The organism is Yersinia massiliensis CCUG 53443 (assembly GCF_000312485.1).
Taxonomy (GTDB): domain Bacteria; phylum Pseudomonadota; class Gammaproteobacteria; order Enterobacterales; family Enterobacteriaceae; genus Yersinia; species Yersinia massiliensis.
In genome coordinates this window covers 422,296-479,966 of record NZ_HE997644.1, presented here as the reverse complement: position 1 = coordinate 479,966, position 57,671 = coordinate 422,296, and the positions used below count along the sequence as shown (strand labels likewise).

Genomic DNA, 57,671 nt, shown 5'->3' with positions numbered 1-57,671 from the left:
CTTAGGGGAATTCTTGGTGGGGTTGCCTGTAACAACGGGTGGGGTTGGCGTTGTCGGACGATTAACTCTTAATATCAGGGCGTCTTGTGCGCCCTGAATTTTTATAATGTTTTCAGCATCGTGACTTCGCAATCGACATGGCCGGTATTTCCCATTGGCCCATCGATATGCTCAAATCCTAATCTTTCATATAAACCTACAGCGCTCGTCAGGCTGGCTGTGGTTTCTAGATAGCAACGGCCAAAACCCTGCTGACGGGCAAATGCCAACGCTTGCAACGCTAATTGCTTCGCTAAACCTTTCCCACGCAAAATAGGCAGGAAGTACATTTTCTGCAATTCACACAAATCCACTTCGCCACCCGATAAAGGTGCGATACCGCCGCCACCGGCAATATTACCGTCCACTTCAATCACCCAATAAGCACTGCGCGGCTGGCTATACAGCTCATATAAGTGATCCAAATTCGGATCAGACACCGTATAGCCTTTATCAGCGGTCAAGCCAAACTCAGCCGAAACATCGCGAATAACATTGGCGATGGCGAAATTGTCTGCTGCTGTGATGGGGCGCACCAGCAAGCGAATAGGGGTAGCTGTGGTCATGGTGTATTACTCTATAAATCGAATGGTAATAACTTAGTCATAAACTGTAATACCATTGAATGGCGCAAGGTGGCAATCATAAAAGAGTAGGGGGCCATGATAGTGAATAATTATCATGGCCCCCTAACACAGTGATTGGATGCTACCTATCAAAGTACTGCCAATTACAGTGCAGCGATAGTTGCCTGCTGTTCAATCAACTTCTGTTTAGCGTCGGCGCAAGCGGCCATTCTCTCACGCTCTTTGGCAACCACAGCTTCTGGCGCACGCGCCACAAAACCTTCGTTGCTCAATTTACTTTCGATGCGCTCGATCTCCGCTTCCAACTTTGTGACTTCCTTCGCCAAGCGATCCAACTCGGTGGCCTTATCGATAAGGCCCGCCATTGGGATCAGCACTTCTGCGCCTTCAACCAGCTTAGTCACCGATACTGGGCCTTTTTCTCCCTCTGGCAACAAGGTGAGCGAGGACAAACGCGCGAGTGACTGAATGAAGCTCTGGTTTTCTACAACACGGCGCTGCGCTTCAGCACTGGCACCACGCAACATCACTTCCAGCGGTTTACCCGGCGCGATATTCATCTCTGCGCGAATATTACGTACAGCAATGATGGTCTGCTTGATCCATTCCAAATCGCTCAGGGCTATCTCATCGACTTGGCTAGCATCGTATTCAGGGAAAGGCTGTAACATGATGGTATCAGCCGTAATACCCTTCAGAACCTTCACCCGCTGCCAGATAGTTTCAGTGATGTAAGGAATGATAGGATGCGCCAAACGCAGCAACGCTTCGAGCACCTCAATCAAGGTATGACGAGTGCCGCGTAGCTCAGCTTCAGAACCACTGTTCATCACCGGTTTAGTCAGCTCCAGATACCAGTCACAGAACTGATTCCAAGTGAATTCATACAGAATGCCCGCCGCCAGATCGAAGCGGTAAGTGTCCATCGCTTCGCGGTAGGCTTTGATGGTCTGATTAAATTCAGCCAGAATCCAACGGTCCGCCAATGACAGCACCATTTCACCGCCGTTCTGCCCGCAATCCTGACCTTCGGTGTTCATCAAGACGAAACGGCTCGCATTCCACAACTTGTTACAGAAGTTGCGATAACCTTCCAAGCGCTTCATGTCCCAGTTGATATCACGGCCGGTGGAAGCGAGTGCTGCCAGCGTAAAGCGCAGGGCATCAGTGCCGTGTGGTTCAATGCCGTTCGGGAACTGCTTCTCGGTACGCTTACGGATTTTCTCAGCCAACTGCGGCTGCATCATATTCCCCGTGCGTTTTTCCAGTAATTCTTCCAGCGAGATACCGTCAACCATATCCAGTGGATCGATAACGTTACCTTTTGACTTGGACATCTTCTGCCCTTCGTCATCACGGATCAGACCCGTCATGTACACGGTTTTAAATGGAACTTGCGGTTTGCCATTTTCATCTTTCATAAAGTGCATGGTCAGCATGATCATGCGGGCAATCCAGAAGAAAATAATGTCAAAACCACTGACGACCACACTGGTCGGGTGGAAAGTTTTCAGTGCATCAGTCTGCTCAGGCCAGCCCAAGGTGGAGAAAGTCCACAGGCCAGATGAGAACCAAGTATCCAGTACGTCTTCATCTTGGCGTAAGGCAATTTCAGGGCCGAGATTATTTTCGCGGCGCACTTCGGCTTCATCGCGGCCAACGTACACTTTACCTTGCTCGTCATACCAAGCAGGAATACGGTGACCCCACCACAGTTGACGGGAGATACACCAGTCTTGGATATCGCGCATCCACGAGTAATACATATTTTCGTACTGTTTAGGCACGAATTGGATCTCGCCGTTTTCCACCGCTTCAATGGCTACTTTGGCCAGTGGCGCTGTGCGGACATACCATTGGTCAGTCAGCATCGGTTCGATGACCACACCACCACGGTCGCCATAAGGCACCGTCAGATCGTGGGGTTTGATTTCTTCCAACAAACCGAGTTTATCAAATTCAGCCACGACAGCTTTACGGGCGGCGAAACGCTCCAGACCTTGGAACTGCTCTGGAATGGCGCTGCTGCATGCATTGCTCGCTTCGCCATTGGTATCAAACACTTCTGCTTCTGCGCGGATATCACCGTCAAAAGTCAAAATGTTGATCATCGGCAGAGCATGGCGCTTACCCACTTCATAGTCACTGAAGTCATGAGCTGGGGTGATTTTCACGCAGCCTGTGCCTTTTTCCATATCGGCGTGTTCGTCACCGAGGATAGGAATGCGGCGGCCAACCAGCGGCAAGATCACTTCTTTGCCGATCAGATCTTTATAACGTGGATCTTCTGGATTCACGGCCACACCAGTATCGCCCAAGACGGTTTCTGGACGGGTGGTGGCGACGACTAAGTAATCTTTGCCTTCAGCGGTTTTCGCGCCATCGGCCAGCGGATAACGCAGATGCCACATCGATCCTTTGGATTCGCGGTTTTCCACTTCCAAATCAGAGATAGCGGTGCGCAGTTTCGGATCCCAGTTCACCAGACGCTTGCCACGGTAAATCAGATCTTCTTTGTGCAGACGGACAAACACTTCTTTAACGGCGTTGGACAGGCCATCGTCCATGGTGAAACGCTCGCGTTCCCAGTCCACGGAGTTACCTAAGCGGCGCATCTGACGAGTGATGGTGCCACCGGATTCACCTTTCCACTGCCAAATTTTGTCGATAAAAGCATCACGGCCGTAATCGTGGCGAGTCTTGCCTTCTTCAGCGGCAATCTTGCGCTCAACCACCATTTGGGTGGCGATACCGGCGTGGTCAGTACCCGCTTGCCACAGGGTATTTTTCCCCTGCATACGCTGGTAGCGAATCAAGGTATCCATGATGGTCTGCTGGAATGCATGACCCATGTGCAGGCTGCCAGTGACATTCGGCGGCGGGATCATAATGCAGTAGCTTTCTTTGCTGGTATCGCCGTTCGGCTTGAAATAACCCTGCTTTTCCCAATGCTCATACAGCGGCTGCTCGATTTCTTGCGGGCTGTAAGTCTTATCGAGGGATGGCTCAGTTTTGTCGATGCTAGAAGGTGTGTTATCCATTTTCTTTTTTATTTCAGTTGGTTGGCGGCGTCGCCGTAGTCAGATGGAAGCCGACGCTGCGATAAGACTTATATCGGTCGCGCGCCAACTGTTTCAAATTTTCTTCGTAAGGAACGAAGTCTACCACTTCATGGAAAGCGGTGGCAAAACCTGCGAACTCGGGGAGCAGGCTGATCAGCAGGTCGCGAGGGGAGTTCCCACGCCGTTCCGGCCAAGCCAGTTCAACCGGCGCGCCATATTTTGGTCCTTCACCGGCTAAATTATGTGGCACAAATTGGTCTGGCGCACGCTGCCACAGGGCTTCATCGAGCCGCTGGGCTTGCTCTTCACTTTCACAAGCGATCAACACCCGCTTGCCCGCCCGCCAACGTTCAGCCGCAATGTCGCAGGCCAACGCTTCATGAGCACGCAGCTCACCGGCAGGCGTGTCGTGTTCGAGTAGGTAGAAGGTGGCGTTTTTCATAGGTTCTCTGCACTCTTCGTCCTTGAAGCCGCAGGGTTGTTAGCTGCTCTCACTCACCCGAATCACTTACTGATGTAAGTGATTCGGGTGAAGCTCGTTTGCCGCCTACCTGCAACTCCAATGACTTTGAGTGTATATCCGATGGAAATAGAGTAAACGATTAATCGTCGCCGTTTTGCCCTGCGCGGTTCAGCAAGAACTGAGACAGCAGCGCGACCGGACGGCCTGTTGCGCCTTTGTTCTTACCTGAACGCCATGCTGTACCAGCGATATCCAGATGCGCCCAACTGTATTTGCGAGTAAAGCGCGACAGGAAGCAGCCGGCGGTAATCGCGCCACCGGCACGGCCACCAATATTGGCCATATCAGCAAAATTGGAGTCCAGTTGCTCGGCGTATTCATCACCCAACGGCAAGCGCCATGCACGGTCACCGGCTTGCTCTGATGCACCAATCAGCTCATGGGCTAATGGGTTGTGGTTCGACATCAAACCAGTGATGTGATGGCCTAACGCCACGACACATGCACCGGTCAGGGTCGCGATATCGATGACCAATTCTGGCTCAAAACGCTCAACGTAAGTCAGTGCATCACATAGCACCAAACGGCCCTCTGCATCGGTATTCAGCACTTCAACCGTTTGGCCGGACATGGTGGTCAGGATGTCACCTGGGCGATAAGCGCGGCCACCAGGCATGTTTTCACAACCCGCGAGCACACCAATCACGTTCAATGGCAATTGTAGCTCAGCCACCACACGCATCACGCCATAGACAGTTGCCGCACCGCACATGTCGTATTTCATCTCATCCATGCCTTCGGCAGGTTTGATAGAAATACCGCCAGAATCGAAGGTCAGCCCCTTGCCTACTAGCACAATTGGCTTAGCATCAGGATTTGGATTACCTTTATATTCTATCACCGACATTAATGATTCATTCTGCGAACCATGGCCGACAGCTAAATAAGAGTGCATACCCAACTCTTTCATCTGCTGTTCACCGATAACGCGAGTGATGATATTGGTGCTGAACGCATCCGCCAGTTGGCGAGCCTGAGACGCCAGATACGCGGCGTTACAGATGTTTGGCGGCATATTGCCTAAGTCTTTGGCGGCCTTGATGCCAGATGCGACGGCCAGACCGTGCTGAATGGCACGTTCACCGCTGGTCAGTTCGCGGCGAGTGGGTACGTTGAATACCATTTTACGCAGCGGGCGACGAGGCTCGGTTTTGTTGCTTTTAAGCTGATCGAAGGTGTAAAGCGTTTCTTTGGCGGTTTCAACTGCCTGACGCACCTTCCAGTAAGTATTGCGGCCTTTGACATGCAGCTCGGTCAAGAAGCAAACCGCTTCCATTGAGCCGGTATCATTAAGGGTATTGATGGTTTTTTGGATCACTTGCTTGTACTGGCGTTCATCAAGCTCGCGCTCTTTGCCACAACCAATTAACAAGATGCGCTCGGAGAGAATATTCGGCACATGGTGCAGTAACAGCGTCTGCCCGACTTTGCCTTCAAGTTCACCACGGCGCAACAAAGCGCTGATGTAGCCATCACTAATTTTGTCGAGTTGTTCGGCAATTGGAGATAGACGACGGGGTTCGAAAACGCCGACGACAATACAGGCACTGCGCTGTTTTTCCGGGCTGCCGCTCTTTACACTGAACTCCATGTACTCTCCTGAATCTTAAAGACAAAGGCGGGCGCTATCGCTAGAATGTAGCGCTCCGCAACGATCTCTACTCCGTTGTGTTAACCACCTGTGTTAACCTTAACGGCATAAGTTGTTTTGTTTTGGCGACTATAAGCATGTTCCTATAGGACACCTAAACGCTAGATGCTGTAATACTATTTTAGCCGTGAAGGTTGCCATATGATGAGAATAAATGGCGGATTAACGATGAAACTATCGATTTTCCTGCAAAAAGACAAGTTTTCACAGGCGTATTAGCGTGATCATCATTAGATATCTGGTACGGGAAACACTTAAGAGCCAAATTGCGATTCTGTTCATCCTGCTATTAATCTTCTTTAGTCAGAAGTTAGTACGGATATTAGGCGCTGCGGTCGACGGTGAAATCCCAACTAATTTGGTTTTATCCCTTTTAGGGCTCGGTGTGCCGGAAATGGCACAACTTATCTTGCCACTAAGCCTATTCCTTGGCTTGTTGATGACGTTAGGCAAATTGTATACGGAGAGTGAAATCACCGTGATGCATGCCTGCGGCATGGGCAAAAAATCCCTTATTGTCGCAGCGTTGATTTTGGCGCTGGGTACCTCTGCACTGGCGGCAGTCAACACTATCTGGCTTGGTCCTTGGTCTTCCAAACATCAAGACGAAGTGCTGAATGATGCCAGAGCGAACCCCAGTATCGCGGCATTGGCGGGAGGACAGTTTAAATCCTCTACTGACGGTAATTCAGCTTTATTCATCGGCAATGTCTCGGGTAAAGAGTTCAACCGCGTGTTTTTGGCACAATTGCGGCCAAAAGGTAATCAGCGCCCCTCAGTGGTGGTGGCAGATAGCGGCCATATGACCGAACGCCCTGATGGCTCACAAGTGGTTATCCTTAATAAAGGGACTCGCTATGAAGGCACGGCGTTGTTGCGTGATTTCCGCATCACCGATTTTGTCGATTATCAGGCGATTATTGGTCATCAAGAAGTACAGCAAAATAATAATGCGGCTGATCAGATGACGATGACGCAGCTATGGCACTCGAATGAACCCGACGCCCGTGCAGAGTTTCATTGGCGTTTAACACTGATTGTCTCAGTGATTGTGATGGCGCTGTTGGTCGTGCCACTTAGTGTGGTTAACCCACGCCAAGGCCGCGTCCTCAGTATGCTACCTGCGATGTTGCTGTATTTGATTTTCTTCTTACTGCAAAGCTCCCTGCGCTCTAATGCAGGCAACGGTAAGCTGGACCCGCTTATCTGGATGTGGGCCGTAAACGGCGCTTATCTGGCGATTGCGGTGATATTGAACCTGTGGGATGGCCTGCCGGCTCGTAAGTTACGTGCTCGACTGAGAGGTGCTGCCTGATGTTTGGTGTATTAGACCGTTATATCGGGCGGACTATCCTCAATACCATCCTGATGACCTTATTTATGCTGGTCTCGTTGTCCGGCATCATTAAGTTTGTCGATCAGTTGCGTAAAGTCGGCCAAGGTGATTACTCGGCGGTGTCAGCGGGTATGTACACCTTGCTCAGTATCCCGAAAGATATCGAGATATTCTTCCCGATGGCCGCTTTGCTCGGGGCATTGCTGGGGTTAGGTTCGTTAGCGACTCGCAGTGAGCTGGTGGTGATGCAAGCCTCGGGGTTCACCCGTATGCAAATTGCTGCGGCGGTCATGAAAACAGCTATTCCACTCGTGCTGTTAACCATGGCCATTGGCGAATGGGTCGCTCCACAGGGTGAACAGATGGCGCGTAATTTCCGCGCACAACAGATGTACGGTGGTTCGCTGTTATCCACACAAGCTGGTTTGTGGGCAAAAGACGGCTCTGACTTTATCTATATTCAGCGAGTATCAGGTGACAACGAACTGACGGGCGTCAATATTTATCACTTTGATCAGCAAGATCGTCTGATGTCGGTTCGTTACGCAGCGACAGCCACTTATGAAGATAATGTGTGGCGTTTATCGCAGGTCGATGAATCTGATTTAAGTAATCCTAAGCAGGTGACCGGTTCGCAGACGCTAACCGGTGAGTGGAAGACCAATCTGACACCCGAGAAGCTAGGCGTGGTTGCCATGAATCCAGATTCGCTCTCCATCAGCGGGCTACATGATTACAGTAAATACCTGAAGCAAAGTGGTCAGGAATCCAGTCGTTATGAGCTGAACATGTGGGGCAAGATATTTGCGCCATTCTCGGTAGCGGTCATGATGCTGATGGCGCTGTCATTTATTTTCGGTCCATTACGAAGTGTGCCAATGGGTGTCCGAGTGGTTACCGGCATCTTCTTTGGCTTTGTTTTCTACGTACTGGATCAAATATTTGGCCCACTAAGCTTGGTATACAGCATCCCACCAGTCATTGGCGCGCTGCTACCTAGTATACTTTTCCTCCTGATCAGTGTTTATTTGCTGCTTAAACGTCGCTGATGGCGGTTTTTTCAGCACTTAGACTAAACTTGGTGGGATAACAGTTGCATGCGGATCATTGGTAGGTATAATTCACCTCGTTCTCCGCATACTACTTCAGTGCCGAAGTGGCGAAATCGGTAGACGCAGTTGATTCAAAATCAACCGCCGCGAGGTGTGCCGGTTCGAGTCCGGCCTTCGGCACCATAAGTATGAAAATCAAGTCACCGAAAGGTGGCTTTTTTTTGCTTAAAATTCAGCAATTAGCTCATTTCCCTATACGTTCCTGTCTTTCAACGTCCACTCACATCTTTCCACATATACCAACAAATGATGGTATATGTGGAAAGATTGATTTTGATACCAACAATGGAGGCCATCAACTGATGGCTCTCACCGATATCAAAGTTTGAACGACCAAACCCTCAGATAAACCCTTCAAACTTACGGATGGGCAGGGTATGTACCTGCTAATTAACCCTAATGGCTCAAAATACTGGCATTTACAGTATCGCTTTGAGGGTAAGCGAAAGATTTTGGCATTAGGTGTCTAGATACTGGAAAAACGCTAAAGCGGTAACCAGTTTTAGTTGACCACTACAAACCAACCATTTTTTAAAGGCGTAATTGAGGGGGAACTTCACACACTTCTGGCCACAATCCTTTCACCTAATCATTCGTTTTGTTAATCATAAAATGTAAAAAAAATTTACAAACTAACCATCTAAGATGTAAGGTTATTAATTATTGATTAAATCTTGGTTGTAATGAGTGTAACTATATAAATTTCAATGCATTATTTATTTTCTCTTTTTTTGAATAAACGTTATCTTTTCTAGGAGCTTAGTCGGAAGCTCAATAAATATAAATCAATCTAATACTTACCTTTTCTTTACTCTTTTGAGATGGATATGTGGAATAAAACGATAAGCAAAACAGCATGTTCTGAATGGGTTTTACGAAACAGCCTTTACTGGATGACTGCATATACACGGTGGCGACTAGAAGAGGACGATGTAAATTGGCATGTCTCTTTTGATGTGGTTAGTGAGGAAGTACAGTTCGAATTTGAACGGTTGAGAAACGATTTCCAACTCAGGGAATCTCTCGATAGCCATACGGGAAGAGTCAGAGCAGCAATTATCAGCAATGTCCTGAAGAGTATTGATGAGAGACTCGCTGGATGAAGCTCATGCCGTTTAACTTCGATAGATTAAATGATGGTAAGGTTTTCATCAGTAATCTGGCTGGTTTCCACCACTTCATTGAGGATGCAGAGCTTTTCCAACTATCACGCAACCAGTTCCTGACAGAGAGTAGTGTATCGAGTAGTCTTGAAAGTAAGCTTTTTGTTGTGAATGATGACGCGGTTTCATTGGCTTCTTCTGCGTTAAGTTCTGGTTTCGCTAAAAGACTCATGAATGATTTAGCCATCAGGCCAATCTTCATGATAGTTCCTACACTGAGATGTGATCATACCTGCAAGTATTGTCAGGTTAGCAGAGCAGCAGTTGGAGCAAGTGGCTACGATCTTGACCCTACGCTCATACCTGAAATTATCAGCGCTATAAAGAAATTGGGAACCCCGCCATACAAAATCGAAGTTCAGGGGGGAGAACCACTCCTCAGATTCGATCTTGTGCAAATGATCTATAACGAATGTCAGGTCTCACTCGGCCCCGAAGTCTTTGAAATGGTTATTGCAACAAGCCTGTCACTTTTAGATGCTTCTGTCATCGAGTGGGTGAGAAGTAGGAACATTACTTTCTCTGTATCTCTCGATGGCAATGAACATATCCACAATAAGAATCGAATCCTCCCTGGAGCAAAAGCTCACTCGAGAGCTATTGGTGGTATGCAACTCATACGTGATGAATTGGGTTCTAATCGTGTTGCTACAGTAACCACTGTTACAAAGGAACTTACCGAAGATCCTGTTTCGATAGTAGAGACTCATTTGGGCCAAGGTCTTACGGATATGTTTATTAGACCTGTCAGCCCATACGGATTTGCCCAAAAGCAAAGCTTTACCTTTTCGATGCCGGAGTATTTCGGATTTTACAAAGAGTTGATGGAAGAAGTGTTACTTCAGAATCAGAAGGGCATACCTGTCGTTGAGCATTCGGCTGCTATCCATATTAAGAGAATCTTTAACCCGAGCTTCAGTGGCTATGCAGACCTGAAATCGCCAAGCGGAGTGGTTCTGAACTGTATCCTCTTCAATTATGACGGGAAGGTTTACGGTAGCGACGAAAGCCGTATGCTTCAGAAAGTGAATCCCGAAGCAGATTTTAGTGCTGGTAACTTTTCTTCCCTGTCGTTCAGTAATAGTGAGTTCTACAGGTCGTCATTAACATCATCATTTAACTTCGCTATGCCTGGTTGTGACACATGCGCCTATCAGCCTTTCTGTGGTGCAGATCCTTGCCAAAATATCAGTGTTCACGGCGAACCCGTCGGTGACAAGAGCCGGTCTACATTCTGCCAATACCACAAAGGTATGTTCCGTTACCTTCTGAACGAGATATCTCAGGATGGGCCTATGGCAGAGATGCTTAAAGGATGGGCTTATGTCTGAGGTGTTAAGAAACGATATTTTCCGGTTTTCATCTGAACTGCCAGTTCAGCAGGGATTCTATCGCTTGTGCAAATCCAAGCCAAAAAACCCTCAGTTCTTCCTCCCAAATTTGCTTGTCACTAAGGCAAATAGCTATTCACAGCTACCTGTATATTTTACAGACTCTGTTTATAGCAAAGAGCTTTTTGATTCGATAGAAGATGGTGACATCGGGATCGTTAACAACGGCAACATGCTCAGGGTGATTTTGTCCCGAAGAGCAAATCATAATACGGTTCTGGTAACTGAAAGGTGCAACAACAGTTGCCTGTTTTGTTCGCAGCCTCCTAAGACCGGAAACGATGACTGGCTACTCAATCAGTCTGCACTTGCCATCGCCTCTTTCTCTTTGAACGGTGTAGTCGGAGTGAGCGGGGGAGAGCCTCTACTGTATGGTGACGATTTCCTACAATTTATCGATTTCATCATCGAAAATTCGCCAAACACTGCTTTGCATGTTTTAACAAATGGTCGGAAATTTTCAGATGTCAGTTTTACTCGTCAGATGAAAGAACGAAGCGATAAGATCAAAATGACTTTTGGTATCCCACTTTATTCTTCAAAGTCATCAGTTCACGACTATCTGGTTGGAAGTGAGGGGGCATTTGATGAGACAGTCAGAGGGTTAATCAATGCAGGGAACTCAGGGATCAACATTGAACTGAGAGTCATCCCTACACAGGCTAACTATACAGAACTTGATGACATCGTTGAGTTCACTGGCCGTGTGTTCTCCAATATAAACCAAATTTCACTTATGGGGCTGGAATCGATTGGATGGGCCCGCAAGAACTGGTCATCAATCTTCGTTGAGCACGACAGCTATAGCGAGAAGATCCTTTCTGCTGTAGACACTGCTCGCAGGTCAGGAATTCCTCTTACTATCTTTAATTATCCATTGTGTCACCTTCCTAAAAGAGCTTGGGAATTTGCTACGCAGTCTATTTCCGACTGGAAAAATTACTATCCAAAAGAATGTGATGAATGCACTCAGAAGTCTTCCTGTGCTGGCTATTTCAGTTCATCAAAAGGCCGTTTTCATCAACCTCCGAGACCTATCAAATGAAAAAAATTAACTTTGCTGCATTACTTCCGGGATTTCTTGCTCTGAATAATTCAGTCTGGGCAAGTGACTCAGCTATAGGTGCGAGTGATCTGCCAGCAATGTCTCTTAACGAGCATGATATGGTGATAGCCCCCTTAAACACAGAGGTGCCATTTTATATAGCGGGTCATCGCAGTCACAGTTCACATCGCAGTCATAGCTCTCATAGATCATCTTCTGGTGGTGGATACTATGGGGGGAGTTCTACGCCCTATTATCCGAAAACTTACAGCACACCAAGCTCTTCTGGTTCTTCCAGTTCAGGGACAAGTTCATCATCGTCTTCTTCATCAGTCCGTTCGCTTCGTTCCAATGATACAGATACCTCTACGACCACAAATTCTGCGGGAACGAATGGAACTACCCGTGCAAGTAATGGGCTGACTTCTGATTCTGAGAAGCGTAAGCGCTTAATCATGCGGGTTCAATTCGCATTGCTGGATAAGGGATTTTACAACGGTAATATTGACGGCATTATGGGGCCTTCTACGAGACAGTCTATAAAGAATTACCGGGTTGCGAACGGGCTACCAACTCCTGTAACTGAAACACTCGATACTCAATTATTGAACTCATTGAATATTCTGGCCCGCTAAAGAGTTATGAAGGGATTAAAATGAAGATTAAACTCTCGATATATAAAGCAAAAAGATTCAAGGATGACATTGATAAAGTTTTGAATTTGGAGAGAGTAAGAAATCCGATTGAGTTCGACATGGAAGAGGCTCGAGTATATTTATATGCAAAACAATTCTTAGATCCAAAGCCGCCTGAGTGGACAACTTTATTTACGAGCCAAAAGCCGGATTTAGATCACGATTTCTTCGGTAAAAATAGTAGCACTGGAGCAGTCTTAGTTGTTGAGGTGAATAACGCAAGGTATCTTATTCCGTTTGGGACAGGGCATCACTTGATTAATGATGATAGTATTGTCAAAGGTTTTGGGCTTAAAACGACACTTAATTGTATCGAACATAACAAAATTCGTAGTTTGGATAAAGGTAGCCATAATGAAACAAATCTATTAACTCGCAGTCAGAGCAGTAAAGAAGTAGATATATATAATCTTAAAATAGACTCCGAGATGGATATTCTTACAACTCTTACAGGGACTTCCACTGAAGATATTTTAGGCAATAAAATTACAGGTAAAGATGCCTTTGTAATCGTTCCTGATATTGATCTTAAGTCCATGCCAGATTTGTTAAATAAAATAGATTCTATTTATTCCCTACCTCTCCCAGAGGAGTTTGAATGGGTTAATAATATAAAGGAAGCTGATGAAGCAGAGGTTGAGATACTTGATGCCATTCTTATAGATTTAATAAATGCTAAAGACTCTAATGACCTATGGCTAGGTGAACCGGAAATCGTAGACTGGGAGAATCAGTTAGGATATTGCTTTGAAAAGAGACAAAGAAGCATTATTTATGAAAGTTTGTCAGTTGAGCATATCAGTGAGTATTTTAGTAGCAAAAAAACTGAAATATCAGTAGAAGGCCTTAAGGGGAGTAGTCTGCATGTGTTGAATGCAGATTTTGAGTCAATAAAGAAATGGTCTCTATACAGATGTATTTATGCCGAGATAAAAGAGGGAGACCAAAACTATATTCTGAGAGACTCTATTTGGTATGTGGCTGACCGAAAATTTGTATCAACCATTGATGATGAAATGAAACGGATTGTTCATTATGAAGAAACAGATAAGTTTCCAATTTATTCATACATAAGAGAAGAAGAATATAATAAGCAAGTTTGCATTACTGATAAAGGTTTTACACATATGGATCAAAAATTCATTTATCATGGTGGGGGAAAAGGCAAGATCGAATTTTGCGATTTAATTAGAGACGGGTCAGATTTTATCCATGTGAAATATTATAGTGGTTCGCAAAGTATGAGTCATCTTTTCTCACAGGCATTTGTGGGTTCTGAGCTTTTTATAAGCGATTCGGAGTTTAGGGAAAAGCTTAATGAAAAATTACCAGCTCATATAAAACTAACGGATCATAGTATTAGACCTGAGGCAAAAAAATATAAAGTAGTTTTTGCCATAGCCACAAACAAAAAAATTCCAGAAGACTTGCCATTATTTTCTAAGATAAATTTAAAGAATTTCAATAAAAGTATTTCAAATTTCGGATACGAAGTTAGGATCTGTAAGATAACTGTAGACCCACTTATTTATAAGAAAAAGCTTTGTAAGCCACAAAAAAACAAGGTTTAAGTTAATTTATACAAAAAAACAGCCACTACTTTAGCGCTCAGAAGGTGTTCCACATCCTCATATCGTATAAACAACCCCCCTCTATTTACTGAAAAATTTTCAACGCAGGCAGAATTAAAAAACGGTGAATACCTGCATCAAGAAATATCCCTATACCGTGATCACAAGCTTTCTCAACACAAATAAATCATTGCGATCCTGCTCACATAGTGGACAATACTTAACCATTAGTAATGTTTATATCAACTAAATCAATAATTTTAGTTAAAGCAAGGGATGGGCTATGGACAGGAATACTCAGGGATTTGCATCATACTGGCGTAATACCTTAGCAGATGCTGAGTCCGGTAAAGGTGCGTTTGAACGTAAAGACGAAGACTCATTCACCCGATGGGTGGACACCACTAAGGGGCGGCTGAATGAGGAGACTGTTCACGCATTTTTCAAGGATGAAGATGATGCGGTTAAAACCGTCGAAGTAATGCTACGCCCACAAGCTTGGTTCCGCCGGTTAAAGCATGGCAAAGAGCGGACTGCGGGCGCACCAGGTATCGTGACGCCGTTGGTGACTTCCGCTCTCTTAAACCGCGACGGTTTTTTGTTCCCAATGGCACCTGCTACCATCCCTCGCGACCTGCTCGAACCGCTTCCTAAAGGCACCTTCTCCATTGGCGAGATGACGCAGTACGACAAATATAAAACGACACATAGTTCATTCACTTTTGGTGATGATAGCGAACAAGATCGTCGGGACGAGACTGACGAGCAACGTGCAGAGCGTGCTGAAAAGTATCGGAATCAGTGGCAAAAGCACCTAAAAGACCTCAACGATCTTTTAGAACATGTTGCCGGTCAGTGGGTTAAAACCCATGAGCAATACGAACCGGCCGGATACGGCTATGTTATCAAAGCGAACCAACCCGGCGGGGCTAGCATCCATATCCGTCCTCTGTACGATCATCTGCTGAAGTGCAAAAAAGAGGTCCCGTTACTGGCGAGCTTTGCTTCAACGGAAATGCCACCTGTTGTACCTCTCCTTGCTGACAATGCAATGCTCAGCGAGCGTCTGGGGCATTCCGGTGATGAGTTCCCGCTAGCAAAGGCGCAGCGGGATGCCCTGAGTCACTATCTCACTCAGCAGCAGGGTGAGATCCTCGCCGTCAATGGCCCACCGGGAACCGGAAAAACCACTTTGGTTCTCTCGATCATTGCGACTGAATGGGCAAGAGCAGCCCTGAATAAAACTGAACCACCCGTGGTGATTGCCACATCAACCAACAATCAGGCTGTGACCAACATCATTGAAGCCTTCGGTAAAGATTTTTCCACGGGCACTGGAGCAATGGCTGGTCGTTGGCTACCTGAACTGAAAAGCTATGGCGCTTACTTCCCGTCTTCGGGCCGTAAGGCTGATGCCGCGAAAAAATACCAGACGGATGATTTTTTTTACCGTGTTGAATCTTTGGAATATGTTGAAGATGCGCTGGTTTTTTATCTTGAGAAGGCAAGGGCGGCGTTCCCATCGGCGGATTGTAGCTCTCCCGAACATGTTGTGGATCTTCTGCATGCGTGTTTAACCAAGCAATCCGCGCAGCTTAAGCAAATCGAGCCCGCGTGGGACAAACTGAACTGCATCCGTCGGGAGCGAAATGCCATAAGCGAAGATCTCGACCAGTATATTCAGGACAAAAATACGTTACTGCTTGGCAGCACAGATGAAATCGCCTTTTTAACCCAGAGCAAAAAGCAGTGGCAGCAATATCGCGCCGGTGAGTCGATGATGTATGCGTTCTTCACTTGGATTCCAGCCATTCGCACTAAGCGCCACTATCAGATTAATCTCTTCCTCGATGAGACGTTTGGCACAAGAATGGCTGCGTTTCAGGGCACCGCACCGGACGGTATCGACGCGTATATCGACGGCCTGATTGTTCAAGCGCAAAAAGAACAGAGTCAGTATCAGCAGCAAATCGATCTCGCTCAGGACGTTTCCCGACGCGCAAGTGAGGCTATTCAAGACTGGCGGGGTCTGAACCGATCGCTGGGGTATACCGGTGACGAGGAACTGAGTTTGGCCGGAGCCGACGAGCTTGCTGATACACAGATCCGTTTCCCAGCGTTCCTGATGGCGACCCACTACTGGGAAGGTCGCTGGCTAATGGACATGGCCGCTATTGATGATCTTCAAAAAGAAAAAGGTCTTAAAGGGGCGAGGGCGATCACGGCCCGCTGGCAACGCAGGATGAAGCTCACCCCCTGTGTGGTGATGACCTGCTATATGCTTCCTCATCATCTGGCCATCAGGGAACATGTTGGTGGGAAGAAATTTGATGATAGTTATTTATATAATTTTGCCGATCTGCTGATCGCCGATGAAGCGGGGCAGGTGCTTCCTGAAGTTGCAGCAGCCTCCTTTGCATTGGCGAAGAAGGCATTAGTGATTGGCGATACAGAACAAATTGCCCCTATCTGGAACAGCTTACCCGCCATTGATATAGGCAATATGGTGGAGGAGAACATCCTCCCTGGTGGTACTCAAGAAGAACTCACGGATGCTTATGCAATGGTGAGTGATTCAGGCAAAAGTGCTGCATCGGGTAGCGTCATGAAGGTTGCCCAGTTTAATTCTCGCTATCACTACGACTCGGATCTGGCTCGTGGGATGTACCTGTACGAACACCGCCGCTGCTTTGATAACATTATCGGCTACTGTAATGCGCTCTGCTATCACGGTAAGTTGCAGCCTAAACGAGGGGTGGAAAAAGAGACGTTTCTTCCGGCAATGGGCTATCTACATATCGATGGTCTGGGTCAGCAGACAAACGGCGGGAGCCGTTACAACACCTTTGAGGCAGAGACGATAGCGGGCTGGCTTGTGGCGCACAAAGAGGAACTAGAGCGTCATTATGACAAACCACTGCATAAAGTCGTGGGGGTCGTCACGCCATTTTCAGCACAGGTCAGCGCCATTAAGGCGTCACTGCGTAAGCTCGGGATTAACTGTAGTGGCGATGAAGATTCACTCACGGTCGGTACAGTCCACTCCCTGCAGGGTGCCGAAAGATCGATAGTCCTCTTCTCCCCAGTGTATTCCAAACATGAGGATGGAGGGTTTATCGACAGCGACAGTAGCATGCTGAACGTTGCCGTTTCCCGTGCAAAAGATAGCTTTCTGGTGTTTGGTGATATGGATTTGTTTGAGATCCAGCCTGCATCTTCCCCGCGTGGATTGCTGGCAAAATACCTGTTTGCTTCGGACAGCAACGCATTGCAGTTTGAGCGCCAAGAACGTAAAGATTTAAGCGCAGTACAAACGCAGATCTCAACCCTACATGGCGTGGAGCAGCATGATGCGTTTCTGAACCAGACCTTTGACACTATCGGAAAGAACATCACTATCGTTTCCCCTTGGCTGACATGGCAAAAGTTAGAACAAACGGGCTTCCTAACGTCAATGGTTCAGGCACGATCGCGTGGGATTGAAATTACTGTGGTAACGGATAAAAATTTTAATATCGACCATACCGATTATGAAAAGCGCAAAGAGAAACAGCAGCGCCTTAATGATGCTGTGGCAGAGCTGAAAGAAATGGGTATCACGACGAAGCTGGTCAAGCGCGTTCACAGTAAAATTGTGATTGGAGACGAAGGGGTGCTGTGCATAGGGTCGTTCAATTGGTTTAGCGCCGCGCGAGAAGAGAGGTATCAGCGGTACGACACATCAATGGTGTACCGTGGCGAAAGCCTAAAAGGTGAAATTAAAACGATTTATACCAGCTTGGAACAACGTGAATTGTAGTTTTGAAGTGAGTTGCCGTTTTGGCGCTTAGTTTTGCAGATTATATTTCCTTGTTAACTCTCTGGCAGCATCACATTTATTGATGTTGCCAGTCATCATGTTGTGGTGAGAAATAAAGCTGCTTCTCGCGTGCACTCGCTGATAACTTCCCGCATCCCTTTGTCATTATCTTGCTGACGTTCGATTAGCACACCTCTTAAACAACATTTCATCTCTACAGGTTAACTTATATAAATATCCCCTTCGCTACTGATAAATTAGATATCAAAGATATTATTTATAACATAAGCAAAATAATTTTTTTGACCTATACTTAGCGTTAGAGTGTTGTAATTGGGATTGTTTAAGCTGTTAGCCATAAGGAGAGGTGAAAATATGGATATTCTAGTATTTAGCAAATGTCAGTTACTGTCATTCTCATTTGAGTATATATTCAATGATGTTTTTAATACTAATAATCTTGAAAAAGTTATGGTGAAAACCTATGAGACAACGGATTCATTTGTCCGCGCGTTAAACCAAAATACTAAGTTAGTCTTGCTCGATATAACATTAACCGACTATATTGATGTATATGTAATGCTAAGAAAAATAAATAATAAATCAAAAGTTGTTATATTATGTGACGAAAAAACTGACTTGCGTGTGATACCTAACGTTTATAATGCGATCCTGTATAAAACTAGCAGTATATTGAATATTATCACCACAATAGAAAGAGTGTGTGATGATAAATATAATAATGTGGTTGTTAATTTAGAAAAAGATAATGTTGAAATTCCAAAGCTGACTAAAAATGAAAAGAAAACATTAAAACTAATTATTGCTGGTTTGAATAATAAACAAATAGCACAGTTACTAGCGATTCCTTATAAGAAAGTCATTGATTACAGATGTAGTATATGTCAGAAATACAACGTTAATAGTTTGGATATCAGTTATCACCAACATGAGTTACCAGTGAGTATATGAGCGCAGTTATAATAAAGTCTCTCTTAGGGAAATAGTGTAATATTGAGATTAACCTTTAATTGCGTATCCTATAGGATGCTATATTATAGCGTTTTTGAGAAAGTTACATGGTGTCGATAAATGGCTTAGTCTATACCCGAATTTTGGTTGCCAAAAATCTGAGTGCAGTGGAATCCCATGTTATGACACCATGTGCATTTAGTATCTAAAGTAAACGTTAGCGTTTCGCTTGTAACCATATTTGTCTCGTATATTTGACATGTAGTGGCTTACTGTCTTTCTTGATATGTTTAAGTGTTCTGAAATACTTTGATAATCCATACCCATAGTTGCTAAATGCAAAACCTCTTTTTCTCGCTTTGATAGCATTGGTTGTGATTGGGCACTTAAATCCAATGGGATATTATCATCTTTATTTTTGCTCACCCAAATTAATAGTTTATTAAATAATGATGCAATCTCAGTGACGGGTGCTGTTTTACTGACGACAGAACGCGTTACTTCAGATAAAGTGTGGTAATAAAGTGAATCTTCCTCATATTGGCAAAAAACGAGGAGGTGAACGTTTCTATCTTGATGCTTAATTTTATCAAAAATAACATTTTGATTTTCTTTTGAGATGCCGTCGATATCGAAAATGACAATATTTATTTTATTATTATCTAACTGATCATTAAATTTCTCAAAAGAATTAAATAGTTTAGTTTTTATTTTGTTTTTATCTACACTCATATTGTTATGAATAATAATTTGTAGTGAGAAAATAAACAATGAGCTTTTGCTGAAAATGATAACGTCGATCATTTCCCCTCCTGTAATTAGAGTTTTCATATAAAAATTAATAGTTTTCGGAAAATAAAATATAATAATTTTATTTTATAGATATAAGGAATCCATCCATTTCTTCAAAGAGAAATAGTTCATTTTTAATAAACCTATGTGTTTATGTTGGATTCGATTATATGCGATATTTAAAATCGTCAAAGAAATTTGATTTAGATCAAAGTATCTTAACCAAACATCATTGGTGGGGTGTTATGCTGATTTTTATGAATGTTGTGGATTTTTATTCTTTTGATTTTAATGCGGCAGTTGGAATGAATAATTTTTATATATATATTAGTGAATGATACTTTCGCAGGGAAAATCATTTTAAGTATCTCCCTACGGCAGACGTTAAGGATGCCTACAGGTGCTGTCATCCTTCGCCTATACAATGAATGTTTAACTCTCTTGCGCAGATATTAAGGCGGTTTTTTGCCGCATTACTTCTGTCTTTATCTCATCTTGCTGGATCATTTGGACGGCAAAATAGAGGTCTGGTACTAAAACAAGCTCTTGTGTGTCATGGGACATATTGTTTTTTGCCAACCAGCGGGTGAGCTCTGTGCTACGGCCAGCAAGAATGAGTGTCACGCCTTTTTCTTTCAGGATGGGGACCAGCTCTTTGAGCATCGCGAACACACTGGCATCGTTATAAGTAAAGCTCGCCGTCGCATCGACAACGAACCATTGAGGGGGTGTGGTCGCGCTGTTCACCAGTAGGGTCACACGTTTTTTAAAATAAGTGGCATTAAAATAGGTCAGAATAGAATTGAAGCGATACATGATGAGACCATCAATCGGTTTGATGTTATCGGAGGCATTGATTGAGTGAATGATGCCTTGGCTATCAACGCCAAGTAATTGATCTGTCGGTTTGAATACCGTGCGAAGGAATTGCAATAACCCAAGAATAATGGCAAATCCGATACCATCAATCAGCCCGACGACTAACACTGCAATTAAAGTAAAGACGGTCAGAATATAGGCCGAACGATTGTGCGCTCGCATAGAGGTGATGGCTTTAAAACTGAACATCGACCATGCGGCATAAATCAGTACCGCACCGAGTGTCCCCAGCGGAATGAAACTCAGGGTTTGAGTCAGGAAGATAAGCACCAGAGCAATCATTAAGGCGGCGACCACTGACACCATTTGAGACTTGCCACCGTTATCGTCATTGACCGCTGTACGGCTGGTTGCTGCACTGACCGCAAATCCTTGTGATGCACCCGCGACAATATTGATATAACCCAGCGCATAGAGCTCTTTATCAATATCGACTTCATAGCCATTTTTACTGGCAAAACTTTGTACCGTCATCATAAAGCTCACAATACTGATGACGGCGAGATTGAGTGAAGGGACGACAAGTTCACGCAATAAATTAGGGTCGAAATGAGGCATGGTGATATGGGGCAAGCCTTCGCCTAAACTGCCAATAATGGCGATCCCCTTCGCGTTGAAATCCAGATACCAACTTAATAGCGTGGCAATTGTCATCACAATAAGAGGGCCGGGCCATTTGGGCCGCAATACTTTTAGAATAAATAGGGTAAAGAGACTCGTCACGGAAAGTAATAATGTTAATTTATGGGTATCAGATAATCTTTCTGGCAGGGCTATCAGGCATTTAATCAAATCTGATGGGAGTGAATTCAACCCAAAAATATTACCAAACTGCCCGACGATGATAGTAATGGCGACCCCATTTAAAAGCCCTTGCAGTATCGGCTGAGAAAGGAAGTCGGCAAAGATGGCGAGACGAAAACGGGCGGCGAGGACGCACCAGAAGCCGGTCATTATTGTCATGACAATCGACATCTGCCACAGCGTATTAGGATCGCCAAGGGCAAGCGGTGCAATAGCGGCGGTAATGACGGCACATGTCGCGGCATCTGGGCCGACAATTAATTGCCTTGATGTCCCAAACAGCGCATAAACAATCATCGGTAAAATACAGGCATACAAACCAACAATGGCATTGATACCCATTAATTCGGCGTAAGCAATGGCAACAGGTAATGCAACAGCAGCAACCGAAAGCCCCGAACGGATATCAGGTTTTAAATTGGCTTTATCATAATGAATAAAAGTCGTTAGCCCGGGGATCCACTGAGTTATCCATTTTTGTTGCATTCTTTTGCTGCCTTTATTCTGATGTCCTCAAAAATATCACTTTAGGCTGCTTTGCTTATGATGTCACTCAGGACTCGGCTGTCTTTTGATCTGAACGACCGCGACTCATGTTGAATAACTTTGTCGCGTGTTCTTCTACCTTGGGTTTATTACGCGTGATCGTGATTAGTTGGGGGAAAAGTGCTGCGCTTGTTGGTAAATAAAATCAGCAAATGCCTGGGCACAATCAGGTTGGTGACGTCCTTTAACTGTGACCATATAGACGGCACGCTCCAGAGCCAGATCGCGAAAGGGAATAATAGCGATATCTTTATGGCGAAACTGGAATAGCGTTAAACCCGTCGTAATACTGACGCCATAATTGGCGGCAATAAGCCCCATCATCGTGGTGAGTTGTCGTACTTCCATCTGATAGTTAAATCCCTCACCCCCTTCACACAACCTGTCGGTATGTTGACGAATACTGGTGCCAGAGCAAAAACCAATAAAAGGATATCGACCAATATCCGCAATATCGACGGTTTCCAACTTTGCCAGCGGGTGATGACGATGGCACAGCAAATAAAATTTATCCGAAAAGAGTAGCGTTGAATTAAATGTACTCAGCGAGGGCTGGCCTGCTGTGAGTGCCAGATCTGCCTGCCCATCTAGCAATGCTTTGAGGCAACGATCCCATTGCGTGTCTATCAGTTTGATACGAGTGTCTGGTTGGATAAGGCTGTATTGCACCAAAACCTCCGGTAGCCATTCCACCGCGATAGAGGGTAAAACGGCTAATGTCACATGGCCCTTATCGCCCGCCACACGCAATTTTATCTCACCGACGGCATCATCATGGTTTTGCACTAATCGACGAGCTAAATCGATAAAATGGATACCATTGGCGTTTAACTGTACTCGGCGGGTATCCCGATCAAATAAGCGATAACCGACTTCCTCCTCCAAACCGGCAATCAACGAACTGAACGCAGGCTGCGATAAATTAAAAGTTTTAGCCGCGCGAGTAAAACTGTCCGTTTCGCTGAGAATAAGAAACGCCCTTAATTGCTTTATCGATAAATTCATTACTCGCCTTCATCATCTATTCAACCTGCTTAATAGCTTATTCGTTTTACTTGGCATCTAATACTCATAAAAATCATTTTTATGATCAGTGACACATTTAACTAATTTGGATTTTTTAGATTTGAAATAAATTCAAATATGAAAATATGAACTCGCGCAGATTAATTTAATGATAATAAAATAAATCATCATAACATAATGTTTTTAAATGGATTTGTATTAACAGGTGATGCAAATAAATGTATTTGATTAACAGATAAATGTATTTAATTAACAGATAAAGCTATTTATACCTAAATCTTAACGAGTGATAGAAATGACAGATTAGTCATAACCTACTTTGGCGTGATAAAAATAACGCAGTTAGAAAATGGTTGAAGTAAGTTACTGACATATTTTTATATTTTATTGTTAACCCAATCTAATTAAATGCAACATCATATTAACAGTACCATACTAATAAATATAAGGAGAGAGGTATGCTGGCATTAATTGGTGTACTCACCATTGCCACCTTGCTATTTTTCATCATGTCGAAGCGCATGTCGCCTCTGGTTGCCTTAATAGTGATTCCTATTATTGGTGCCTTAGTTGCAGGTAGTGGCACCGATACGGCGAAATACATTATTGAAGGGATTACTAAACTCGCACCGATGGCGGCGATGTTTGTCTTCGCCATTACTTTCTTTGGTGTGATCACCGATGCCGGAATGTTCGATCCGATTATTCGTGGGATCTTGCGCTTTGTGGGGACTAACCCCGTCAAGATTATTATCGGTACCGGTATTCTGGCGCTGATTGCTCATCTCGACGGCAATGGTGCGGTCACCTTCCTGATTACTATTCCGACCATGTTGCCACTGTTTAATCGGTTGGGGATGGATAAACGCATCTTGGTGGGGATTACCGCGCTGAGTGCCGGTGTCAACTTCCTGCCTTGGACGGGGCCAATGATCCGTGCCTCTGCTGCGTTGAATATTCCCACGCATGACCTGTTTATCCCGCTGATCCCTGCGCAGATCAGCGGCTTAATCTTCATGGTTGGGATGGGGTGGTATTGGGGCAAGAAAGAAGAGAAGCGCCTTGGTGCGGCACATTTTCAATCGGCTGCCGGAGACATCTCACACAACAAAGCGCTGACTGAGCAGGAGCAAAAACTACGTCGGCCCCATTTGTTCTGGCTGAATATGGGATTGGTGATTGCCGTGATCAGCACCATGGTCCTGACGCGCATCTCGCCAACGGTTTCCTTTATGGTGGCGTTGACACTGGCGCTAATGATCAATTACCCCAATGTTGAGATGCAAAAAGAACGCATTAATGCCCATGCTAAAGCGGCATTGATGATGGCCAGTATTTTGTTCGCCGCGGGGGCTTTTACCGGAATCATGGGCGGTACGGGCATGCTTAAAGCGATGTCACTGGCTGCAGTGGGCTTTATGCCCGAATCTTTTGCCTCCCATATTCCGTTCATTGTTGGCTTGATTGCCATGCCACTTAGTTTGATCTTTGATCCCGACTCCTATTACTTCGGCATCATGCCGGTGATTGCGCATACCGTGCAATTGATGGGAGTCCCCGCCATTCAAGTCGCGCAGGCGTCGATTCTGGGACAAATGACCACCGGTTTTGCGGTCAGTCCACTGACGCCAGCCACCTTCCTGCTGGTCAGTCTGGCAGGCGTCGATCTGGCCGACCACCAGAAGTTTTCTATCCCCGTTTTATGGGCGGCCAGCGTCATCATGACTTTTGCCGCAGTCATCACGGGTGTGTTCCCCATTTAGCGATGCAACATATTGATTTGGCGCTGAAACAAATTGATTTAGCGATGCAACATATTGAATGTCATCAATAAGGATAAAGTAATGAAGAAAATCAGGATTGGTTCAGGTGCTGGCTATGCCGGTGACCGTATCGAACCCGCAGTCGAATTGGCCGAAAAAGGGGATATCGATTATCTGGTATTTGAATGTTTGGCCGAGAGAACCATCGCCATTGGTCAAAAGCAAAAACAGCAAGACGCCAGCAAAGGTTACAACGAATTACTGATCGACAGAATGCGTGCGGTACTCCCTGTCTGTCTCGCCAAAGGCATTCGTATCGTCACTAATATGGGGTCAGCCAACCCTCAAGCAGCAGGGGAAGCGGTTATCGCTGTTGCACGGGAACTTAATCTGCCAAAGATTAAAGTCGCTGTCGTCGGCGGTGATGATGTGCTGGAGACCTTGCTTTCGCTCAATCTGACACTGGATGAAGCAGGTGTTCCCGTCTCACAATCGGGAAAAACGATCCTGTCAGCCAATGCTTATATGGGTGTGGACGGATTGGTTCAGGCGCTGAATGACAACGCAGATGTGGTCATTGCTGGGCGGGTCGCTGATCCTTCGCTGTTTTTATCGACCATGATTCACGCTTTTGGTTGGGCGGCGGATGATTGGGAGCGTCTTGGTAAAGGGACATGTATTGGTCATCTGCTTGAATGTGGCGGACAAGTGACGGGGGGCTATTACGCTGATCCAGGGTTCAAAGATATCCCGAATTTGGCGCAGCTCGGTTTCCCTATTGCGCAAGTCGATGCTAATGGTGATGCCATTATCACTAAAGTGGCGGGTTCCGGCGGTTGTGTCTGCGTCGATACCTGCAAAGAACAATTGATGTATGAAATTCACCGTCCTGATCGCTATTTAACGCCCGATGTTGTTGCTGATTTCAGCAACGTCAGCTTTACCCAACAGGGCCCCGATGTCGTGAGAGTGAGCGGCGCTAAAGGCGCAGCGCGAACCGACACATTGAAAGTCTCCGTAGGGTATCAGGACGGTTTTATTGGTGAAGGTGAAATTGCTTATGCAGGACCGGGGGCGGTAGCGCGGGGGCAATTAGCGCTGGATATTGTTCGGGAACGTTTTGAGATTTGCCGCTTAGCATTACTCGAAACACGCTTCGATTTGATTGGTGTCAACGCCTTACACGGCGCACAACGTTCTCAACGCAGTGAACCTTACGAAGTTCGGGCTCGAGTGGCGGCGCGCTGCCAGTCACGCCAAGAAGCCGTGAAAGTGGGCAATGAAGTGGAAACGCTCTATACCAATGGCCCCGCCGGCGGTGGTGGCGTAATGAAATCGGTCAAAGAAATTCTGGCAATGGACTCAACGTTATTGCCACGAAAATATACTCAAGCAACGGTCACTTATTTGGAGAGTGCACAATGAAATTACGTGAAATAGCGCATTCTCGTACCGGTGATAAAGGCAATATTTCCAATATCTCTTTAATTGCTTATCACCCAGACGATTACGAAAAAATAAAGTCAGCAGTGACGGCCGATAAAGTGAAAGATTGGTTTGGCGATATTGTTTTTGGTGATGTGGTTCGCTATGAACTGCCCGCTATCTCGGCGCTAAACTTTGTGATGTACAGCGCACTTGGCGGCGGCGTCACTCGTTCACTGGCATTAGACATGCACGGGAAAGGTCTTAGCTCTGCGTTAATGGATATGGATATCTAAATTAATTGCCCTCGTAAAATAGCCTGAACCTTCCGGCGGAATATATTCCGTCCGGATGGCTCATGGCCTAAAAATGTATAAAGAGATATTTATGAAGAATAAAAACCTCGACGCTGCGCAATTCCGCGCCTTATTACATGATGGCATGTCTATTATGTTTGGCGGTTTTATGGGCGTCGGAACCCCCGAATATTTAGTCGCGGAAATCATCAAGTCCGGCGTAAAAGATCTCGTCCTGATAGGTAACGATACTGGCTTTATCGACACCGGTGTTGGCCCATTGATTGCAAATGGTCAGGTAAAAAAAGTCATTGCTTCACACATTGGTACCAACCCAGAAACGGGCAAAAAAATGATTAGCGGCGAATTGGATGTCGTGCTGGTTCCCCAAGGAACGCTGGTGGAGCAAATTCGTGCTGGTGGCGCGGGCCTCGGGGGATTCCTCACCCCAACAGGCGTGGGGACGGTGGTGGAAGAGGGTAAACAGACGCTGACCCTTGACGGCGTGGCTTATCTGCTTGAACGGCCACTGCGGGCTGATTTGGCTATCCTTGAGGCCAGCCTTGCCGATCAGCAAGGGAATTTGATCTACCACCTGACCGCCCGCAACTTCAACCCATTAATGGCACTGGCTGCCGATACCGTCGTGGCACAAGTCGACACTATTGCCACCGTCGGCGCATTGGACCCAGAAAATATCGTGACGCCCGGCGCTTTGGTGGACCATCTCTTTGTAGGAGCCTGCGCATGAATGCCAAAGAACGTATCGCGCGGCGTGTCGCGCTAGAACTACGCGATGGCGACGTCGTTAATCTCGGCATCGGCTTACCCACCAAAGTGGCGAATTATCTTCCCTCGGGTATCGATGTCACCTTTCAATCTGAAAACGGTTTTCTCGGCCTCGGCCCTATCACTGAGGAAAATGCCAAGCTGGTCAATGCGGGTGGGCAGTTATGCGGCATGATCCCCGGGGCAGCCATGTTTGACAGTGCGTTCTCTTTTGCTCTGATTCGTGGTGGGCATGTGGATGTTTGCGTGCTAGGCAGTTTGCAAGTTGATGAGCACGGTAGTCTGGCGAATTGGGTTGTCCCCGGGAAAATGGTGCCGGGTATGGGGGGCGCGATGGACCTGGTGGTCGGTGCTAAGCGGGTGATCATCGCCATGGAACACTGCGCTAAAAACGGTGAAGCCAAACTACTTCGTCAATGTACCTACCCACTCACCGCTGTTGAAAAAGTGAGTAAAGTGATCACTGAACTGGGGGTGTTCCGCTTTGCCAACGGCGAAATGATCCTCGATGAGATTAGCCCTGACGTGACCTTAGAAGAACTGCGTGCCAAAACAGAGGCGATATTTACCGTCTCCGAAGATCTTTGCCTGATGCAGCAACCGGAGGTGGCATGATGAACCATTCAGTCGTTATTGTGAGTGCCAAACGTACCGCCATCGGTAAATTCTCGGGCAGCTTAGCAGGCACATCGGCTGTTGAGCTGGGGGCGGCAACCGTGCGGGCCAATCTGGCTGAGTTGCCTGACGACCTCCAGATAGATGAAGTCATTCTCGGCAATGTACTCCAAGCAGGCCTTGGCCAGAATCCGGCACATCAAGTGAGCCGTCGAGCGGGACTTAAAGAGAGCGTTTCCTCCCTAACACTCAATAAAGTGTGTGGTTCGGGCCTCAAAAGCGTAGTGATTGGCGCTCAATCTATTTTGAGTGGCGATAACCAAGTCTGTTTGACCGGCGGTATGGAGAACATGAGCGTCGCACCGTATTTGCTGGAGAAAGCGCGTCAGGGTTACCGGATGGGCGATGGCAAGTTGGTTGACGTGATGATCCGCGATGGTCTCTGGTGTGCATTTAATGATTACCATATGGGGATGACCGCAGAGAATATCGCCCGTCGCTACCAATTGAGCCGTCAGGAACAAGACCAAGTGGCCGTCGATTCACAGCGTAAGGCTATAGCGGCAATCCAAGCGGGCTATTTCAAAGATGAAATTGTGCCGTTGACGCTGATGGTGAAAAAAGAGCCAAGGATTTTCGAGCAAGATGAATTCCCCCGTGCTGATACCACTCTGGCATCCCTTGCGCAGTTACGTCCGGCATTTGATCGTGACGGCACGGTCACCGCAGGTAATGCTTCGGGTATTAATGATGCATCGGCCACACTCGTGCTGATGTCTGAACAGGTGGCTCGTGAGCAAGGTCTGGTCCCACTAGCCCGCATTCGTAGCTGGGCATCAGCAGGGGTAGGTTCGGATGTGATGGGGCTAGGGCCGATTCCGGCGACACAAAAAGCATTACTCAGAGCCGGTATGACGATGGCAGATTTGGACCTGATTGAAGCCAACGAAGCCTTCGCCGCGCAATATCTGGCTGTTCAGCGTGATTTAGCGCTGGATCCGGCAAAGGTTAACGTCAATGGGGGCGCGATTGCACTGGGTCATCCGATTGGTGCCAGCGGTGCACGTATCCTCGTTACGCTGGTACATGCATTGAAAAATCGAGATAAAACCACCGGTCTAGCTACCTTGTGTATTGGTGGCGGTCAGGGCATTGCGATGATTATCGAGCGCGTTTAAAACCTGAACTGGTACATCGCTTGAGGGCTAACGCCATAAAACTGCGGGGGCTTGCTGAAAAGCCCTCGCCGCTAAAAATCATATTGGCGAAGTTCATCCAGTGCGATGCTGGCAACCGCGAGCGCAGTTGCTGGATTGCTATCACTTTCAAGGTGCCATGACGCGGAGAGCCCTGACCACGCGACCACCCACGAAAGAAGGCGATGCCTATCAAGGGCCGCCGTTTCAGCCACGATATCGATTTGCCTGCTCAGCCTATTCGGTGAGGTCGCGGTAGTGAAATCAGGGTTGCAAAAGAGATTAGCAAAATCGAAACCACGCTCACCGATCAAACCTTTAGGATCGATGGCGAGCCAGCCCCGAATACCGGCATCAAGAATATTTCCATGATGGATATCGCCATGAAGAACAGTGAGGTCTTGTGGGGCCGCGAGTAGTTTTGTGGCGATAGACGCCGCATTGGCATAAATACCGCCTTGTGTTTTAGCAGCAGCCTCGAGTGCGTCGAACTGAGTTGATAGCTCAGGGAGTTCGGGACGAAGGGGTTTGTTTTGCCCATGCAGGCGGGCAGCAACATGGCATATTATTCGGCTAGCGGCATCATCCTGCCCGCTTTGGACCATGATTAACAGCGATGTTTGCCCAGAAATCCGCTCAAGGAGGATGGCTTCCTCCTCCAGCGCCAAAACGCAGGCCGCACCCTCGCCAGCCCACCACTGCATTAGCTGTGCGCCGAGACACTCATCATGGGTCATCGCAATTTTCAACATCGCCGGTTGAACGCCATACCGCACCGGTTGCAGCCAGCTTGATGGCGTGTGAAATGCCTCACCCTCGGCGACTAATTGCCAACGCTCGATATACCGATGTAATTTCGCCAGACCTGCTGCCTGCTCATGTTGTTCCATTAATGCCTCCATTTTATCCCTTATAGCGGATATTTACGCTTTATCCCTTACAGCGGATAAAAATTGATTTATCCCTTATAGGGGATATACTAAAAATATCCGCTTGGGAGGATATTATGAAAATTACCTCTGCTGCAATGTTGGCAAATAGACTACGGAATGAACGCAAAAAAAGTAAGCTGACTCAGCGAAAAACAGCCGAGACGGTAGGTTTGAAGCAATCAACAGTATCAGAGTTTGAAAACCATCCTGATGGTACCAGATTAGATACGCTGTTTAAGTTATTGGCAGCACTGGATTTAGAGCTACAGGTTAGGCCAAGGAACAGCAATATTAAGGATAATACAACCTGGGATCAGGAGTGGTAATGTATGGAAAAGTTAACCCTTGCATTAAACGGCATCGTAGTTGGTACCTTGGAGAAGGCTGCTGGTGGTGAAATCTCTTTTTTCTATCATGATAGCTGGCTTGAACGCAGTGGAGCACGTGCGATTTCTCTGTCGTTACCGCTACAAACGGTGAAATTCCGTGGGGAGGTTGTTTATAATTTTTTTGATAACCTTCTGCCTGACAGTGAATCTATTCGCAGCCGTATTCAAGCGCGTTTTCAAACACCAACAAAGCAACCTTTTGATTTACTCTCCCAAATAGGGAGTGATTGCGTAGGGGCAATACAATTATACCCAGAAGGCCAGCAAATAAATTCTGTCACCGAGATCCATGCAACGCCTTTAAATGACAATGAGATAGAAAAATTACTCTTAGGGTATAAGGAGGCACCTTTAGGCATGGAGGCCGATATTGATGATTTCCGTATTTCTTTGGCTGGGGCACAAGAGAAAACAGCCTTACTGTGGTATCAGAATCAATGGCATCGGCCAGAAGGAAGTACACCAACGAGTCATATTCTTAAATTGCCTATAGGCTATATAGCCGCTAATGGTAATTAAATATGTTAACTTAAAATTATCATGGGTACTATAAATCAAGTATTTTCTACTGATTTAAAAGAGGAGACAATCAGTTCTGTTATATTGGAGCTGCCTTTTACCTCTTTGGTCGATATGGGAATCTGCAGCGAGAGTTTTTATTCCAGTTCTGACCGTTTGATTGATGAATGGCAAGCACTAAATATTGTGTCAAATAAATTAGCAATATAATAATTGATATATGAAACTATATTGAAATTCTTGATCGGTTCGCTATTTTTTTGATTTATATATTTTAAAAAATAACTTATTGTGTAAGATAATGTTAAGTGATTAAAACGATACAATCAAGGATTCAATATGGCCTATACAAAGTTTGATGATAGCTCGTTTATCAGTGCATTAAATCAACGTACAGATCTTGAGAGATTTAAAGAAAATCGATGTGCAGTATTTGCACTAGAGCTATTTTATGGAATCGATGATCCGTTAAACGATATAGGTCCTGCTGTAACTGCGGGTGGGGATGATTGTAAAATTGATCTTCTTTATATAAACAAAGAGCAAAGATCTATAGTTGTCATACAAGCTTATGAGGCTCAGAATTTCAAGCCTACAGCTAAAGGGAACAAAGGTGCAGATCTTTCATATGCAATTGGAGTACTATTTTCAACACCACTAAAAGATATACCAGAAGGGATACGCCCACATATTGGCGAAGCTCGAGATGCTATTAAAAAAAATGAAATTAGCATGATTCACTTTTGGTATCTGCATAATTGTCCTGAAAGTACACAAGTTAAGCAACAGATGCTTCCTCTTCTTGAGTCTGGAAGAAGTCAATTAAGAGAACAATTTAAGTCGATAAAGGATATAGACTTAAGTATTAAAGAAGTAGGTTTAGAGACTTTAGATGAGTATTATAGATCATCTAAAAATGCCATATTAATTGAAGATGAGATCATCCTACCTGATGACACTTTTGGATACATAAGAAATGGTGATGGTTGGGAGGCATTTATGACCAGTATTACTGGTGAGTGGTTATCCACTCTTTATAAAAAACATAAAGACTTACTTTTTAGTGCAAACGTACGTGGTTTTATGGGGGCGAATAATAAAGATAAAGATAAAGTAATTAATGCAGGAATTCAGAAGTCTGCTAAAAAACAAAAAAATGATTTTTTTGTTTTTAACAATGGGGTAACAGCATTAGTTCATGACTATGAAGTCGAAAAAAATGGTAACGAGATTACTGGAAAAATAAAGAAAATAAGAGGGCTATCAATAGTTAATGGTGCTCAAACGACAGGTTCGCTAGGAACACTTGAAGAAAGTGGTTTAGAAAATATATTCATTGGAATTAGATTTATCAAATGTTCAAACCTACAAAAAATACAAGATATTACTAGATTCAATAACAGTCAAAACATCGTTATTCCGTCTGATTTTAAAGCCAACGATCCTATTCAAAAAAGGTTACGAGAATCATTTAAAAAAATTAAAATTGCTACTTATGATGGTGGATTACGTGGACATAAACTCGAAGGTGATAAATCATTACGCATCGATGCGCACACAGCAGCACAAGCATTAGTATCATGGCACGGAAACCCCAAAGATAGTTATCATAAAAAAACTAAGATTTGGGATGACTCTGAACTGTATAACATAGCGTTCCAAAATACTATTACAGCTCAACACCTTGTTTTTGTATTTACTCTTCTAGAAGCATGTAATCTTTATAAAGAAAATCTTTTAGAAAAAATGAAAGATAAATCTATAACTTCTCATGAAAGTACGGTCTTATCATTACTAAATGAAAGAGGTTCATCCTTCATGATAATTCATGCAATTTCTCATTTGATGGAAACAATTTTAGAACATAAAATTTCCAAGAAGTACGCAATAAGCTTTATTGATAGCATGACTCGCGAGGAGTGTATTGATACTTGGATTGATTTAATTGAAAAACTTTCTCATCAATTATTAATACTCAAAGTAGGTCTAAAGAAAAGACTCTCTGTTGAATCTGAGATAAATGCATCAACAGAATCAGTGGTAAGAAATTTTGGGACCTCTTTTATCGCAATCAAAGGAATGATGAATGGAGTCAATCCATATCAAGATTTTGTTAATAAAGTACAGAACTAATTTTTTAAAGCAGCAGATTAATGCTGTTGCTTTACTTTCCAAATGTTAGCACTCTGAAGTGGAATCATGAAATTAGCAGTCTGAATAGAGGTGATATTGTCAGTAACCTGAAAAACCAGTGAGCCGATGTTTTCTGGTTTAGGCCAATGGACAACGCGATTACCCAGAGAGCAAGCTGTATCAAAATCCGCTTGAAACCTAATAACTCTGCTTTCTTTTTTATTATAGAAAGCGGAGTTAATCTCTTTTAACTCATTCCGTGCGAACTATCTTTCGAGATTTTTTAGGTGTTAGATAACGTGAAGGCCAGATCTCTGCAGGTTGTAACTCTAATACTTCTGCTATCAATCTTTCCCCCTTCGGCCAATGGCGTAGCAGTGCATTGGCCAGTGTTGAAGACGCTAATCCAGCCTCTCTGGAAACAGCGGCCATCGATGTGCCACGTTTTTTCAACCCCGCCACTATATCTGCCGGATGCCAGTCTTGCTTATCCATAACGTTTAGTTCTCCGTGTGATGTGTTCAAGTCATTATCCTATTTTGGGATAAAAAAGGAAATACCTGATATTCGATTTTAGGATATTTATTTAAGGTTACCCAGATGGCTTCCATTTATTCCGAAGAATATCAGCAAGTGATAAAAATTCTTCGACAGACCCGTATTGAACAGGGAATTAGCCAACAACACCTCGCCAAGGTACTAAATCGCCCACAGTCATTTGTAGCTAAAGTAGAGAGTGGGGAGAGAAGACTAGACTTTGTGGAGTTAATCCACATTGCCCGTTTGCTATCTATCGAGGAATTTCTATTAACTAGCAAGATTATGAGTGCAGTGGTATCAATAAGGTATCTATAGTATATAAATCCTATTTTGGGATAATTGGGCTGGTGATAGATATTCAATTCCATCGTTCGAATAGGAATTGGACAGATGGCTTCCATTTATTCAGAAGAATACCAATTGGTTATCAAAACATTACGCGACGAACGTATTGCTAAGGGGATCACTCAGGCGAGCCTCGCCACTGCTCTTGGCCGTCCTCAGTCATTTATCGCCAAAGTAGAAAACGGTGAAAGGCGCTTAGATATTGTGGAGTTTGTGCATATAGCGAGATTTTTAGGGATTAGGTTGGAGGAAGTACTGAGGAAAATTGGACCCCGCTCTAAGCTCAACAATAATAACGAGAGCCAGTAACGGGGCACAGCAGTAACGAGTTTTATCATCCGACTAATAGAATGACAACTCAATCCAAATGATTATTTCAGCAAGTAAGACTGGCCTTGTTTCAGTACCAAATCACAGGCTTTGGTTTTGATCTTTTCAGTGATTTGCTCGCTGCCCAGATCATTGAGATTCAGACTTTTACCCTCGCCGGTTTTCAATAAGCCACCCAAACCTTCCTGATAATCTTGGCTCTTGGCATTCTCGGTGCTGGTGATGCCCAATTTACTCATCAATTGGTCTTTAACCGCCGTGGTGCCATTAGCCGACAGCACGTTATTTTGTACGCAATATTGCAAGATACCCGCCGCATTGGTCATCGTGCTGGCGCTCAAACCTTTATCGCCCCCGTTGAGTAAACCCGTCAGTGACGATATTGACGCGTTGCTATCGCCTGATTTGCTGTACTGGTCTGCGGCACTTTTGACTGAATCCAGTAAGCTATTCGCGCTTGCTGCACCGGCCAGTAATGAGGTGGAACAGGCCAAGGCCAATACCCAGCGATGAGTGGTATTCATAGAAACTCCTATTTGACGATGTATGTCACAGCAGGTGAAGCGCGAGACGGCCAGAAAGGCTGCCTGTCATTATTTTAAGTGCACAGGATACTGCATAGCATGCATTTTACTGATAGGTGATATCTGATAATGGGGAATAGGAGAAGGGCAAAATGATCGAATCAATCAGCACAGTGGCGGATGGCGGATGGCGGATGGCGGAGAAAAGGGAAACGGGCAGCGATACCATATCGGCTGCCCGCATCGGCTAAGGCATCAAGCCGATAAAGACGGTTTTCTTGCGTGGTCCGGTCATCAACCCCTCCAGTTGCTCAACGCACGCGAGGTAGTGGGGCGTCTTTTTATGGGCCGCTACCGCCTCTTCATCGGTATAGGCCTCATAGATGTAAAAGCGGGTCGGCAAGGTTTCATCCCTCAAAACATCAAAACGCAAATTACCGGCCTCACGGATAGAGCCGAGGTGATTGGCGCGAAAAACCTCAATGAATTGCTCAACTTTGTCATCTTTCACATTAATTTCGACGAGAGTAACGTGCATACTTTCCTCCTTGTCACTGCTCAACCTTTTTCATGTAGGAACAACTGGTACGCTGTTTCTGCATTCTCATTCTTATGCACCACGGCATGAACCGCTTTCAGCATGGCAATCGGTGCCTCAGACTGGAAGATATTACGGCCCATATCCACGCCAGATGCACCCTGATCAATGGCTTGATAACACATTTCCAGTGCATCACGTTCCGGCAGCTTTTTACCCCCAGCAATCACGATAGGTACTGGGCAACCGGCGGCAATACGTTCAAAACCACTATCCACATAATAGGTCTTAATGATCTGCGCGCCCATCTCAGCGGCGATACGCGTTGCCAGTGAGAAGTAACGTTGATCACGGGCCATATCTTTGCCGACACCCGTTACCGCCATGGTTGGCATGCCATAGCGCATCCCTTGGTCAACCAATTGAATGATGTTCTTAATCGATTGGTGCTCATGCTCAGTACCGATATACACCTGTGCGGCGACGGCACAGGAATTAAGCCGTAAAGCATCCTCCATGGCTACGGCGACTGCCTCGTTGGATAAATCAGTCAAAATCGAGTTAGCACCAGACGCACGCAGCACCACTGGGCGATTAGCGGCGGCGGGCACGATACTGCGCAAAATGCCACGGGTACACATCAGCACATCGGCATAGTCAAAGAGCGGGGCAATATTGATATCAATACGCTCTAAACCGGTGGTTGGCCCCTGAAAATAGCCATGGTCAAATGCCAGCATCACCGTGCGATTGGTTTTCGGATTAAAAATCCGCGCCAAACGAGATTGCATCCCCCAATCCAGTGAACCAGACCCTTTCAGCGTAAAAGCAGGATTCTGTTGCGGTACGCCAATACCGAAATCTTTACCGTCTTTGATATCGTCTAAATCAGCCATCTGTAATCACTCCAATACTATGGGTATTGGCCCGCCACTGAGACGGGCCGCGAGATCAGAAATCGTATTTATCGATGTTTTCTTTAGTGAAAACGACGCGTTGTGGCAGCAAGACAATGCCGTTGCCCTTCGCTTCATACTCATAGCCCTGAACGCTGTTCGGGACCACTTCAACCACGCCAATGTTCGGGATATCCAGCTTATCGCCGACATTCAGTTCGCCTTTTTTCAGCATTTCATTGGCGACATAAACCGAGATTTTGCCTTGGTTAACCACATCCCACAGACCAAACTCTTTCACTGTGCCGCGCTCAACATAAGGGCGCATCACGTTCGGGGTACTGAAACCGACGATAGCGACGTTATCGCGCTTCAGGTTCTCTGCGGCTTGCGCGGCAGCAGGCAAGGCATTGGCATCAGGGGCGATAATCGCGTCCAAATCGCTGTAGGCTTTTAAGATGCCCTCGGCGGTTTGCAGGGATTTAGTCGCATCGTTATAGCCAAATTGGGTGGTTACCACTTCCCAGCCGGGGTGCTCTTGCTGGATTTTTTTCTTCGCTTCATTAACCCATTGGTTCTGGTCGGTCACCGTTGGGCTGGAATAGAAGAACGCCACTTTAGCTTTGTCCTTTTTCACCTGATTCGCTGCCATATCGACCAGCATTGAACCCAATTGATTCGGGGTGCCTTGGTTGATATAAACGGAACGGCACTCAGGTTTGGTATCAGAGTCCCACGTTAAGATTTTGACCCCTCGTTGCATGGCGCGTTTTAACGCCGGGCATAAGCCATCAGGCGAAACAGCAGAAACGACAATGGCGTTGTAGCCCTGATTAACGAAGTTATTGATCAACTGAACTTGGCCGGAAACACTGGGCTCTGTTGGGCCATCATAAGTGACGTCCACACCCAACTCTTTACCGGCATCGACGGCACCTTTACCGCCACTGGTGAAGAAACCCACCCCGACCAGTTTCGGGATAAATGCGATGCGTTCTGCCGCTTGCGCGGTGGTGATACAGGCAAATCCGAGGGCACAAACCAGTGCCAGCTTTTTTAATCTTTGTGTTTTCATTGCTATCTCCGAATCACTGTCTTTGTTAGGGGTAGAGGTGTTGGCATTTCGTGAGCAAAAAACGCGTTCAAAAATCGGTGTTAACTTAGGGTGCTTCGGCTACGACGACGTTGTAGCCATTCTTGAATCAGATGTCGGTGCAGGCTGATAGAGCGCCCGACCACCACTAAAATCAGTAATGCGCCAGACAATGCGCTGGATATTTGGTTAGGGGTGCCGATCATTTGCAGACCTTGCTGCAAGTAGCCCACCAGTAATATCGCCAGTGCTGTCCCGAGGATGGAGCCGGAACCGCCATAAATATTGGCCCCGCCTAGCACCACCGCAGTGATGGCTGGCATCAGGAAAGATGCGCCTAAATCAGAGCGGGCAGAGCCGAAGTACGACACCAAAAGCACTGCGGCAATAGCTGAGGCCAAGCCGGTCAGGGCATAGAGAATGCACAAAGTGCGTGCAACGGGCAGGGCGCTGTAACGGGCGACTCGACTGTTTTGCCCAATCAAGAAAACATTGCGACCGCTGTGGGTACGGTGCATCAGCAACCAGAACAGCAACACGCAGACCATAAAAATGACCAGCGGGACGGGCAGGCCGAACAGCGTTTGGTTAGCAAAATCTGTAAATGCAGTCGGGAAACCGCCAATACCTTCGTAGCCAGTTGCACCGGACATACCGGATAACAGCAGGGCGCTACCGCCGAACAGATACATGGTGCCGAGGGTGATCACCAACGGATTCACGCCGGTATAGAGAATCAAGCCAGCATTAATTAAGCCGCACAACGCCCCGACCATGAGGGTCAGCGGGATGGCGATGCTCATCGGTACGCCTGCTTGGAATATCACGCCAAGGAAAATGGAGCACAGGCCAATGGTCGAACCAAATGAGATGTCGATACCGCCACTGACAATCACCATGGTCAGTGGTAGGGCCACGATCCCGATACAGATAAAATCACTGGTACTGAACAGCAGCACATTGATATCCAACATGCGCGAATTCGATAAGCCAAACAGCAGGATCTCCAGTACCAGCAAGGCTGCTAGCGCCAATTCCCATCCGTAACGGCGGTATGTATTCATCGTGCCACCTCTTTTTTAGTGATACCCATCATCTTTCAAACTGCAGGTGTGTTGGCTGCTCTGAGCACCCGAATCATCTATTGATGCAGCTCATCGGGATGAGCTCGTTTGCCGCCGCCCGGTATCGTGAAATCTATTGGGTGCGGTATTGGCCTTTTTTTTATCTTTTTCTTTATCCTTTTCCTTCACGGCTGGCCGAGCATTAAAACGAGCGTATTTTTGTTGCCGAATATTGCGCTCCACCGCGCAGCGCAAGCGGCCATCGAAGACCAGCACACCGAGCAACACCAAACCGGCGATAAAGTCATTCCACCAAGCGGGCAGGCGCAGTAGTACGAGCACGCTATCAATTTGGGTTAATAGATAAGCCCCGAGAATGGCCCCGATGATGCTACCGGTACCGCCGAGCAAGCTGATCCCACCCAGTACGCAGGCCGCGATGGCTTTCATTTCCAGCCCGTTACCGGTTTGATTGGGGATAAAGCCAATTTGTGAGGCGAAAACGATCCCTGCCAATGCCGCCATGACGCCATTCATGGAGAACGCAAGAATGCGGATACTGTCGGTGCGGATCCCCAGTTGGCGTGCGCCTTGTAAGTTGTCGCCAGTGGCATAGAAGCTGCGGCCAAAGGCTGTTTTACCCAGCAGCCAAGCCATCGCAAGGATCAGTAACATAATGAGCCAGCCAATGGGGGAGATCGAAAACAGGATCGGCGTGGATAAACTTTTGAGATCCGCTGGCAGCCCTTCAATCCATTTACCACCGGTGAGTAGCAGCATCAGGCCGCGATAGAGCCCCAGCGTCCCCAATGTGGCGACGATGGCGGGAATGCGCAGCCAAGTGACCAGAATCCCGTTAAAGAAGCCCGCCCCCATACCGACCAGCAGAGCAAACAGGCAAGAGAGTGCCAACCCAAAACCGGCGTTAAGTGCCATACCGACCGTTACCGCACACAGGCCAGTGATGGAGCCAACGGACACATCGATATTGCGAGTGAGCATCACCATGGTGGCCCCGATCGCCAACAAGATCAGGATTTGCGCACTACTGAAAATCATGGTGAAGGTTTGCATGCTGAAGTAATTACTATCAATCACACCGAGTAACGCGAATAAGGCAAGGATGGCCAGTAGCGCGGTGGCTTCACGGTTATTTTGGATAAATTTCAACATGATGCACCCTCATTTTCATCGACAGCGTTTTCTTCATCGGCAGAACCATGTTCACCAAAGGCCAGATGCATAATGGTGTCGACATTCATTGCGGGCCCCTCTAGCGCACCGCTGATTTCCCCCTGATGCATCACCAAGACGCGATCCACCATTTGCACCACTTCCTCTAGATCGGAAGAGATAAAAATGATCGCCACATGTTGTTCGGCAATGCTGCGGATTAACTGATAAATATCACTGCGGGCGGCGACATCCACCCCACGAGTCGGCTCATCAATAATCAATAGCAAGGGGTTAGCTTCTAGGCATTTGGCAATCAGCAGTTTTTGCTGGTTACCGCCCGATAACGTGCGCACAGGTTGTTCCAGATGGTTGAATTTAATGTTTAGCGCACGGCGATAACGCTCCAAAATGGCGGCTTCCTGCGCCGGATGCGTCCATATTCCCTGGCCGCTTTGGGTGAGCGAGCAGACATTCCAGCTCAGCGGGGCATCCAAATAGAGGCCAGAGGCTTGCCGGTCTTCTGGCAGATAAACCAACCCTGCCGTTAAGCGATCGATAGTTTTCATGGTGGTGATATCAACATCTTCCAGCCTGACACTGCCGCCGCTGGCGGGGCGCAAGCCATACAGCGTTTCAGCCAGCTCAGTTCTACCGGCACCCACCACCCCTGCTAGCCCGAGAATTTCGCCGGCGTGCACCTCAAAAGAGAGGTTGGCAAAGCCTTCGCCACTGAGGTCGGTGACTTGGATAACCGGCAGGTCCGATTGCGCGCGGGCTTGAGAACGCCGATTACCCGGTAATTCCAGCCAAAGTTTTTGGGTATCGGACAACTCGCTATTTTTGGCCTGCGGTGTAATGGCCTGAATAATCGTATCGGTTGAGAAATCAGCCGTTGCCCCGCTCAGCGCAATGCCGCCATCGCGCATCACGCTGACCCAATCGGCCAGTTGGCGAATTTCAGGCAGTTTGTGAGAGATAAAAACGACGCCGACGCCTTGTTGTAATAACGTTCTGATTTGGCTAAATAGCCGGTGAGTTTCCGCTGGTGTTAGCGAAGCAGTCGGTTCATCCAGAATTAAAATCCGCGAGTCACGCATCAAGCCGCGCATGATCTCAACTAACTGTTGGTCGGCCACATCCAGCGAACCGGCGCTGACCGAAAGATCTAAATGACAGCCTAAATCATCCAGTAACTGCACCATTTTCTTTTTATCTGCTTGGTGCTTAGGTAAACGGAACAGAATATTTTCCTGCACCGATAGATTGGCGAACAGCATCGGTTCTTGTGGAACCAGATAAATGCCTAATTGATGTGCTTTGGCTGGCGTGAGATTGAGGCAAGGCTCACCATTGATTTCTAACGTGCCGCTATCAGGTGGAAGCACGCCCGCGATGATTTTCATCAACGTTGACTTGCCCGCGCCATTCCCTCCGAGCAGGGCATGTACCTGACCCGGTTGCAGGATAAAATCGATACTTTTCAATACCACAACGCCGGAAAACTGCTTACTGATACCCCGTACTTGGAGCAGCGGTGGCGGTGGGATGATAGTGTGCGGCATTAGCAGCTCCCGGGTGAACAAAAATAATTTAAAATTAAAAGTGTTCAAAAAAGATAGCCGCATATTCCCTTTTATGGCGTAATCAAGATCACATTTTCGTGAATAAAAAAATTTAAATTAAAATATGTTCAAATGTGTTGGCTAAGCTGTTAGCGTAGTTATCAATCTAGATTTAACATTCATGACGTCGTTATCTGAGTCGAAATAGCAAAGAGCAATGATGAAAGAGAAAGCACTAGTGGCCGTAAAAGAAAAACCCATGTCGTCCAACGATGAATACAAATATCCGGGTAATAGCATGAGTGAAGAGGAACTGCTCGCTCGCATTGCGTGGTTTTATTATCACGATGGCTTAACACAAGGGGATATAGGCGAACTGCTGGGGCTGACCCGATTGAAGGTGTCCAGATTGCTGGAGAAAGGCCGTCAATCAGGCGTTATCCGCGTCCAAATCAATTCACGCTACGAAGGGTGTTTGGAGTTGGAAAACCAACTACAACAGCATTTTGGCCTTAAACATATCCGCATCTTGCCTTCTTTGGCTGATCTCAGCATCAGTAGCCGGTTGGGAATTGGTGCTGCGCATTTATTGATGGCACTGATACAACCCCAACAACTACTGGCGGTCGGCTTTGGCGAAACCACCATGTGCGCCTTGCAGCACTTGAGTGGTTTTATTGCCTCACAGCAGGTTCGACTGGTGACACTTTCAGGTGGCGTTGGCTCTTACATGACCGGTATTGGTCAGTTAGATGCAGCCTGTCAGGTTAGCATCATTCCCGCGCCATTACGGGCATCCAGCGCCAAAGTTGCGGATACCTTCCGCCAAGAAAGCAGTGTCCGCGATGTGATGCTGGCAGCCTGTGCGGCAGATGTCGCCGTGGTTGGGATTGGCTCAGTGAATCAGCAAAGAGAAGCCACCATTTTACGCTCTGGTTATATCAGTGAAGGTGAACAACTGATGTTCAGCCGTAAAGGCGCAGTTGGCGATATCCTCGGCTACTTTATGCAAGCCGATGGTGCGTTAGCGGCAGAGATGCAGATACATCAAGAATTGATCGGTATTTCATTGGCTGACTTAGCCAACATCCCGACAGTCATTGGTGTCGCCGGTGGAGTCGAGAAATCTGACGCTATTGTTGCAGCGCTGAAAGGGAAATATGTCAATGCCCTTGTGACGGATGAGCTGACGGCTCGGGCGATCATCAAATTGATTTAATGGGCGATGAATGTGCCGTTTGAGATATCGCCGCACGTTATTTATCGGCGACCATGGCAATAATAACGGCAAACACGCCACAGGCTTTTCAGCCATTTTCACACGGTTTTTTATGGCAGTAGAGGACAGTTTTATTCATAAATTTATATAAAACAGGGGATCGCGCAAATGAGTCAATTCTCTACGACCACGCCATCGAGTGAGTATCTCATGGCGCTGGATGCGGGCACCGGCAGTGTTCGGGCGGTGATATTTGATCTTAACGGTAATCAAATTGCCGCCGGACAGGCTGAATGGCTGCATTTGCCTGTGCCTGATGTACCGGGGTCGATGGAGTTTGATTTAACCACCAACTGGAAACTGACGTGCCAGTGTATCCGTCAGGCACTGCACCAAGCGGGATTACCCGCCAGCGCGATCCGTGCCGTTGCGGCTTGCTCCATGCGCGAAGGTATCGTGCTTTATGACCGCAGCGGCAAACCTATTTGGGCTTGTGCCAATGTGGACGCCCGTGCCAGTCATGAAGTCAGCGAGTTAAAAGAGCTGCATGATAACGGTTTTGAATTTGAGGTTTATCAGTGCTCCGGCCAAACGCTGGCGTTGAGCGCGATGCCGCGTCTGCTGTGGTTGGCACATAACCGCCCCGATATTTATCGTCAGGCGGGCACACTGACCATGATAAGTGACTGGCTAGCCAATATGCTCAGTGGCGAGTTAGCGGTCGATCCTTCTAATGCAGGCACCACTGGCATGCTGGATTTAGTCACCCGCGATTGGCAACCCAGTTTGCTGGATATGGCAGGGTTACGCGCCGACATCTTATCGCCGGTGAAAGAGACAGGCACGCTGCTCGGCCACGTCACTGCGCAAGCCGCCGAGGAGTGTGGTTTGCTGGTGGGGACACCGGTTGTCATGGGCGGTGGCGATGTACAGCTTGGCTGCTTAGGGCTAGGGGTGGTGCAACCGGGGCAGACGGCGGTCTTGGGCGGCACTTTCTGGCAGCAAGTGGTCAATTTGCCGCAACCGATTATCGATCCCAATATGAACACGCGGATTAACCCCCATGTCATTCCCGGGATGGTGCAAGCGGAATCCATTAGCTTCTTCACCGGCCTGACCATGCGTTGGTTCCGCGATGCATTTTGCGCGGAAGAAAAACTGTTAGCACAGCGGCTGGGTATTGATACTTATAGCTTACTGGAAGACATGGCGGCTCGCGTACCGGCAGGGGCTTATGGCGTCATGCCTATCTTCTCCGATGTGATGCGCTTTAAATCTTGGTATCACGCCGCACCTTCCTTTATCAACCTCTCCCTCGACCCAGAGAAATGCAACAAAGCAACCTTGTTCCGTGCATTGGAAGAAAATGCCGCAATAGTCTCCGCCTGTAATTTGGCACAAATTGCCGCGTTTTCTGGGGTTAAAATTGACTCGGTGGTCTTTGCCGGTGGCGGTTCAAAAGGCAAACTGTGGAGCCAGATTCTGGCCGATGTCACCGGTATTCCCGTCCGTGTCCCCGTCGTGAAAGAAGCCACCGCTCTAGGTTGTGCCATCGCCGCAGGTGTAGGGGTCGGTCTCTACGACGCATTGGATACCACCGGTGAAAAACTGGTCCGCTGGGAGCGCGAATACACCCCAAATCTCGAACATAAAGCCCTCTACCAAGCCGCTAAAACCAACTGGCAAGCGGTGTACACTGATCAGCTTTCGCTGGTGGATAGTGGGTTGACGACGTCGTTGTGGAAGGCACCCGGTCTCTAAAATTGGCTATCTTACTGGCCAGCTTGAGCTTCGGGGCAGTGCTCATCACCGTCACGTACTGGGTTATGTCGACAGTTAACGCGATTCAGAGCGGAGAGGGCAGACAGAAGAGTAAAGCGTCCGCGCCAGGGATGGCGCGGCTCGAGCCTACAGGGAAGTATTTACGGCGTCTTTACGATCTGTTTGTCCTCACCGCGGGTTAAACTCGATCTTACAAAGATAGCTATCACCCATGGTGATAAGTGAATGCTAAAACGTTTGCTATCTAACAAATCCTTGATATAGCATTATTGCCCCCTTTCGTTGCCGATGATGGCGCATCCGATGATGAATACATCAAATATGACTCAATCACCTACTGGGCAACCCGCTCCTACACCTGTTCAAGAGCACAATATCTTGCCAGCGGCTTTGCGGGAGAAAGGCAATATTAAACGCATTTTGGTCATTAAATTACGCCATTTTGGCGATGTTCTCTTAACCACGCCACTGCTGAGCACGTTAAAAGCCAATTACCCGCAGGCAAAAATTGATGTACTGCTCTATGGCGGAACGCAGGAAATGCTGCGCGAGAACACCACTGTCAATCATGCGTTCATTGTGGATCGTGGCCTCAAACATGCAGGCTTAAAAGCACAAATCAGCGGCGAAAAAGCCCTGTTTAACGCATTAAAAGCCCACCATTACGACCTGATCCTCAATTTATCCGATCAATGGCGAGCAGCGGCTTATTGCCGCCTATTAAAACCGGGCTTCAGTATCGGTTTTCATTACCCGAAACGAGACACTTGGCTATGGCGCTATTGCCACTCCACCCTCGTCGACATCCCCCATGCCGCTGAGCGGCACACGGTACTCAACAATCTCGACATCCTCGCGCCATTACAACTGACGGATATCATCACCGATGTCACCATGTCCTATGGTCCACAGGATATTGAGCGGGTAAAACAGTTATGCCAGCAACGTCACATTAGCGATTACATCTTGATTCAACCTTCTGCCCGCTGGAAATTCAAAACTTGGGCTAGCGAATCATTTAGTCAACTGATAAACCATCTCACGGAGCAAGGCGAAACCGTGCTACTGACCGGCGGCAAAGATCAGGCTGAACTAGACTATATTGCTGAAATCATTGCCGGATGCGCGCAGCCTGAAAAAGTCATTAATCTATCTGGCCTGTTGGCACTACCTGAACTGGCGGTTTTGATCGACAACGCGAAGCTATTTATTGGTGTCGATTCAGTCGCAATGCACATGGCCGCAGCTCTACAAACTCCCGCAGTGGTGCTATTTGGCCCCAGCAACCTTAACCAATGGCATCCATGGCAGGCGCCACACACACTATTATGGGCTGGGCATTTCCGTACATTGCCGCATCCCAACGAGATAGACACCGACACGACGGACCGTTATTTGAACGCTATTCCGGTTAATAAGGTGATAGAGGCAGTTGATGCTTGGCGAGTCGCCAAAGATCACTAACCCATCCATCACTTTGTTTTCCCCAACCAGCCTGAGTTGAGAGCATTATGACAACGTTAATACCGGAAGCGCCGGTCAATCGCCGCAGTGAAAAGCTGAGCAGTGTCGCAGCCGTCCTGCTAGGTGTTGGCATCGCAACGAACAACCAACTGATGAACATTTCATTGGTGTTGATTATTATCTGTTTGGTTATCAACAGAAAAACCCTTGATATCAAGTCATTCCTAACTAGCCCACTGGTTTATCTCCCTGCGGCGATGTTTGCATTGCTGGCATTATCACTGTTATTCCATGACAACAGCTATGGCCCTGATATGGTTGGGAAATATAAGAAACTTCTCTATATCCTGCCACTGGCACTGTTCTTTGTGAATCAGCCGCGGTTGATCAAACTATTTTGTACCGGTTTCTTAATTGCCAATGCGGTGATACTGGCTGGCACGCTAATGGTAGGCGTTTTGCATATTCCGTTGAGTGGCATCGATCCCACCAACCCGACCATCTTTAAGCTGCAAATCACCCAAAACTTCTTTATGGCACTGGCCGCATTACTCTGGTTAGCACTGGCATTCAAGAGCCAAGGTTGGAAACGTTGGGGATATGGCCTATTGGTCGTGGCTGCCAGCTACAGTATCTTGTTCCTGATTCTGGGGAGAACCGGTTATGTGGCGCTGGTCGTGGGGTTAGGCGTATGGTTATTCTTCTCACTGAGTAATCGTAAACGGATCGTTTTAGTGGTGTTAGGGATATTGGCGTTCGCGGCTTTAATCGTTATTCCGAATAAGGCCACTGACCGTATGATGCTGGGTGTCAATGAAATCAAGGTGTGTATCGCTGCACCATCAAACGATACTTATGAAGCCTGTAGCTCTTCCATGGGGCAGCGTTCTGCTTTTGCTATTGAGGCAAGCCGACTGATTAAGGAAGCCCCTATTTTAGGCCATGGAGCGGGCGGTTTTTATTATGGAAATCCAGCCATTAATTATTCTATTAATAACCCACACAATGAGTATCTGATCGAAACCGTTCATTCGGGTGTGGTGGGGTTGTTGATCTTCTTGGCATGGATTGTCTGTTGTTACCGTGTTATTTGGCAACAAACACCGCAGTTACGAAATGTATTACTGGCAGTGCTGACCAGCTATATGGCCTGCAATTTCTTTAACTCATTCTTGTTGGATTCATCTGAAGGTCATCTATTTATGATCTTCGTCGCAATTTTAGCTGGCTATTCAGTGGCTGGGCGCCGACCACTTTTGAATAAGCACTTAAAAGAGTAGTACGGATATTGATAGTGAAGAGAACGGACGAAACAACGGCCCCTAATCGGGGCCGTTTTTTTATGGCGCGTATGTGTAATACGAATTTTGACATTAAGACCACTCACTATTGCCACTATTAAATGCTGAAAATTAGAAGTAATCATTACTCCAATGCCAATTTCATTAACGTAAAGACAAAAAATGATGTGGAATAGATTTAGGAAGTGAAGGTTAACTTGTTTTATAAAAATCAAAATAGGGTATATCGGCACGACATCACTTGAGAATGATGCTCAACAAGAAAGGCTAAACTTGACGAAAAGTGTGAGCGAATAAAGAATTTTGATTAATTTCAGCTTATTCTCCACTTTAAAATCACGACGCTATAAATAATTGTTTTTAAAGAATAAGATAATTATTGGTTTTTCCTCCTAATTTTTAAGGTTAGCCCAAGGATTTATCGAGGGCAAGAACACAGAGATCATCTCATCACCTTGATGTATTAGATAAATAAATAGACAAGAATTGTCTTAAAATGTTACCTCTAAGAAAAACAGACAGATAGGTAATAAGAGTCGCCATAATGTAGAGAATTAGGCCCATCAGCGGTTTAGTGAGTAGATAAAGTGGTGAGTTTGATCACTAATAAGCACGGCTAACGTATAGGGTAATTTTTTGTAATAATTTACATTTTATCTACTTTGGTCTATTTTTCCGCCACTACGCAAATAGTCTTAAAGGTAGCTATGATAAATATGTATTTATATCGATAAGTGGGACTGGGCGAATCTGTTTGTAGGGTAAACAGGATTTACACTTAACGTAATTTATCCAACGTCACTGAGAACATCATGGCCAATTCATCAGCGAATAAATTATCTTTACCGGCCCTAACCTCATTAGTGGTCGGGTCAATGATCGGGGCAGGTATATTTTCATTACCGGCAACCTTTGGGCGAGCAACAGGTGGGTTTGGCGCACTCATTGCCTGGTGTATCGCTGGGGGCGGTATGTTAATGCTCGCGTTTGTTTTCCAAACATTAGCGCAGCGTAAACCTAACCTTGATTCCGGTGTTTTCATTTACGCAAAGGAAGGCTTCGGAGATTATCTTGGTTTTGCCTCGGCATTAGGTTTTTGGGCGGGGACCTGTATTGGTAACGTCTCTTACTTTGTCCTTATCAAATCAACATTAGGGGCATTCTTCCCTATATTCGGTGACGGTAACACGATCCCTGCGGTATTAGTGGCCTCCGTGATTTTATGGGGATTCCATATTCTGATATTGCGAGGTGTAAAAGAAGCAGCCGCTATTAATACCATTGCCACCTTCGCAAAAATAATTCCTATCTTCATTTTTGTCATTGTTCTGATCTTTGCCTTTAAAGGTGATGTGTTTGCGCTGAACTTCTGGGGCACACCCGATGTGGTTAAGAGCGTTGATTTATCCCACCTGAATGATTACGGCTATGTCGGTCATGCTGCTGCGGTGATGGCACCGGTTGTCGAGCCTGAATCTTTATTCTCTCAAGTCCGTAGCACCATGCTGGTCACCGTCTTTGTCTTCTTAGGGATTGAAGGGGCGAGTGTTTATTCGCGTTACGCCAAAGAGCGTAGCCATGTCGGTATTGCCACTGTTCTGGGCTTCATCGGTGTGCTGTGCTTGTTAGTGCTGATCACCATGTTGTCTTACGGTGTGTTGTTGCGTCCTGATTTAGCGGCATTGCGTCAACCATCAATGGCCGGTGTGCTTGAAGCGATAGTCGGCCGTTGGGGGGCTATCTTCATCAGTATTGGTCTGATTATCTCGGTATTAGGCGCTTACTTATCATGGTCACTGTTAGCCGCAGAAGTCTTGTTCTCTGCCGCTAAGAGTAAAAGCATGCCTAAAGTGTTTGGGACGGAAAATAGCAATGCGGTCCCTTCCGCTGCCGTTTGGCTGACCAATATCTTTATCCAAGTGTTCTTAATTCTGACATTGTTTACCGATTATGCTTTCCAACTGGCATTGGAATTAACCAGCTCACTCACCTTGATCCCCTATCTGTTAGTGGGCGCTTATGGGTTAAAACTGGCATGGACCGGTGAGAGTTATGAAACAGATAAACGTGGTCACAGAAAAGATTTAATTTTCGCCCTGATCGCGACTTTCTACTCTGCACTCATGATTTACGCAGGTGGCATGAAGTACTTGTTGCTGTCGGCCATTATTTACGGCCCAGGCACCATTTTGTATCTGATTGCCAAACGTGAACAGCATCAAAAAGCCTTTAATAACTACGAAAGAATCCTGTTTATCGTTCTGATTGTGGCTGCAGTTGCTGCGATTTATAGCATTGCCACTGGAATTATCACCATATAATTTATTGGAGTTCTTATGTCAGATAAAGCGAAGAAAGCTCACGCCAAAACCAAGTTTGGTGTTCACTCTGAAGTGGGGCAATTACATAAAGTGATGGTTTGCGCCCCTGGCCGCGCCCATAACCGCCTGACCCCTAGCAATTGTGATGAATTATTATTTGATGATGTGCTGTGGGTCGAAAGAGCGAAGCGCGACCACTTCGATTTCATGACTAAAATGCGTGAACGCGGCGTGGATGTGGTTGAAATGCATAATCTGCTGGCGGAGACGGTGGCAATACCGGCGGCGAAAAAGTGGATTTTGGATCAGCAAATTGTTCCCAATGAAGTGTCACTGGGTATCTTGCAAGAAACCCGTAGCTATCTGGAAAGTTTGGAGCCGCGTCTCTTAGCGGAAGTACTGATCGGTGGCCTCTCAACCACTGAACTGCATAAAGACGGCAAATGCGACAAAGAAGAGCTGAAACTCATCCGCGAAGCGGTTGGCATCACTGAATACTTGTTGCCGCCACTGCCCAATACACTCTATACCCGTGATACCACTTGCTGGATCTACGGTGGCGTGACCCTGAACCCACTGTATTGGCCTGCTCGCCATGAAGAAACCATCCTGACCACGGCCATCTATAAATTCCACCCTGATTTTGGCGATGCGAATGTCAAAGTATGGTGGGGGGACCCAACACAGCACCACGGCACCGCCACGCTGGAAGGCGGTGATGTGATGCCAATCGGCAATAAAACCGTGTTAATCGGCATGAGTGAGCGTACCTCTCACCAAGCTATCACCCAGTTAGCGCAATCACTGTTTAAAAATAGCGCAGGGCAGGTCGAGCGCGTCATGATTGCGGCGATGCCGAAACTGCGTGCCGCGATGCACTTAGATACCGTCTTCACTTTCTGCGATCGTGATGTCGTGACGCTGTATCCAGCGATTGTGAACCAGATTCAAACCTTCTCACTGCGCCCAGACAATGGCCCGACCGGCATTAAATTAAGCCGCGATAAAGGCACCTTTGTTGAAGCGGTCGCGGGCGCATTGAACCTGAAGAAACTGCGTGTGGTTGAGACGGAAGGCAATGATTACGACACCGAACGTCAGCAGTGGGACAGCGGTAATAACATGGTTGCTCTCTCACCGGGTGTGGTACTGGCTTATGACCGTAATACCAAAACGAACACCCAGTTACGTAAAGAAGGGGTGGAAGTGATTGAGATTGTCGGGAGTGAGTTGGGTCGTGGACGCGGGGGCGGCCACTGTATGACTTGTCCGATTATTCGGGATGCCGTCGATTATTAATGCCCTTGCCCTGGCAGCCGCAGGATAGTTTTACCGGCCGAACTGGGGCATCAATAGGCTTGATTAACGGCATTGCTCTTAAAAAAATAGCCGATAGTGAGTAGCAAAAGAACGCTATTTCGCTATTGGCTATTTATTCGTTAATTTATCTCAATTTTTACACAAATAACGCTACCCATTTTGGTACTAGTTGTGCTGATCTACTTTCAGGGAATTTTACCGGGGGATTATTAATCACACTGAGAGACCTTTTTACCCACACGCCCATTTATTTGGCAATAAGAATGTAGGTAGGTCCTTAATCTGGCCCAGAAAACAGATAAAAAGTGTGAGATAACTAATCTGCAATAATATTTAAAATCTGACTCAACGAGAGCTTATAGTGAAGATAAACACAGTAGTCACTCTGCTATTAACGTTCCTGCTCGCGGCTTGCGACAGAACTCCCCCTGAAGTTGTCGAAAGTGTGCGCCCGGTGAAAATATTTACCGTTGAAGATGGTGGCCAAAATGGGACGCGTTATTTCCCTGCTCGGCTACAAGCTGGTGATGAAACCCAACTCTCCTTTAAACGTAGTGGGCAGCTACAACAACTGTTGGTACGTGAAGGTGAGCGGGTGAAAAAAGGCCAGACGATCGCTCAATTGAATGACACTGATCTGAATTTACGGGTGCGTGATCGCCAATCAACCTTTAACTTAGCCCGCGATCAATTCAACCGTTTCAATACATTGCAAGGCCAACGAGCGGTTTCTCGTGCCGAACTCGATGTCCGCCGTGCTGAAATGGAATCCGCCCGTGCCGCGCTAGAAATTGCGCGCAAAGAGCTGAGTGATGCAACCATCACGGCACCTTTTGATGGCATTATCGCCAATGTGACTGCGCGTAACCATCAGGTGATGGCTCCCGGTCAGGCGGTGGCGACATTGAGTGCGCTGGATACCTTAGATGTGGTGTTCAGTGTGCCAGAACGCCTCTTTACCACGCTGGACATCAGCAACCGTAACTATAAGCCAACCGTGATACTCAACCATTTACCGGGGCGTGAGTTTACGGCTGAATACAAAGAACACACCACCTCAACCACCTCTGCCTCGCAAACCTTCCAAGTCACCTTGACGATGGAACGCCCTGCGGATATGCCATTGCTTTCGGGTATCAGTGGCCGGGTGAGAATCAACTCCGGCAACTTGTCAGGGACTGATCATCCGACAATTGTGGTGCCTGTCGAAGCGGTCTTTAACCCTGATAGCACTCAGTTAAATGATGCGCGAGTCTGGGTAATTAAAAATGAAGATGGTCAGATGCACGTTGAAGAACGCAAAGTTCAAGTGGGTCAGTTGACCGAGAACGGCATTCAAGTGACCTCAGGACTGGCTGATGGCGAACATATCGTCGCAGCCGGTACGGGTGAGCTTCGCCCAAATCAAGTTGTACGGGCTTGGGTACGTGAGCGAGGTCTCTAATGAAGCTGCTCGATAACTTTATCAGTAATAATACCCGTATCTGGCTAACGATTCTGTTGCTAGGTATTGGCGGTATTATTGCCTATCTCAATATAGGCAGGTTAGAAGACCCCGCTTTTACCATCAAAACGGCAGTGGTCGTCACGCGCTATGATGGTGCATCGGCGCAACAAGTCGAAGAAGAAGTCACACTGCCACTGGAAAATGCCATCCAAGAGCTGTCTTATGTGGATGATGTGACCTCTATTTCTAGCGCGGGCTTATCCCAAATCACCATTAACATCCGTGCGCAATACGGTGCCAATGAATTACCGCAAATCTGGGATGAATTACGTCGGAAGATCGGCGATAACAGTGTTCGGTTACCGCCGGGGGCCGGAACACCCATGGTCAACGATGACTTTGGTGATGTTTACGGCTTCTTCTTCTCGCTGACGGGCGATGGCTACAGCAATCAGGATTTACGTAATTTTGCTGAACAGCTTCGCCGTGAACTGGTCCTTGTGCCGGGGGTCGGGAAAGTGGGTATCGTGGGGATTTTACCGGAAGAAGTTCAGGTAGAAATTTCGCGCGCCCAAATGACCGCCGCCGGTATTACGCCTCAACAGCTCTCCGATCTACTGGCTCGCCAGAACGTCGTGTCCGATGCGGGCCAACTGCTGGTGGGGAGTGAGTCGATCCGACTGCACCCGACCGGTGAATTCCAAAGTGTACAAGAGCTCGGCAACCTATTAGTGAGCCAGCCGGGTAGCCCGAAAAGTGTCTATCTGCGTGATATCGCGACGGTAACACAAGGCTTTGGCCATTCGCCAACCAATATTTATCGTGCTAACGGCAAGCCTGCACTGGCGCTTGGGATCTCATTTGCCCCGAACGTCAACGTGGTCAATGTCGGTAATGCTATCAAAGCCCGATTGGCACAGCTCGAAGGTGAGCGCCCGTCAGGCATGCATATCAATGTGTTCTATGACCAATCTCATGAAGTGGAAGGGGCGGTAAACGGCTTCATCCTCAACTTCCTGTTGGCGTTGTTGATTGTTATCGTCACCCTGCTGATCTTCATGGGGGTACGCAGCGGCGTGGTGATTGCCATCTCGCTGGCGCTTAACGTACTCGGCACCCTGCTGATTATGTGGCTACTCAACATCGAGCTACAGCGCGTGTCGCTTGGGGCGCTGATTATCGCGCTCAGTATGTTAGTGGATAACGCCATCGTGGTGGTGGAAGGGGTCGTGGTGGGGCGCCAACGAGGGGAAAGCCTCTCGACGGCGATCGGCAATGTCGTGAAGCGTTCCATGATGCCGCTGCTAGGCGCGACGATCATCGCCATTCTTGCCTTCGCGCCCATTGGTCTATCCAATGATGCGACGGGCGAATATTGTAAGTCGTTGTTCCAAGTACTGTTGATTTCCTTGATGTTGAGCTGGATTACGGCGCTGACCTTGACGCCAGTATTCTCCAAATGGGCATTCCAAGGCCAGAAACCCGCGAAGCAAGACGCCGACAAACCCGCCAAGCAACCTTACGATGGCTGGTTATTCCGCTACTACCGTGTGGTGCTGAATAAATTACTGCAACACCGCAGTGTCACCTTAGTGTTGCTGGCAGCGCTCTTGGTGGCTTCGGTGATTGGTTTTGGCAACGTTCGACAAAGTTTCTTCCCACCGTCGAACACGCCAATTTTCTTCGTGGATATTTGGCTACCGAATGGTACTGATATCGGCTATACGGAAGGGATCGCCAATAAAGTTGAGCAATATATCAAGCAGCAAAAAGGCGTAGAAGACACCATGGCGACCATTGGTCAGGGTGCGATGCGTTTTATGCTGACCTATAACGCCCAGCGGCACTATCCGAACTACGCGCAGATAATGGTTCGTACCGAGCAGCTAGACCAAATACCGGGCTTGGTGAATGAAATCGAGTCCTACATGCATGATGAATACCCGCAGGTAGACGCGCAGATCAAACGCATCATGTTTGGGCCATCCAACAACAGTTCTATCGAAGCGCGTTTCATTGGGCCCGATCCTGATGTCTTGCGAACCCTCGCAGCACAAGCGGAGAAGGTTGTCATTGCTGATCCGATGGCTGATGGGGCAAGGCATGACTGGCAGGATCGTAGCAAGATGATCCGGCCGCAATTCTCCGACTATCTGGGCCGTGAACTCGGTGTCGATAAACGCGAGGTTGATGGCACATTACGCATGAGTTTTGGCGGCTTACCGGTGGGGCTATACCGTGATGGCACTCGCCTGATGCCGATTGTCCTGCGTACACCCGATGCAGAGCGGCTCAATGCAGAACGGCTCAATGATGTGATGGTGTGGAGCCAGGCGCGGCAAGCCTTTATCCCGATCGACAACGTGGTCACCAGCTTTGAAACCGAGTGGGAAGATCCGCTGATTATGCGTTTAGATCGTAAGCGCACACTGACAGTACAGACGGATCCGACGCAACAAGGCGGCGAAACATCTTCCGAGCTATTACAGCGCATCAAACCGGGGATCGAAGCCATTCAACTGCCACGAGGCTATGAGCTTGATTGGGGCGGTGACTTCGAAAGTACCCGAGAAGCGCAGCGCGGCATTTTCATCAGTTTGCCTATCGCGTTCCTGATTATGTTTGTGGTGACGGTCTTGATGTTCAGCTCAGTACGTAACGCGCTGGCGATTTGGTTGACTGTTCCTCTGGCATTAATCGGTGTGACATTTGGCTTCTTACTGACCGGCATTCCGTTTGGCTTTATGGCCTTGTTGGGGCTGCTCAGTCTAAGTGGGATGCTGATCCGTAACGGTATCGTGCTGGTGGAAGAGATTGGCCTACAGCGCAAAGAAAAACCGCTGCGCGAGGCGATTATCGATGCCTCTACCGCGCGTTTGCGGCCGATCATGTTAACGGCATTCACCACCGTGTTGGGGTTAGCACCGCTGCTGAGCGATGCTTTCTTCCAAAGTATGGCGGTGGTCATCATGTTCGGTCTGGGCTTCGCCACCGTGCTGACCTTACTGGTTCTGCCTGTCATTTACAGCGCGATGAACCCTGAGCCGAAAGAAAAAAAGCATGACGAACCGGCCACTGAATAGTCATTAGCCGCGAGTCAAAACCAAAAAGCTGCCCCCTGATCAGGGCAGCTTTCACACTGCTGACAAACACCGATGACTCGACCTAGAACGGTGAGGACAGGCAGAAGAGTAAAGCGTCCGCGCCAAGGATGGTGCGGCTCCAGCCATCAGGGATGATTTTACGGCGTTTTTACGATCGGCTTGTCCTCACCGCAATCGGCACTTTGTCAGCTATCTCCTTTTTTGTGGTGGCCTTTGAAACACCGTTTTTATGGCCGCTTTCTTGTCAGCAATTATCCCATCAGCCCCATTTGAATTGTGTGCGCGACTTCTCTTCTTGCCGTGACTTCGCGGTATCTATGTTCCAATTTGAAACATCATTTCTCTCATAACGTTCCATAATGGAACGTTTTTACGTATGGTTTTCAGCTTGTTTTTTGCGCTTATAGTAAGGGCAGATTTATCATTTAACCCAAAAAATGAATCATTATTGCCTTACCACTTACGCTACAGGAGCAAGATATGCTGAAAGTCATTCAATCTCCGTCTAAATATATTCAAGGCGCCAATGCGCTACAGTCTATTGGTGAGTTTGCTAAGTTATTGGCTAATAACTATTTTATTATCGCCGATGATTTTGTCATGAAGTTGACGGCCGATACGGTAAGCACTAGCCTGCATGGGAGTGAGTTAGAAAATCACTTTAGCCGCTTTAACGGTGAATGCTCTCGCCAAGAAATTGAACGCCTGACGACCGAGCTAAAAAAACATCACTGTAATGGGGTGATTGGTATCGGCGGTGGGAAAACCCTCGATACGGCTAAAGCGATTGCTCACTATCAGCATATCCCGGTCATTGTGGTGCCGACCATTGCATCTACCGATGCCCCGACCAGTGCACTGTCAGTGATTTATACCGAACAGGGCGAGTTTGCCGAATATCTGATTTACCCGAAAAACCCGGATATCGTCCTGATGGATTCCGCCATTATTGCTAAAGCGCCAGTACGTTTGCTGATTGCCGGGATGGGGGATGCGCTATCCACTTATTTTGAAGCGCAAGCCTGTTTTGATGCCAAAGCTATCAGCATGGCAGGGGGCGCATCCACATTGGCGGCGGTCACGCTAGCGCGCTTATGTTACGAAACACTGCTAGCGGAAGGCTATAAAGCTAAATTGGCGGTCGAGGCTGGCGTGGTCACTGAAGCCGTCGAACGTATCATTGAAGCCAATACTTACCTGAGTGGGATTGGTTTTGAAAGTAGTGGTTTGGCCGCAGCCCATGCCATCCACAACGGTTTCACCGTACTCGAAGAGTGCCACCATCTGTACCACGGTGAGAAAGTGGCCTTCGGCACATTGACACAATTAGTGTTGCAAAACAGCAGCATGGAAGAGATTGAAACCGTGCTCTCATTCTGCCAACAACTGGGTCTGCCTATTACTTTGGCTGAAATGGGCGTTACACAGGATATCGAACGTAAAATTCGCGCCGTCGCGCAGGCCAGTTGTGCCGAGGGTGAAACGATCCACAACATGCCGTTTGCCGTCACACCTGACAGCGTTTATGCCGCGATCCTCGTGGCTGACCAATTGGGCCAGGCATTCCTTAACTGATTAGCAACGGATTGATCGACAAGAAAACTGACTGAGTTTGCCGATGGCCTCCCTCATCGGCAACTCTGTTCTCCAGCCATTCCCCTTCGCGGAGCATTAAATGAAAAAATTAATTAATAGCGTAGAGAGTGTGTTACAGGAACAAATTCAGGGGCTGGTTGAAGCCCATCCTGAGCTGAAATTACATCAGGAACCGCTTTTTATTACTCGGGCAGATGCCCCCGTTAAAGGCAAAGTCGCTTTGATGTCCGGTGGCGGCAGCGGTCATGAGCCGATGCATTGTGGCTTTATCGGCGAAGGGATGTTAGACGGTGCTTGCCCCGGCGAGATTTTCACCTCGCCGACACCTGATCAGATGTTCGAGTGCGGCCAAGCCATTGATGGCGGAGAGGGGGTACTCATGCTGATTAAGAACTACACCGGCGATATTCTTAACTTTGAAACTGCCGCAGAACTGCTGCATGCCGAAGGGACAGCCGTCGCGACGTTGGTCATTGACGACGACGTGGCGGTTAAAGATAGCCTCTACACCGCAGGGCGGCGTGGGGTGGCGAATACGGTCATTATCGAGAAATTACTCGGTGCAGCGGCGGCCCGTGGTGATTCGCTGGATGAATGTGCCACCCTCGGTGAGAAAATCAATAATCAGGGGCATTCTATTGGGATCGCGCTAGGGGCTTGCACAGTTCCCGCAGCAGGAAAACCGTCATTCACGCTGGCTGAAAATGAGATGGAATTTGGTGTCGGGATTCATGGTGAACCGGGGATTGAGCGGCGACCATTCACCTCGTTAAACGACACGGTTGATGCCATGTTCCACACCCTGATTGAGCACGGGAGCTATCAGCGCACATTACGTCACTGGGATAGACAAGCCGGTGATTGGTGTGAAACACGCCAAGTCAAGCAGCCATTGGCGAAAGGCGATCGGGTCATTGTTCTGGTGAATAACTTAGGGTCCACCCCGCTATCAGAGTTGTACGGTGTTTGGCATCGCTTATCAGCCTGTTGTGCCGATTT

46 protein-coding genes, 1 tRNA gene and 1 pseudogene (1 of these 48 running past the window's edge) are annotated in these 57,671 nt (G+C 47.1%); 32 read left to right on the top strand and 16 right to left on the bottom strand.

What is annotated here, in order from left to right; translation table 11 throughout:
• Positions 1–101: 101 nt before the first annotated feature.
• The 4 genes from BN68_RS11135 to pepA form a co-directional block, all read right to left on the bottom strand.
• Positions 102–605, bottom strand: a complete 504-nt coding sequence (locus tag BN68_RS11135) for a GNAT family N-acetyltransferase (protein ID WP_019211249.1) — start codon at positions 603–605, stop codon at positions 102–104.
• 164 nt (positions 606–769) lie between these two features.
• On the bottom strand, positions 770–3,667 hold the full coding sequence (locus tag BN68_RS11130) for a valine--tRNA ligase (RefSeq protein WP_019211248.1): 2,898 nt from the start codon (positions 3,665–3,667) through the stop codon (positions 770–772).
• Positions 3,668–3,680: 13 nt separating this feature from the next.
• Positions 3,681–4,130, bottom strand: coding sequence for a DNA polymerase III subunit chi (locus BN68_RS11125; protein WP_019211247.1), 450 nt, complete (start codon positions 4,128–4,130; stop codon positions 3,681–3,683).
• 160 nt (positions 4,131–4,290) lie between these two features.
• Entirely contained in the window at positions 4,291–5,802 is a 1,512-nt protein-coding gene (gene pepA / locus BN68_RS11120) for a leucyl aminopeptidase (RefSeq protein ID WP_019211246.1), read from the bottom strand.
• Between the two features lie 280 nt (positions 5,803–6,082).
• Between pepA and lptF the strand changes: the two genes are divergently transcribed.
• The 11 genes and pseudogenes from lptF to BN68_RS11070 all read left to right on the top strand — a co-directional run bounded on the left by lptF (position 6,083) and on the right by BN68_RS11070 (position 18,946).
• Positions 6,083–7,177, top strand: coding sequence for an LPS export ABC transporter permease LptF (gene lptF / locus BN68_RS11115; protein WP_019211245.1), 1,095 nt, complete (start codon positions 6,083–6,085; stop codon positions 7,175–7,177).
• Positions 7,177–8,247, top strand: a complete 1,071-nt coding sequence (gene lptG, locus BN68_RS11110) for an LPS export ABC transporter permease LptG (RefSeq protein ID WP_019211244.1) — start codon at positions 7,177–7,179, stop codon at positions 8,245–8,247. Before lptF ends, lptG begins: the two co-directional genes overlap by 1 nt.
• 101 nt (positions 8,248–8,348) lie before the next feature.
• Positions 8,349–8,433, top strand: a tRNA-Leu gene (locus tag BN68_RS11105).
• A gap of 179 nt (positions 8,434–8,612) precedes the next feature.
• Positions 8,613–8,777: pseudogene (locus tag BN68_RS23670) on the top strand (Arm DNA-binding domain-containing protein); the annotation flags it as partial.
• Between the two features lie 354 nt (positions 8,778–9,131).
• Positions 9,132–9,413: a His-Xaa-Ser system protein HxsD gene (hxsD, locus tag BN68_RS11100; protein ID WP_408068270.1), complete on the top strand. Its 282-nt coding sequence runs from the start codon at positions 9,132–9,134 to the stop codon at positions 9,411–9,413.
• The gene (gene hxsB / locus BN68_RS11095) at positions 9,410–10,804 is read left to right on the top strand and encodes a His-Xaa-Ser system radical SAM maturase HxsB (protein ID WP_019211241.1); all 1,395 of its coding nucleotides are present in this window, start codon (positions 9,410–9,412) and stop codon (positions 10,802–10,804) included. Before hxsD ends, hxsB begins: the two co-directional genes overlap by 4 nt.
• Complete coding sequence (gene hxsC, locus BN68_RS11090) at positions 10,797–11,909, top strand: His-Xaa-Ser system radical SAM maturase HxsC (protein WP_019211240.1); 1,113 nt, start codon at positions 10,797–10,799, stop codon at positions 11,907–11,909. Before hxsB ends, hxsC begins: the two co-directional genes overlap by 8 nt.
• Entirely contained in the window at positions 11,906–12,544 is a 639-nt protein-coding gene (gene hxsA / locus BN68_RS11085) for a His-Xaa-Ser repeat protein HxsA (protein WP_042806644.1), read from the top strand. The genes hxsC and hxsA overlap by 4 nt, the downstream gene beginning before the upstream one ends.
• 20 nt (positions 12,545–12,564) lie before the next feature.
• Positions 12,565–14,175: a TIGR04141 family sporadically distributed protein gene (locus tag BN68_RS11080; RefSeq protein ID WP_019211238.1), complete on the top strand. Its 1,611-nt coding sequence runs from the start codon at positions 12,565–12,567 to the stop codon at positions 14,173–14,175.
• Positions 14,176–14,458: 283 nt separating this feature from the next.
• Positions 14,459–17,974 (top strand): AAA domain-containing protein, encoded by a 3,516-nt coding sequence (locus BN68_RS11075; protein ID WP_019211237.1) that lies wholly within the window; start codon positions 14,459–14,461, stop codon positions 17,972–17,974.
• Between the two features lie 375 nt (positions 17,975–18,349).
• On the top strand, positions 18,350–18,946 hold the full coding sequence (locus BN68_RS11070; protein WP_019211236.1) for a helix-turn-helix transcriptional regulator: 597 nt from the start codon (positions 18,350–18,352) through the stop codon (positions 18,944–18,946).
• 198 nt (positions 18,947–19,144) lie between these two features.
• Here BN68_RS11070 and BN68_RS11065 read toward each other — a convergent pair whose 3' ends face one another.
• From BN68_RS11065 to BN68_RS11055, 3 genes are all read right to left on the bottom strand, one after another.
• Complete coding sequence (locus tag BN68_RS11065) at positions 19,145–19,750, bottom strand: helix-turn-helix transcriptional regulator (protein WP_019211235.1); 606 nt, start codon at positions 19,748–19,750, stop codon at positions 19,145–19,147.
• A 420-nt stretch (positions 19,751–20,170) separates the two neighbouring features.
• On the bottom strand, positions 20,171–21,907 hold the full coding sequence (locus BN68_RS11060; protein ID WP_019211233.1) for a SulP family inorganic anion transporter: 1,737 nt from the start codon (positions 21,905–21,907) through the stop codon (positions 20,171–20,173).
• A gap of 165 nt (positions 21,908–22,072) precedes the next feature.
• Positions 22,073–22,972, bottom strand: coding sequence for a LysR family transcriptional regulator (locus BN68_RS11055; protein WP_019211232.1), 900 nt, complete (start codon positions 22,970–22,972; stop codon positions 22,073–22,075).
• Between the two features lie 479 nt (positions 22,973–23,451).
• Between BN68_RS11055 and BN68_RS11050 the strand changes: the two genes are divergently transcribed.
• From BN68_RS11050 to BN68_RS11025, 6 genes are all read left to right on the top strand, one after another.
• Positions 23,452–24,756, top strand: a complete 1,305-nt coding sequence (locus BN68_RS11050; protein WP_019211231.1) for a CitMHS family transporter — start codon at positions 23,452–23,454, stop codon at positions 24,754–24,756.
• A gap of 81 nt (positions 24,757–24,837) precedes the next feature.
• A complete protein-coding gene (locus BN68_RS11045) occupies positions 24,838–26,181 on the top strand; it encodes an acyclic terpene utilization AtuA family protein (RefSeq protein ID WP_019211230.1) in 1,344 nt (447 codons plus the stop codon).
• A complete protein-coding gene (locus BN68_RS11040) occupies positions 26,178–26,477 on the top strand; it encodes an AtuA-related protein (protein WP_019211229.1) in 300 nt (99 codons plus the stop codon). The genes BN68_RS11045 and BN68_RS11040 overlap by 4 nt, the downstream gene beginning before the upstream one ends.
• A 91-nt stretch (positions 26,478–26,568) precedes the next feature.
• Positions 26,569–27,228, top strand: a complete 660-nt coding sequence (gene atoD / locus BN68_RS11035; protein WP_019211228.1) for an acetate CoA-transferase subunit alpha — start codon at positions 26,569–26,571, stop codon at positions 27,226–27,228.
• The gene (locus tag BN68_RS11030; RefSeq protein WP_019211227.1) at positions 27,225–27,881 is read left to right on the top strand and encodes a 3-oxoacid CoA-transferase subunit B; all 657 of its coding nucleotides are present in this window, start codon (positions 27,225–27,227) and stop codon (positions 27,879–27,881) included. The genes atoD and BN68_RS11030 overlap by 4 nt, the downstream gene beginning before the upstream one ends.
• On the top strand, positions 27,881–29,059 hold the full coding sequence (locus BN68_RS11025; protein ID WP_042806710.1) for an acetyl-CoA C-acetyltransferase: 1,179 nt from the start codon (positions 27,881–27,883) through the stop codon (positions 29,057–29,059). The genes BN68_RS11030 and BN68_RS11025 overlap by 1 nt, the downstream gene beginning before the upstream one ends.
• A gap of 71 nt (positions 29,060–29,130) precedes the next feature.
• Here the strand turns inward: BN68_RS11025 and BN68_RS11020 are convergent, their stop codons facing one another.
• Positions 29,131–29,967, bottom strand: a complete 837-nt coding sequence (locus BN68_RS11020; RefSeq protein ID WP_019211225.1) for an aminoglycoside phosphotransferase family protein — start codon at positions 29,965–29,967, stop codon at positions 29,131–29,133.
• A gap of 116 nt (positions 29,968–30,083) precedes the next feature.
• On the opposite strand from BN68_RS11020, the gene BN68_RS11015 reads away from it, so the two are divergent.
• From BN68_RS11015 to BN68_RS11005, 3 genes are all read left to right on the top strand, one after another.
• Positions 30,084–30,335: a helix-turn-helix domain-containing protein gene (locus BN68_RS11015; protein WP_019211224.1), complete on the top strand. Its 252-nt coding sequence runs from the start codon at positions 30,084–30,086 to the stop codon at positions 30,333–30,335.
• 3 nt (positions 30,336–30,338) lie between these two features.
• The gene (locus BN68_RS11010) at positions 30,339–30,917 is read left to right on the top strand and encodes a HipA N-terminal domain-containing protein (RefSeq protein ID WP_019211223.1); all 579 of its coding nucleotides are present in this window, start codon (positions 30,339–30,341) and stop codon (positions 30,915–30,917) included.
• 339 nt (positions 30,918–31,256) lie between these two features.
• Positions 31,257–33,050 carry an AIPR family protein gene (locus BN68_RS11005; RefSeq protein WP_019211222.1) on the top strand — a complete coding sequence of 598 codons (1,794 nt, stop codon included), beginning with the start codon at positions 31,257–31,259 and terminating at the stop codon, positions 33,048–33,050.
• Between the two features lie 252 nt (positions 33,051–33,302).
• Here the strand turns inward: BN68_RS11005 and BN68_RS11000 are convergent, their stop codons facing one another.
• Positions 33,303–33,545 carry a helix-turn-helix domain-containing protein gene (locus BN68_RS11000; RefSeq protein WP_019211221.1) on the bottom strand — a complete coding sequence of 81 codons (243 nt, stop codon included), beginning with the start codon at positions 33,543–33,545 and terminating at the stop codon, positions 33,303–33,305.
• Between the two features lie 105 nt (positions 33,546–33,650).
• Between BN68_RS11000 and BN68_RS10995 the strand changes: the two genes are divergently transcribed.
• Both BN68_RS10995 and BN68_RS10990 read left to right on the top strand, forming a co-directional pair.
• Positions 33,651–33,905 carry a helix-turn-helix domain-containing protein gene (locus BN68_RS10995; RefSeq protein ID WP_019211220.1) on the top strand — a complete coding sequence of 85 codons (255 nt, stop codon included), beginning with the start codon at positions 33,651–33,653 and terminating at the stop codon, positions 33,903–33,905.
• Positions 33,906–33,980: 75 nt separating this feature from the next.
• Positions 33,981–34,244, top strand: a complete 264-nt coding sequence (locus BN68_RS10990) for a helix-turn-helix domain-containing protein (RefSeq protein WP_019211219.1) — start codon at positions 33,981–33,983, stop codon at positions 34,242–34,244.
• Positions 34,245–34,306: 62 nt separating this feature from the next.
• On the opposite strand, the gene BN68_RS10985 is transcribed toward BN68_RS10990, so the two are convergent.
• The 7 genes from BN68_RS10985 to lsrA form a co-directional block, all read right to left on the bottom strand.
• Positions 34,307–34,789, bottom strand: a complete 483-nt coding sequence (locus BN68_RS10985) for a DUF2501 domain-containing protein (RefSeq protein ID WP_019211218.1) — start codon at positions 34,787–34,789, stop codon at positions 34,307–34,309.
• A 247-nt stretch (positions 34,790–35,036) separates the two neighbouring features.
• A complete protein-coding gene (lsrG, locus tag BN68_RS10980; protein ID WP_019211216.1) occupies positions 35,037–35,327 on the bottom strand; it encodes a (4S)-4-hydroxy-5-phosphonooxypentane-2,3-dione isomerase in 291 nt (96 codons plus the stop codon).
• Positions 35,328–35,347: 20 nt separating this feature from the next.
• A complete protein-coding gene (gene lsrF / locus BN68_RS10975; RefSeq protein WP_019211215.1) occupies positions 35,348–36,223 on the bottom strand; it encodes a 3-hydroxy-5-phosphonooxypentane-2,4-dione thiolase in 876 nt (291 codons plus the stop codon).
• Between the two features lie 55 nt (positions 36,224–36,278).
• Positions 36,279–37,298: an autoinducer 2 ABC transporter substrate-binding protein LsrB gene (gene lsrB / locus BN68_RS10970; RefSeq protein WP_019211214.1), complete on the bottom strand. Its 1,020-nt coding sequence runs from the start codon at positions 37,296–37,298 to the stop codon at positions 36,279–36,281.
• A gap of 80 nt (positions 37,299–37,378) precedes the next feature.
• Positions 37,379–38,380, bottom strand: a complete 1,002-nt coding sequence (lsrD, locus tag BN68_RS10965; protein WP_019211213.1) for an autoinducer 2 ABC transporter permease LsrD — start codon at positions 38,378–38,380, stop codon at positions 37,379–37,381.
• Between the two features lie 90 nt (positions 38,381–38,470).
• Positions 38,471–39,553, bottom strand: a complete 1,083-nt coding sequence (gene lsrC, locus BN68_RS10960) for an autoinducer 2 ABC transporter permease LsrC (protein ID WP_019211212.1) — start codon at positions 39,551–39,553, stop codon at positions 38,471–38,473.
• Complete coding sequence (gene lsrA / locus BN68_RS10955) at positions 39,547–41,118, bottom strand: autoinducer 2 ABC transporter ATP-binding protein LsrA (RefSeq protein ID WP_042806707.1); 1,572 nt, start codon at positions 41,116–41,118, stop codon at positions 39,547–39,549. The genes lsrC and lsrA overlap by 7 nt, the downstream gene beginning before the upstream one ends.
• 217 nt (positions 41,119–41,335) lie before the next feature.
• On the opposite strand from lsrA, the gene lsrR reads away from it, so the two are divergent.
• The 10 genes from lsrR to dhaK form a co-directional block, all read left to right on the top strand.
• Positions 41,336–42,337, top strand: coding sequence for a transcriptional regulator LsrR (gene lsrR, locus BN68_RS10950; protein ID WP_042806643.1), 1,002 nt, complete (start codon positions 41,336–41,338; stop codon positions 42,335–42,337).
• A 168-nt stretch (positions 42,338–42,505) separates the two neighbouring features.
• Positions 42,506–44,098, top strand: coding sequence for an autoinducer-2 kinase (gene lsrK / locus BN68_RS10945; RefSeq protein ID WP_019211209.1), 1,593 nt, complete (start codon positions 42,506–42,508; stop codon positions 44,096–44,098).
• A gap of 324 nt (positions 44,099–44,422) precedes the next feature.
• Complete coding sequence (gene rfaQ / locus BN68_RS10935; protein ID WP_019211208.1) at positions 44,423–45,583, top strand: putative lipopolysaccharide heptosyltransferase III; 1,161 nt, start codon at positions 44,423–44,425, stop codon at positions 45,581–45,583.
• A gap of 47 nt (positions 45,584–45,630) precedes the next feature.
• A complete protein-coding gene (locus tag BN68_RS10930; RefSeq protein WP_019211207.1) occupies positions 45,631–46,863 on the top strand; it encodes an O-antigen ligase family protein in 1,233 nt (410 codons plus the stop codon).
• Between the two features lie 833 nt (positions 46,864–47,696).
• A complete protein-coding gene (locus BN68_RS10925) occupies positions 47,697–49,205 on the top strand; it encodes an amino acid permease (RefSeq protein WP_019211206.1) in 1,509 nt (502 codons plus the stop codon).
• A 15-nt stretch (positions 49,206–49,220) separates the two neighbouring features.
• Positions 49,221–50,504 carry an arginine deiminase gene (gene arcA / locus BN68_RS10920; RefSeq protein ID WP_019211205.1) on the top strand — a complete coding sequence of 428 codons (1,284 nt, stop codon included), beginning with the start codon at positions 49,221–49,223 and terminating at the stop codon, positions 50,502–50,504.
• Between the two features lie 382 nt (positions 50,505–50,886).
• Positions 50,887–51,969, top strand: coding sequence for an efflux RND transporter periplasmic adaptor subunit (locus BN68_RS10915; RefSeq protein WP_042806641.1), 1,083 nt, complete (start codon positions 50,887–50,889; stop codon positions 51,967–51,969).
• On the top strand, positions 51,969–55,055 hold the full coding sequence (locus tag BN68_RS10910) for an efflux RND transporter permease subunit (RefSeq protein WP_019211203.1): 3,087 nt from the start codon (positions 51,969–51,971) through the stop codon (positions 55,053–55,055). The genes BN68_RS10915 and BN68_RS10910 overlap by 1 nt, the downstream gene beginning before the upstream one ends.
• 501 nt (positions 55,056–55,556) lie before the next feature.
• Positions 55,557–56,651: a glycerol dehydrogenase gene (locus BN68_RS10905; RefSeq protein ID WP_019211202.1), complete on the top strand. Its 1,095-nt coding sequence runs from the start codon at positions 55,557–55,559 to the stop codon at positions 56,649–56,651.
• Positions 56,652–56,751: 100 nt separating this feature from the next.
• Positions 56,752–57,671 carry the 5' portion of a dihydroxyacetone kinase subunit DhaK gene (gene dhaK, locus BN68_RS10900; RefSeq protein ID WP_019211201.1) on the top strand. The gene runs 145 nt beyond the window's last position, so the window shows 920 of its 1,065 coding nt (coding positions 1–920); the start codon lies at positions 56,752–56,754; the stop codon falls past the right edge of the window.

Coding starts and splice junctions, on each gene's coding strand:
- BN68_RS11135 (WP_019211249.1), bottom strand. CDS start 605: ATGACCACAGCTACCCCTATTCGCTTGCTGGTGCGCCCCATCACAGCA.
- BN68_RS11130 (WP_019211248.1), bottom strand. CDS start 3,667: ATGGATAACACACCTTCTAGCATCGACAAAACTGAGCCATCCCTCGAT.
- BN68_RS11125 (WP_019211247.1), bottom strand. CDS start 4,130: ATGAAAAACGCCACCTTCTACCTACTCGAACACGACACGCCTGCCGGT.
- pepA (WP_019211246.1), bottom strand. CDS start 5,802: ATGGAGTTCAGTGTAAAGAGCGGCAGCCCGGAAAAACAGCGCAGTGCC.
- lptG (WP_019211244.1), top strand. CDS start 7,177: ATGTTTGGTGTATTAGACCGTTATATCGGGCGGACTATCCTCAATACC.
- hxsD (WP_408068270.1), top strand. CDS start 9,132: ATGGATATGTGGAATAAAACGATAAGCAAAACAGCATGTTCTGAATGG.
- hxsB (WP_019211241.1), top strand. CDS start 9,410: ATGAAGCTCATGCCGTTTAACTTCGATAGATTAAATGATGGTAAGGTT.
- hxsC (WP_019211240.1), top strand. CDS start 10,797: ATGTCTGAGGTGTTAAGAAACGATATTTTCCGGTTTTCATCTGAACTG.
- hxsA (WP_042806644.1), top strand. CDS start 11,906: ATGAAAAAAATTAACTTTGCTGCATTACTTCCGGGATTTCTTGCTCTG.
- BN68_RS11080 (WP_019211238.1), top strand. CDS start 12,565: ATGAAGATTAAACTCTCGATATATAAAGCAAAAAGATTCAAGGATGAC.
- BN68_RS11075 (WP_019211237.1), top strand. CDS start 14,459: ATGGACAGGAATACTCAGGGATTTGCATCATACTGGCGTAATACCTTA.
- BN68_RS11070 (WP_019211236.1), top strand. CDS start 18,350: ATGGATATTCTAGTATTTAGCAAATGTCAGTTACTGTCATTCTCATTT.
- BN68_RS11065 (WP_019211235.1), bottom strand. CDS start 19,750: ATGATCGACGTTATCATTTTCAGCAAAAGCTCATTGTTTATTTTCTCA.
- BN68_RS11060 (WP_019211233.1), bottom strand. CDS start 21,907: ATGCAACAAAAATGGATAACTCAGTGGATCCCCGGGCTAACGACTTTT.
- BN68_RS11055 (WP_019211232.1), bottom strand. CDS start 22,972: ATGAATTTATCGATAAAGCAATTAAGGGCGTTTCTTATTCTCAGCGAA.
- BN68_RS11050 (WP_019211231.1), top strand. CDS start 23,452: ATGCTGGCATTAATTGGTGTACTCACCATTGCCACCTTGCTATTTTTC.
- BN68_RS11045 (WP_019211230.1), top strand. CDS start 24,838: ATGAAGAAAATCAGGATTGGTTCAGGTGCTGGCTATGCCGGTGACCGT.
- BN68_RS11040 (WP_019211229.1), top strand. CDS start 26,178: ATGAAATTACGTGAAATAGCGCATTCTCGTACCGGTGATAAAGGCAAT.
- atoD (WP_019211228.1), top strand. CDS start 26,569: ATGAAGAATAAAAACCTCGACGCTGCGCAATTCCGCGCCTTATTACAT.
- BN68_RS11030 (WP_019211227.1), top strand. CDS start 27,225: ATGAATGCCAAAGAACGTATCGCGCGGCGTGTCGCGCTAGAACTACGC.
- BN68_RS11025 (WP_042806710.1), top strand. CDS start 27,881: ATGAACCATTCAGTCGTTATTGTGAGTGCCAAACGTACCGCCATCGGT.
- BN68_RS11020 (WP_019211225.1), bottom strand. CDS start 29,967: ATGGAACAACATGAGCAGGCAGCAGGTCTGGCGAAATTACATCGGTAT.
- BN68_RS11015 (WP_019211224.1), top strand. CDS start 30,084: ATGAAAATTACCTCTGCTGCAATGTTGGCAAATAGACTACGGAATGAA.
- BN68_RS11010 (WP_019211223.1), top strand. CDS start 30,339: ATGGAAAAGTTAACCCTTGCATTAAACGGCATCGTAGTTGGTACCTTG.
- BN68_RS11005 (WP_019211222.1), top strand. CDS start 31,257: ATGGCCTATACAAAGTTTGATGATAGCTCGTTTATCAGTGCATTAAAT.
- BN68_RS11000 (WP_019211221.1), bottom strand. CDS start 33,545: ATGGATAAGCAAGACTGGCATCCGGCAGATATAGTGGCGGGGTTGAAA.
- BN68_RS10995 (WP_019211220.1), top strand. CDS start 33,651: ATGGCTTCCATTTATTCCGAAGAATATCAGCAAGTGATAAAAATTCTT.
- BN68_RS10990 (WP_019211219.1), top strand. CDS start 33,981: ATGGCTTCCATTTATTCAGAAGAATACCAATTGGTTATCAAAACATTA.
- BN68_RS10985 (WP_019211218.1), bottom strand. CDS start 34,789: ATGAATACCACTCATCGCTGGGTATTGGCCTTGGCCTGTTCCACCTCA.
- lsrG (WP_019211216.1), bottom strand. CDS start 35,327: ATGCACGTTACTCTCGTCGAAATTAATGTGAAAGATGACAAAGTTGAG.
- lsrF (WP_019211215.1), bottom strand. CDS start 36,223: ATGGCTGATTTAGACGATATCAAAGACGGTAAAGATTTCGGTATTGGC.
- lsrB (WP_019211214.1), bottom strand. CDS start 37,298: ATGAAAACACAAAGATTAAAAAAGCTGGCACTGGTTTGTGCCCTCGGA.
- lsrD (WP_019211213.1), bottom strand. CDS start 38,380: ATGAATACATACCGCCGTTACGGATGGGAATTGGCGCTAGCAGCCTTG.
- lsrC (WP_019211212.1), bottom strand. CDS start 39,553: ATGTTGAAATTTATCCAAAATAACCGTGAAGCCACCGCGCTACTGGCC.
- lsrA (WP_042806707.1), bottom strand. CDS start 41,118: ATGCCGCACACTATCATCCCACCGCCACCGCTGCTCCAAGTACGGGGT.
- lsrR (WP_042806643.1), top strand. CDS start 41,336: ATGATGAAAGAGAAAGCACTAGTGGCCGTAAAAGAAAAACCCATGTCG.
- lsrK (WP_019211209.1), top strand. CDS start 42,506: ATGAGTCAATTCTCTACGACCACGCCATCGAGTGAGTATCTCATGGCG.
- rfaQ (WP_019211208.1), top strand. CDS start 44,423: ATGATGAATACATCAAATATGACTCAATCACCTACTGGGCAACCCGCT.
- BN68_RS10930 (WP_019211207.1), top strand. CDS start 45,631: ATGACAACGTTAATACCGGAAGCGCCGGTCAATCGCCGCAGTGAAAAG.
- BN68_RS10925 (WP_019211206.1), top strand. CDS start 47,697: ATGGCCAATTCATCAGCGAATAAATTATCTTTACCGGCCCTAACCTCA.
- arcA (WP_019211205.1), top strand. CDS start 49,221: ATGTCAGATAAAGCGAAGAAAGCTCACGCCAAAACCAAGTTTGGTGTT.
- BN68_RS10910 (WP_019211203.1), top strand. CDS start 51,969: ATGAAGCTGCTCGATAACTTTATCAGTAATAATACCCGTATCTGGCTA.
- BN68_RS10905 (WP_019211202.1), top strand. CDS start 55,557: ATGCTGAAAGTCATTCAATCTCCGTCTAAATATATTCAAGGCGCCAAT.